47 protein-coding genes (1 of these 47 running past the window's edge) are annotated in these 57,671 nt (G+C 42.2%); 15 read left to right on the plus strand and 32 right to left on the minus strand.

Going from position 1 to position 57,671, the window contains the following annotated elements; all coding sequences use genetic code 11:
* Nucleotides 1-762 precede the first annotated feature (762 nt).
* From AB5542_RS08660 to AB5542_RS08780, 25 genes are all read right to left on the minus strand, one after another.
* Nucleotides 763-1,869 (minus strand): TlpA disulfide reductase family protein, encoded by a 1,107-nt coding sequence (locus AB5542_RS08660; protein ID WP_118261455.1) that lies wholly within the window; start codon nucleotides 1,867-1,869, stop codon nucleotides 763-765.
* 226 nt (nucleotides 1,870-2,095) lie between these two features.
* Nucleotides 2,096-2,644, minus strand: coding sequence for a hypothetical protein (locus AB5542_RS08665; RefSeq protein ID WP_117774553.1), 549 nt, complete (start codon nucleotides 2,642-2,644; stop codon nucleotides 2,096-2,098).
* 100 nt (nucleotides 2,645-2,744) lie between these two features.
* Nucleotides 2,745-3,389, minus strand: coding sequence for a hypothetical protein (locus AB5542_RS08670; protein ID WP_087421558.1), 645 nt, complete (start codon nucleotides 3,387-3,389; stop codon nucleotides 2,745-2,747).
* A complete protein-coding gene (locus AB5542_RS08675) occupies nucleotides 3,386-3,898 on the minus strand; it encodes a hypothetical protein (RefSeq protein ID WP_087421557.1) in 513 nt (170 codons plus the stop codon). Before AB5542_RS08675 ends, AB5542_RS08670 begins: the two co-directional genes overlap by 4 nt.
* A gap of 78 nt (nucleotides 3,899-3,976) precedes the next feature.
* Complete coding sequence (locus tag AB5542_RS08680) at nucleotides 3,977-4,708, minus strand: hypothetical protein (RefSeq protein WP_117774551.1); 732 nt, start codon at nucleotides 4,706-4,708, stop codon at nucleotides 3,977-3,979.
* Nucleotides 4,705-5,463, minus strand: coding sequence for a hypothetical protein (locus AB5542_RS08685; protein WP_087421555.1), 759 nt, complete (start codon nucleotides 5,461-5,463; stop codon nucleotides 4,705-4,707). Before AB5542_RS08685 ends, AB5542_RS08680 begins: the two co-directional genes overlap by 4 nt.
* A 16-nt stretch (nucleotides 5,464-5,479) precedes the next feature.
* Nucleotides 5,480-6,052, minus strand: coding sequence for a hypothetical protein (locus AB5542_RS08690; protein WP_147344457.1), 573 nt, complete (start codon nucleotides 6,050-6,052; stop codon nucleotides 5,480-5,482).
* A 195-nt stretch (nucleotides 6,053-6,247) separates the two neighbouring features.
* Nucleotides 6,248-7,342 carry a redoxin family protein gene (locus AB5542_RS08695; RefSeq protein ID WP_087421553.1) on the minus strand — a complete coding sequence of 365 codons (1,095 nt, stop codon included), beginning with the start codon at nucleotides 7,340-7,342 and terminating at the stop codon, nucleotides 6,248-6,250.
* Between the two features lie 96 nt (nucleotides 7,343-7,438).
* Complete coding sequence (locus tag AB5542_RS08700; RefSeq protein ID WP_288215171.1) at nucleotides 7,439-10,720, minus strand: metallopeptidase TldD-related protein; 3,282 nt, start codon at nucleotides 10,718-10,720, stop codon at nucleotides 7,439-7,441.
* Between the two features lie 195 nt (nucleotides 10,721-10,915).
* Complete coding sequence (locus AB5542_RS08705; protein ID WP_162613816.1) at nucleotides 10,916-11,083, minus strand: hypothetical protein; 168 nt, start codon at nucleotides 11,081-11,083, stop codon at nucleotides 10,916-10,918.
* A gap of 37 nt (nucleotides 11,084-11,120) precedes the next feature.
* The gene (locus AB5542_RS08710) at nucleotides 11,121-11,924 is read right to left on the minus strand and encodes a hypothetical protein (protein ID WP_087421552.1); all 804 of its coding nucleotides are present in this window, start codon (nucleotides 11,922-11,924) and stop codon (nucleotides 11,121-11,123) included.
* Nucleotides 11,925-11,931: 7 nt separating this feature from the next.
* Nucleotides 11,932-12,648 carry a hypothetical protein gene (locus tag AB5542_RS08715; RefSeq protein ID WP_087421551.1) on the minus strand — a complete coding sequence of 239 codons (717 nt, stop codon included), beginning with the start codon at nucleotides 12,646-12,648 and terminating at the stop codon, nucleotides 11,932-11,934.
* A 159-nt stretch (nucleotides 12,649-12,807) separates the two neighbouring features.
* Complete coding sequence (locus AB5542_RS08720; protein WP_140402599.1) at nucleotides 12,808-13,404, minus strand: hypothetical protein; 597 nt, start codon at nucleotides 13,402-13,404, stop codon at nucleotides 12,808-12,810.
* Nucleotides 13,405-13,415: 11 nt separating this feature from the next.
* Nucleotides 13,416-14,090 (minus strand): hypothetical protein, encoded by a 675-nt coding sequence (locus AB5542_RS08725; RefSeq protein ID WP_087421549.1) that lies wholly within the window; start codon nucleotides 14,088-14,090, stop codon nucleotides 13,416-13,418.
* A 68-nt stretch (nucleotides 14,091-14,158) separates the two neighbouring features.
* Entirely contained in the window at nucleotides 14,159-14,938 is a 780-nt protein-coding gene (locus AB5542_RS08730; RefSeq protein WP_118303990.1) for a hypothetical protein, read from the minus strand.
* A 184-nt stretch (nucleotides 14,939-15,122) separates the two neighbouring features.
* Complete coding sequence (locus AB5542_RS08735; protein ID WP_087421547.1) at nucleotides 15,123-15,911, minus strand: hypothetical protein; 789 nt, start codon at nucleotides 15,909-15,911, stop codon at nucleotides 15,123-15,125.
* Nucleotides 15,912-15,924: 13 nt separating this feature from the next.
* A complete protein-coding gene (locus tag AB5542_RS08740) occupies nucleotides 15,925-16,617 on the minus strand; it encodes a hypothetical protein (protein WP_087421546.1) in 693 nt (230 codons plus the stop codon).
* Nucleotides 16,614-17,042, minus strand: a complete 429-nt coding sequence (locus AB5542_RS08745; RefSeq protein ID WP_288215170.1) for a hypothetical protein — start codon at nucleotides 17,040-17,042, stop codon at nucleotides 16,614-16,616. The genes AB5542_RS08740 and AB5542_RS08745 overlap by 4 nt, the downstream gene beginning before the upstream one ends.
* Nucleotides 16,993-17,364, minus strand: coding sequence for a hypothetical protein (locus AB5542_RS08750; RefSeq protein WP_288215169.1), 372 nt, complete (start codon nucleotides 17,362-17,364; stop codon nucleotides 16,993-16,995). The genes AB5542_RS08745 and AB5542_RS08750 overlap by 50 nt, the downstream gene beginning before the upstream one ends.
* Nucleotides 17,365-17,471: 107 nt before the next feature.
* Nucleotides 17,472-19,181: a DUF4998 domain-containing protein gene (locus tag AB5542_RS08755; RefSeq protein ID WP_087421543.1), complete on the minus strand. Its 1,710-nt coding sequence runs from the start codon at nucleotides 19,179-19,181 to the stop codon at nucleotides 17,472-17,474.
* A 10-nt stretch (nucleotides 19,182-19,191) separates the two neighbouring features.
* Nucleotides 19,192-20,610 (minus strand): DUF4959 domain-containing protein, encoded by a 1,419-nt coding sequence (locus AB5542_RS08760; protein ID WP_118261466.1) that lies wholly within the window; start codon nucleotides 20,608-20,610, stop codon nucleotides 19,192-19,194.
* Between the two features lie 37 nt (nucleotides 20,611-20,647).
* Nucleotides 20,648-22,603, minus strand: coding sequence for a RagB/SusD family nutrient uptake outer membrane protein (locus AB5542_RS08765; protein ID WP_118303984.1), 1,956 nt, complete (start codon nucleotides 22,601-22,603; stop codon nucleotides 20,648-20,650).
* Nucleotides 22,604-22,621: 18 nt separating this feature from the next.
* Nucleotides 22,622-26,101 (minus strand): TonB-dependent receptor, encoded by a 3,480-nt coding sequence (locus AB5542_RS08770; RefSeq protein ID WP_279037168.1) that lies wholly within the window; start codon nucleotides 26,099-26,101, stop codon nucleotides 22,622-22,624.
* A gap of 64 nt (nucleotides 26,102-26,165) precedes the next feature.
* Entirely contained in the window at nucleotides 26,166-27,329 is a 1,164-nt protein-coding gene (locus tag AB5542_RS08775) for a FecR family protein (protein WP_087421540.1), read from the minus strand.
* Between the two features lie 18 nt (nucleotides 27,330-27,347).
* Entirely contained in the window at nucleotides 27,348-27,929 is a 582-nt protein-coding gene (locus AB5542_RS08780) for an RNA polymerase sigma factor (RefSeq protein ID WP_087421539.1), read from the minus strand.
* A gap of 196 nt (nucleotides 27,930-28,125) precedes the next feature.
* On the opposite strand from AB5542_RS08780, the gene AB5542_RS08785 reads away from it, so the two are divergent.
* Complete coding sequence (locus tag AB5542_RS08785) at nucleotides 28,126-28,917, plus strand: 4Fe-4S binding protein (RefSeq protein ID WP_278365860.1); 792 nt, start codon at nucleotides 28,126-28,128, stop codon at nucleotides 28,915-28,917.
* Nucleotides 28,918-28,983: 66 nt separating this feature from the next.
* Here the strand turns inward: AB5542_RS08785 and AB5542_RS08790 are convergent, their stop codons facing one another.
* From AB5542_RS08790 to AB5542_RS08805, 4 genes are all read right to left on the minus strand, one after another.
* Nucleotides 28,984-29,601, minus strand: a complete 618-nt coding sequence (locus AB5542_RS08790) for an AAA family ATPase (RefSeq protein WP_151412228.1) — start codon at nucleotides 29,599-29,601, stop codon at nucleotides 28,984-28,986.
* Between the two features lie 79 nt (nucleotides 29,602-29,680).
* The gene (locus AB5542_RS08795) at nucleotides 29,681-31,030 is read right to left on the minus strand and encodes an MATE family efflux transporter (RefSeq protein ID WP_279037167.1); all 1,350 of its coding nucleotides are present in this window, start codon (nucleotides 31,028-31,030) and stop codon (nucleotides 29,681-29,683) included.
* Nucleotides 31,023-32,879, minus strand: coding sequence for a (E)-4-hydroxy-3-methylbut-2-enyl-diphosphate synthase (ispG, locus tag AB5542_RS08800; protein WP_279037164.1), 1,857 nt, complete (start codon nucleotides 32,877-32,879; stop codon nucleotides 31,023-31,025). Before ispG ends, AB5542_RS08795 begins: the two co-directional genes overlap by 8 nt.
* 57 nt (nucleotides 32,880-32,936) lie before the next feature.
* Complete coding sequence (locus tag AB5542_RS08805; protein WP_410521631.1) at nucleotides 32,937-34,853, minus strand: AMP-dependent synthetase/ligase; 1,917 nt, start codon at nucleotides 34,851-34,853, stop codon at nucleotides 32,937-32,939.
* A 380-nt stretch (nucleotides 34,854-35,233) separates the two neighbouring features.
* On the opposite strand from AB5542_RS08805, the gene AB5542_RS08810 reads away from it, so the two are divergent.
* Nucleotides 35,234-35,413 (plus strand): hypothetical protein, encoded by a 180-nt coding sequence (locus AB5542_RS08810; protein WP_279037163.1) that lies wholly within the window; start codon nucleotides 35,234-35,236, stop codon nucleotides 35,411-35,413.
* Nucleotides 35,414-35,504: 91 nt separating this feature from the next.
* Here AB5542_RS08810 and AB5542_RS08815 read toward each other — a convergent pair whose 3' ends face one another.
* A complete protein-coding gene (locus AB5542_RS08815; RefSeq protein WP_118304038.1) occupies nucleotides 35,505-36,881 on the minus strand; it encodes an MFS transporter in 1,377 nt (458 codons plus the stop codon).
* Nucleotides 36,882-37,096: 215 nt separating this feature from the next.
* Nucleotides 37,097-37,642 (minus strand): cysteine dioxygenase, encoded by a 546-nt coding sequence (locus AB5542_RS08820; protein ID WP_279037161.1) that lies wholly within the window; start codon nucleotides 37,640-37,642, stop codon nucleotides 37,097-37,099.
* 157 nt (nucleotides 37,643-37,799) lie between these two features.
* Here AB5542_RS08820 and AB5542_RS08825 point away from each other — a divergent pair, with 157 nt between their 5' ends.
* The 8 genes from AB5542_RS08825 (at nucleotide 37,800) to AB5542_RS08860 (ending at nucleotide 48,652) form a co-directional block, all read left to right on the plus strand.
* Nucleotides 37,800-38,324: a TlpA family protein disulfide reductase gene (locus tag AB5542_RS08825; protein ID WP_279037159.1), complete on the plus strand. Its 525-nt coding sequence runs from the start codon at nucleotides 37,800-37,802 to the stop codon at nucleotides 38,322-38,324.
* A 59-nt stretch (nucleotides 38,325-38,383) separates the two neighbouring features.
* Entirely contained in the window at nucleotides 38,384-38,971 is a 588-nt protein-coding gene (locus AB5542_RS08830) for an RNA polymerase sigma factor (protein ID WP_270544456.1), read from the plus strand.
* A gap of 104 nt (nucleotides 38,972-39,075) precedes the next feature.
* Nucleotides 39,076-40,251, plus strand: a complete 1,176-nt coding sequence (locus tag AB5542_RS08835; RefSeq protein ID WP_118260441.1) for a FecR family protein — start codon at nucleotides 39,076-39,078, stop codon at nucleotides 40,249-40,251.
* A 68-nt stretch (nucleotides 40,252-40,319) separates the two neighbouring features.
* Nucleotides 40,320-43,682 (plus strand): SusC/RagA family TonB-linked outer membrane protein, encoded by a 3,363-nt coding sequence (locus AB5542_RS08840; protein WP_279037158.1) that lies wholly within the window; start codon nucleotides 40,320-40,322, stop codon nucleotides 43,680-43,682.
* Nucleotides 43,683-43,711: 29 nt separating this feature from the next.
* Entirely contained in the window at nucleotides 43,712-45,139 is a 1,428-nt protein-coding gene (locus AB5542_RS08845; protein ID WP_087421531.1) for a RagB/SusD family nutrient uptake outer membrane protein, read from the plus strand.
* A gap of 26 nt (nucleotides 45,140-45,165) precedes the next feature.
* The gene (locus AB5542_RS08850; protein WP_270544454.1) at nucleotides 45,166-45,873 is read left to right on the plus strand and encodes a DUF4843 domain-containing protein; all 708 of its coding nucleotides are present in this window, start codon (nucleotides 45,166-45,168) and stop codon (nucleotides 45,871-45,873) included.
* Between the two features lie 12 nt (nucleotides 45,874-45,885).
* Nucleotides 45,886-47,454 carry a PKD-like family lipoprotein gene (locus AB5542_RS08855; RefSeq protein WP_162613815.1) on the plus strand — a complete coding sequence of 523 codons (1,569 nt, stop codon included), beginning with the start codon at nucleotides 45,886-45,888 and terminating at the stop codon, nucleotides 47,452-47,454.
* Between the two features lies 1 nt (nucleotide 47,455).
* A complete protein-coding gene (locus AB5542_RS08860) occupies nucleotides 47,456-48,652 on the plus strand; it encodes a thioredoxin family protein (RefSeq protein WP_270544452.1) in 1,197 nt (398 codons plus the stop codon).
* A gap of 1,521 nt (nucleotides 48,653-50,173) precedes the next feature.
* Here the strand turns inward: AB5542_RS08860 and AB5542_RS08865 are convergent.
* The gene (locus tag AB5542_RS08865; protein ID WP_279037154.1) at nucleotides 50,174-52,522 is read right to left on the minus strand and encodes a S9 family peptidase; all 2,349 of its coding nucleotides are present in this window, start codon (nucleotides 52,520-52,522) and stop codon (nucleotides 50,174-50,176) included.
* A 217-nt stretch (nucleotides 52,523-52,739) separates the two neighbouring features.
* Between AB5542_RS08865 and AB5542_RS08870 the strand changes: the two genes are divergently transcribed.
* From AB5542_RS08870 to AB5542_RS08890, 5 genes are all read left to right on the plus strand, one after another.
* Nucleotides 52,740-53,348 carry a DNA alkylation repair protein gene (locus AB5542_RS08870; RefSeq protein ID WP_118260433.1) on the plus strand — a complete coding sequence of 203 codons (609 nt, stop codon included), beginning with the start codon at nucleotides 52,740-52,742 and terminating at the stop codon, nucleotides 53,346-53,348.
* 138 nt (nucleotides 53,349-53,486) lie between these two features.
* Nucleotides 53,487-55,094, plus strand: a complete 1,608-nt coding sequence (pckA, locus tag AB5542_RS08875; protein WP_087421526.1) for a phosphoenolpyruvate carboxykinase (ATP) — start codon at nucleotides 53,487-53,489, stop codon at nucleotides 55,092-55,094.
* A gap of 421 nt (nucleotides 55,095-55,515) precedes the next feature.
* Complete coding sequence (locus AB5542_RS08880; protein WP_118303960.1) at nucleotides 55,516-56,109, plus strand: RNA polymerase sigma factor; 594 nt, start codon at nucleotides 55,516-55,518, stop codon at nucleotides 56,107-56,109.
* Between the two features lie 133 nt (nucleotides 56,110-56,242).
* Complete coding sequence (locus tag AB5542_RS08885) at nucleotides 56,243-57,379, plus strand: FecR family protein (protein ID WP_279037150.1); 1,137 nt, start codon at nucleotides 56,243-56,245, stop codon at nucleotides 57,377-57,379.
* A gap of 78 nt (nucleotides 57,380-57,457) precedes the next feature.
* On the plus strand, nucleotides 57,458-57,671 hold the 5' end (the start) of the coding sequence (locus tag AB5542_RS08890) for a SusC/RagA family TonB-linked outer membrane protein (RefSeq protein ID WP_279037147.1). 3,263 nt of this gene lie beyond the right edge of the window; the window shows 214 of its 3,477 coding nt (coding positions 1-214); its start codon is at nucleotides 57,458-57,460; its stop codon lies beyond the right edge, outside the window.

Consider the following 57,671-nt stretch of genomic DNA (forward strand, 5'->3'; position numbering starts at 1 on the left):
TTCTGGCCGGGTCATGTGTTTCATGAATCTCGACTACCGTCGATTTCGATTCACGCTCGCTACGTTTTGTTCATTTCAATATCTTAAAGAACTCTTCTTTTCAATTTTTATCTCCCCTTCTCCCGATCCCCCAAGCCTTCGTTCTGAAAGCGGCTGCAAAGGTAAGGCTTGTTTTTCATTCTCCAAACTTTTCAAGCTTTTTTTTTCAAACTTTTTTTCCCGTCCCCTCGTTTAACCTCTTTCCCTCGTGCCCTCTCTCTCGAAAGCGGGTGCAAAGATAAGGCAATGATTCCCCCTTTTCCAAATTTTTTCACCATTATTTTTCATCTTTTTTTCAAGCCCCCGACCAATACCTTGACTGGCAAAACGTTAGGGAGAAAAGTTTTTACCGGGAAAACGGGAAAGACCACCGGGAAAAGGGACCGCGCTCTCGCCCGGCAAGCACCTTTCATGGACACCCGTGAACGTCTTTGATTCGTCCTTGATTCGAATTTGATACGCCTTTAATCCCTGTCTTCCCCCTGTTTTCAACGGGAAAACAACGGGAATAACAACGTGGCCCTGACGATTCTTACCCGCCGAACAAACGCCCACGAGCGACCTTGTACCGAAGGAGAACCGAAGATGTACCGTGATTGATTGCTGTCTTCACCCTGTAATCTACGGGTATTCACGTAAAGTGATCGAGAGTATTAAAAATTAAGAGGGAGTCAACATTTTTTCAACTCCCCCTTTCGCACGCACCTGAAAATAAAAAGCACTTTATTTCTTCTTTTTCTTCTTCGTCAACTCCGCCATTTTAGCACGAAGCTCTGGAAACGAAAGATTACGAGCAACGATACGATTCTCGGCATCCAGCAGGAAATAAGTCGGGAGATCCCGCACCAGATAGAGGCGGACAATCTCGGACTCCATACCCTTAAGGTCTGAACCGTTGGTCCAAATCATCCCATCAAGCCCAATAGCCTGTTTCCACATGGCAGCACTTTCATCCAGAGCCACACTGACAATTTCAAGACCTTTCGGGCGATATTGCAGGTAAAACTTAACCAAATCAGAGTTATCCTGCCGAGAACTACCTTGTTGTGCAGCCCAAAAATGTATAACCTTCCATTTAGCGGGCAAACCATGTAAGGTAAACGTGTTGCCATCAGGTTTCATCAAGGTGAAATTGGGAACAACTTCTCCCTCGATCAATTTACCATATCGATCTAACATCGCCGCTATGGCTTTGCCGGGAGCTGTGGCACGAGCCGACGTCCCCAATAATTCATATTTAGCACGAAGCGTGGCTTCATCATCTGCAGCCATGTTCAAGGCGATGATGTAAGCCGAGACATAATTGTCAGCGTTAGCCTTGATCAATTCCTGTGTTTTAAGCACCGATTGCTTGTAAGCATTGTCAAGACGAAATTGCAAACTTTCAACTTTCGCCGCATTACCCTCGCCTTCCAAAGCCTTATACTCTGCCTCGGCACGGTTTTTCTCGACAGCATAATCATGACCGATGCGTTCAAACTCCTTCCAAAGTTTCACGGCCGGTCCTTCACCCTCTATTGCAGCCCCTTGTGCCGTAACTGAAACCTGGTAATTTATATTCTCCAACAACAAGGGTACCTGTCCTTCCACCCCGGCAAAAGCTAGATTCACGGCACGAGCTTCCCCGGACACCGTTCCTCTGAGTATAAACTTATCCCCCTCAACAAGGGTTGATGCCAGCGTATCGACCCGACCAAAATCGGCTGTCACGACAAAGACTTTAGTAATCGATATGCCCCGAATTTTCCCGGAAATCGTGTATCCATCCTGGGCCAAACAAGTCCCTCCAAACAACACTCCGGATAATAGTAACAGTATCACTTTCTTCATATATAATTATTTTTATGCCCCAATCAAAAGGAGCGTTCTACATGTTTATTCAAATCACTGATCACATTTTATCTTCACGCTTCAACTTCGCATTCAGTCAACGTTTCTATAAAATTAAGCCATGCGTAATCCTATTTTACAATTAATATTTCATCAGCGTTACAATGTTAGAAAATGGGGTTACATTCAGGTCCATCTTAAAACATGTATCTACATCTGCTGTTCTTCATCTCTTCTCTTGCTTCCTATCCTCTCGTTCTCTCTCCTTCCTTATTTGGTCCCATTCTTTCTGATCTTGTTTCTGCCTCTTTTTTCTCACTTTCATAACCTTTTCCACTTCAAGAATTTCATTAGAAAATACACAGAATGGCAAATCCTCTGTCAAAAGATCCTTCAGCCTATCCTCGCTGATTTCAGGGACTTTGAACCTTTTCACGATATCTTGTTCTATTTCGTGGAGTCTGTCAGGATCAATATTTAACCAAAATCCATCGTAATGATCCGGGTAGCGCTGTCTTTTCCGAACAATTTGTCCTATTTGCAAAGCACTACTTAAATTTACGTTCGCACCGGGATTATTTACCGGTTCCCACCTTGTCATTGTATCGGGATTATGAATATTACGAACCGTCCACTCAGCATAATTCCATTTATACTCTTTTACTTCGTATGTCACATTTTTCCCTTTCACTATTCCAAGTTTGAATACATCTTGACAAAACAGTGAAAAATTCACGCCGAATAGTAATAATACTAATAAAATAACCTGTTTCATTTGTCTTTTTTTAATAGCTTCTGGTTATTTCATAAAATTTCTCATGTTCGATCTATTTAACTATTACGCTCCATTCCGACATTCATTTTTGATGAAAACATCATTCTTCATCTTGTTTTTCCTTTATTACAAATTTAGGCCATGGCCGAACTTCAACTTTAAAATCTTTTTGCTTCCAGGCTTCTATCGCTTTTCTTCGAGTCTCTCTCGTTTCCTCTATATTTTGAATCTCACTTCCATATACAAAAACGAAAAAGTCAGCTTCCACGTAGATTTCTTGCAATTTCGACGGTAATTTCAATTTTCTCAAGATAAGCTGTTCCAAATCATGCAATCTGTCCGGAGAGAAGTTTGCCCAAAACGGTTCATCGCACAAGTAAAAAAAATTAGTTACCTGCAATAATTCCTTTTTTTTCGCATCGACCCTAAATGTCATACCGATAAGAGCACTACGATATATTTGGGCTAATTCTTTCGGTGACAATCCATCGTGTATAATTTCAGCTACTTGCATGTTGATATCAACCATTTGCGGAGGGATTATATTATGATTAGGCACCTCTCGAAAAGTGGTGTCCGGGTTATTCACGTTTCGTATAAACGTGAACGATTTCAAATGTCCTTTGCCACGCTTGACTTCATACGTCACGTTCTTACCTTTCACGATACCTTCGTCATACAATATTTGGGAAAACAAGATATTCACGATAAACAAAGAAATAATCAACAAAATAATCTTTTTCATGTGTATTCTATTTTATAATTTTTACAACAATACTGGGCAACATAAGCTTCCACTTCATTGTTCAAGTTCCTATTTGGAAGTAAGTTGCCATTTTGAAAAAAGTGAAAAAACTCATGAAACAAGAGTTCATCTCTATTCGCATCTCGTAATATCTTTTCATTATAATCAATCCTTCCCATCCCATAATATCTCAGTTCTCCATCAACCCCCATGACCAAATTTCCGTCTTTATCCATGATGGGCCAGAAATAAATTAAAGGACGATTCGGTATACTTTTAACCCTTAGAAGCAATCTCCTTCCCAGTGTATTCCCCAATATTTTTCCCGTGGCTTGTTTAAATTCCTCGGGAGAATTATCTCGAAGCAAATCCGCAACCGTTACATTTTCGGGAAGAAGGTTCAATTCGGCATCAAAAAGTATCTCTTCCTCGATTCCCAACTCTGGCTCCGCACAATTCCAACAGGAAACGAGTAAAACAAATAACAATATAAATTTGCACGTCTTCATGTCCTCTCTTTTTATTTATTCCCGCCCAGCAACTCCACTATCTTTTTTTCCAGTGCCTTTCCTCGAATTTTAAAAAGCCTATAACTTATACATCTGATTTCTTTTTTGCCAATATTCCCTTGACGCTTTTTGCTCTGCCTCCTCTGCCTCCTTTTTCGCTTTAGCCTTTTCCGGGTCAAGTATTTGATCGGGACATACATATACCTCGAAATCGTCATTCAAATACATCTCCGGTGTGTCTTCAGGCAACACTAATCGTTTCACGATATCTTTCTCTATCGCATACAATCTGTCGGGATCAAAATTCAGCCAAAAACCATCGTAAGCAACAGGATCTCCCTCCCGTTGCCATCCTCTCGCCGCCCGATCCCGTGCCGCCACGTAATGATTATAAAACAAAAAACAAGTCACTTGCAACACTTTACGCTTCGTGCTATCCACACGCAACACGACCCCAGCATTTTCCCCGAATGGTTTATTTTTTCTCTCTTTTTCATTTAGCTCCGCGACCTCGGCTTCCGACAAATGATCGTGGAGAATGATGCCGATCTGCATGCTTAAATCCTCGAAAAAGCCCCGTTTCACCACACCCCTATACGGTATCTCTTTCTGCACGGTATCCACGTTATGAACATTACGAACAATCCATTGCGGGTAAGAAGGCCCCTTAGGCTTATAGAGAGTCACAATATGTTTCACTTCATACGTCACGTGCTTCCCTTTCACGGTTGTCCCGAGTTTAAACACGTCTTGAGCGTTCGCGACACTCGTTGCGAACAATACTGCTAATGATAAAAGAATCTGTTTCATAAGTGTTGATTTAATAATTGAACAAGTTTTGGAAAAGGATGCTCGTTATATCCCGCTTGATCTCGCATCCAATCAGAACCATTATAAGGAGGGGTTTTTGCAATAAAATCCAACGCCGCCACGTATTTCTCGTGAAACTCGTCATACGAGATCCCCTCTTTCAAATAACCGGTACGTTTATCTATACAAGAGGCAAGTGCCACAAGTATTGGTCGAAAATCACGATCAATTACAACAGCAAAATAACTACTGCTTTTACTGTCAGAGTATAAATATTGAGCCAGACAAGCTTCCAGTTCATTGTTCACGCTTTTTCTCGGTGGACGTTCAATACCATTTTGAAATACGTGAAAAAATTCATGGAATAAAAGTTCGTCTTTACAATCATTATTCAGCACTTTACCCGTGTAACGTATTAATCCACTCCCCGCATAAGCCATTTCTTCCTTGCTCATATCCGGCAGTCCATCCTCTCCCGGTATAGCCTCGAAACGAATAAAAGCACGATTGGGACTCAACGCTTTGACATATCTCAACAATTTATTGCCTATACTATTATTCAAAATAGTAAAAGTGGCATCCCCCCAAGCATCAAGGTAACCTGGCGCAAGCAAATCCATGACCCTTATATTTTCGGGGAGAAAGTTCAACTCGGCATCGGGAAGCACCTTTTCCTCGAATCCCAACTCCGGCTCCGCACAATTCCAACAGGAAACGAGTAAAACAAATAACAGTATAAATTTGCACGTCTTCATATCCTCTCTTTTTTATTTATTTTCCTCCAGTAACTCCGCAATCTTCTTTTCCAGTGTTTTCCCCTCCCGGGAAAGTCACTTTACCTTCTAGAATCGGGTTTAAAAAATCAATATCACCACTAGCAACAAATTTCCCTTCGAGGAAATCAAAAAATCCGGTCAAAGGAACTTTCATTTCTTTTATAGTCCGATAAAATCGCTTGATTTGTTCCTCCGTCATGCTTTCAAATAATACACCATACATCTGAAAAGAAACATATATTACTTTTCCTTCTCTATCAAATTGAATAGAAGCCATACAAAAATTCAAATTCGGGTATCGCTCCACATGCTGCACGAGTTTACGCAAAATATCTCCCGGCAAAGCCTTTATACATTGTATAGTCCAAGCCTCTTGCGCGTGATCAAAAGCGATCCGACAAGAATCGATATCATTGTTATAGTCAAAATTATGATCAGCGAACGGGTAATCAGAAACCAAAACCGCATCACAGGTATCTTGGATACAATAAATCCCATTCCCGTATTGAAGTCGATAAGTCAAAGAATCCCAACGAGCCTTCTTTTCCGAACCAAAAACTTTTTCCATCTTCAAATTTTGAGCCTGCCCTCCTAACGTTAGGCATAATAAAACAAATAATAGAATCGCTTTCATCATTTTTATTCATAGTTATATCTACCTGTCTTGTTGCCACTCTATACAGCCAGATGATTAAAGATTGAGGATGAATACAATATACCTTGTTTCATTTTTTCCGTCATTAAAAATTCAGTTTTGCTTTCCTTATTTTCCCCCTAATAACTCCGCAATCTTCTTTTCCAACGCTTTTCCCCGGAGATTTTTGGCCACGATGCGGTTATCCTCATCCAGCAAGATGGTATGAGGGATTCCCCTGATGAAATAACGGGCGGCGATCTCCGAGTTCTTTCCTTTCAGGTCTGAAACGTTAGGCCAAGTGACCTTGTCGTTTTTCATTGCCTTGGCCCACTCCTGCTTTTTATCGTCTAGCGAAACACCGATGATTTCCAATCCCTTGTCATGATACTTTTGGTATATCTTGCGCACGTTTGGGGTCTCCCGGCGGCAAGGCTCACACCATGAGGCCCAGAAATCCAAGAGTTTCACTCTTGCCTTGATCCCGTGAAGGGAAAGCGTGTCGCCATTCAACGTTACTCCCTTAAAATCCGGGGCAACGGATCCCGGTTCCACTTGTTTTAAAGCTGCTAATTGTATGGCAATCAATTGCCCGTAAAAGCACGTTTTGGCCGGTTCTCCCAACATCTCGTGAAGAGCTTTCAAAGAAGAATAATCCATTTGCAGCATGACAGAGGCGATCATGAAGGCCGTGACGGGCGAATCTTTATAAGTTTTAAACAACTCCTCTTGTTTCTTTCCGACCTCCGTCATTGTCTTCTCAAATTGTTGTTGCAACGCTTGCAACTTCATCTGGTTCTGTTCGGCATAAGCGGCCCGAACCTCCTGTTCCATCCTCATCTTTTCCCGGGTGATAGTTTGATTGATAACGTTGTACTGGTTCAATATCTTTTGGGATTCCCCTCCGCCTCGTACTTCTATGCCATTCTCCCCTGCCACGATCGTGTATTCCAGATTCTCGAGCATCAACGTGGCTATCGGCTGTTGCTCCGCTGTCATTATGTAAGCAAGAATCATGGAATCAACTTGTCCCGAAAATTCAAAACTACCGTTCACCATGAGAGCCTCATCCAATTTAACCGCCCCTCCCGGGCTGGCACTCACCAACACTAAATCTCCCCCGATCGTCCCTCCCAATTCTCCCGTGATCTTGAATCCCTGTTGGGCCAAGCTCACTACAAACGAGCAAACTACCAGCAACATTGATAATACTATTTTTTTCATGACCTTCTCTTTTTTAATAAACCCCTCCCGTTTCGACCGGTAAGTTTCAACGGGAGAGTTGACAACGTGTCTATAATTAATTATTTCTTTCTTCCACTATCGTTGCAACGGATGTTTCAGCACCGGCTCTTCCTCGATCTTCGGTGTAGTCCTGTTGATTTCCACGTCGCCCACGATGATTGCCGACGGGTAGATCAGGGAGGCGGGAACGCCGTTCGGGAAGTAGTTCATCACTCGTTCATCGGAAGATATTCCCTTCAAATCCATTAACTTCGTCAATTCCGGAGCAGACAGATTGTTCACCCGGACCCGGATCTCCTTGCCGTCCTTCACGTTCACCTTGTAAACCGCAGATGCCTCTCCACCGATGCGTCGAACGATGTAGGCGTACTCCAGATCCGCCTCTTTAGCCGCCTTCAACAGGGCCTTCTTCAACTTCTCGGGGCCAACGCCCTTGCTCGCCTGCACGTGAATGGTTCCCGGGGAGACGATCGCCATAGGGTTATCCGGTGAAATCATAAAACGGGCACTACCCGTGGATTCCGGGGCTTTCAGCGTGGGAACCCGACCGTTCAACATTCGCTTAAAGACCCCATTCTCCACGAGGGTCAACTCGGCTGCCGGGACCACGCCATCCCCGTCAATCTCGTAACACCCGAAAAGAGGGGTCCCGTTATATTCCGCCAGCGTCGTGTAATTCTTCACCGTCAAGCGGCTATCTATGATTCTACGCCCCAGTTGCTCGTCCAGCATTCCCCGAGCCGGGGCCATCGTCCGCAGTGCCAGTAATCTTCCCGGTGATAGCAAGTTATCGGTGAACAGCCGGGAGGCAGCCCCCCCCTCGAAGAGCACTGGACCCGTGTAATATTCCTCAATCATCGGTGTCTCCTTCAATTCCATCAAGTTATCGGCAAAGTCCTTCACCTTCTTCTTCAACTCCTCTATGGACGGCAAGTCTGCCGGATTATCCAGCGAACTGATCGCAAGGACATCAGATACCGTCGAGCCGTCGGTCGTTCTCACCGATGCGCTCACCGTGAGCCCTACTAACCCCAGCGGGAATTTCAATCGGACATTCTCGCTTGTCAACCGGTAATTGTCCTGTTCCACGGCGACCAACATCACGTTGGAGTTGAATAATTCCTTGTAATCCTTGAACAGGACGGAAAGTTCTTTTACCATTCCTTCCAGCGCTGCAAGATCAACCTCGAAGGGTCTCGGTCGCTCTACCATTTTGGTGACGGCCGGAAGTTGTTGCATGTCCGGCACGGCAGCCTCGGCCGGCGGCAACGGGTTGCTCTTCAGGTGAGCAATCTTCCGTGCCATCACTTGTAACGAGAAACGATACATCAAGTCCGATGTCTCCCAGAATCCCCGGCGGATGTTGTAGCCGTCCAACTCTGCAGGCAACTGAACGGGAGCCACCTGCCCCATGTACTGAATATCACTGTTGTGCTGGTAATTCCCCAGCATCACCTGCACCCCACCGGAGCTTTGCCAGGGAGTTACCGTGGAATAAAAGATGCCTCCCAACGAACCGGCAATCTGCCACTGGCGGTAACGAGTCAACACGTAAGACAGGTAATAAGGCTTTGCCTCACCCGGCAACGAAAGACCGACCATGTTCCTCCGTAACTCCTCGTCCATCGCCCCGAAGATCGCCTCGTCACCATCACCACCGGTAGAAGTATTCACGTCCGGGGCCGGCAACACGGGAGGTAAGTCGCGAGACTGCGTGCGACGTTGCGTTTCCACCTGGCTCACATAAATCATAGGCGAGCAGGCCGTCACGGGAACCCAACCCGACTCGGCACCGCACATCCCCGTGAACACGGCCGGTTGGTCACCGGCGGCGGTAATGTTCGAGAACATCGAGAGCGGGGTCCCAATCATGTCCACCCCGCGAACCAGCTCGTCCGGACGACCGTCAACGTACACCCGGTAAACTTCTAGCGGAGTCACGTTGAACGAGTTCAGACTTCCACCTTCCCCGGTGTAAGTGAATCCGCTGGTCACGGCGTTGAAGTAGTAACCATATTCCTTCCCTTGTTTCTTGGCCTCCTCGATCAACATCTGGCGAAGCTCGGATTCTGTGTAAGGATGTGCGGTCTCGATCACTAGGTTAGACTGCCGGGCAACGGGATCCCCCCCGCCGGAAGTCCGTCCGTGGCCATTACTAACCGGAAACCCGTCCAGCGGAACCCGGCTCATCAGAAACTCTTTCAACACGCCATTCTCCACGTTATTCACCCGGCGAGCCCTCACGCCTTCGTCATCGTAGAGGTAGTGACCGTTCAGGTCCGTTCCGGCATAACGAGTCAACGTGGGATCGCAGTATACTTGGAAATCCACCGGCAACACTCGCTCTCCCACCATTTTCTTGAACGTCTGGCCTCCCGTTTTCAAACGATGACCTTCCAGCCGGTGACCGAAAATCTCGTGGAAGAACACCCCGCTTGCCGGACCCGAAAGGATCGCCGGACCCGTAAACGGGTCGGCCACGGGTGCATCTCGCAACGCCAGCAGGCGACGGGTCATCTCTTTCGCATCAGCAACCATCCGGTCAATACCCGGTAACTCGTCCGGGTTGTAGGCAAAATAATCCATATTCAATGGTAACACCATCCCGTCGGCAGCTTTTATGGAAGCAGACAACATCACCCGGGCCGATACCCGATTCTGTGCCACCTCCGCACCCTCGCTACTCACCAAGTAGGTCCGGTAAACCTGAAAGGTCAAGTTCGCCATTCCCTGTTGCAGCTCCGGGCAAGCCTTGAACACGGCGGAAACCTCGTTCAAGCGTTTTTCCCACACAGCGACGTCCACTATCTTGTCGATGCCGTCCAGCGGGGCCTCGTAATACTTCTCTGCGGTAACACCCGAAAAACAGGGAGCCTTGTCCTCGTCCTCCACGCTTACCGTGGCTTTCGTTTTCGAGACTTCCAATTGTTGTTGGGCAAACTTGTAACGTTTCAATGTCTCTCGCCAGATTGCCTCGCGGATACCTTCCGTCGTCTCGTCATCCAGCGGCAGGAACACTCCCGAGACATTACCTCTGCGAGGATCTTGTGCCGCCCCTTGCGAATTGTACTTGAAGTTATCCAGTTCCAGGCTGCCCAACCGCACTTGTGGAACCAGTGTTCTCATCCGGGTTTCCCGGGAGGATGCTATCGCACCAAAGCTACTTGTGACGTTCACCGTGTAATCGTCCATTGCCCGCAGATTCATGTAATAAGGAGCTTGAGCCTGCTTTTTTAACTCGTTCATGCTGTACGTCAACTCCGATTTTAGCAATTGCAACAATTTGTCCTGTTCCCGAGCCATGGCAACCGGAGAGCAAAAGAGCAACAAGAACAACAAGAATTTAGATTTTATCATATCTCCATATTTTTAAAGTTCGCCTATAAAATTCATTTTATTAAAAAGAAAGTTTTACATCCCATTTCATATCTCCCTTCAACTTTTCGTCAACGCCAATAACAAAATAATCTGTTTCATTATGAAATTTATTACTTAATACTTCTCAAAAAATCACACAAGGTAGATATAGTCGCGCTACTTCTTTTCATGTTTTCAGCGCCCATAATTTATTTCTCTACACTCCCCGTCAATATACCCCGCTTTAATAAGTACATTCAAGTACGTTCCCTCTCTAGCCCACTTCTCCTCGCTCCTGTCTATCTCTTCGATTAACGCCCGCTCGATTTTATAAAACTGATCCACGGACATCGTCCAAAGCATTCTTGATATTTATCATAAATACATATATTTATGTTTTTCAAAAAATTTCTCTATAAAATATCTCGTAAAGTACACTCTCCTCGGGAATACTTCCTCCGTTTTCCCTCATTCTCTCTAAAATTTTGGATTCGACATTGACCACGAAATAATTTTTCCAACATCCGTTTTTCTTCACTTCCGAATAATAATCGTCCTCTTCATTCAATCGAGCCTTTGCTATAATTCTTTTTTCGATAGCACGAAAACGATCTACCGGGTATGTCCTCCAAAAACAAGCATCACGATGCTTATTGAATGTTCGCTCTACGTGTGCTTTCTCCCACGTTTCAATGGCATCCTTGGAAATCCCGCTATCTATAAATCTCGAGCGCATATAAGCTATATATCCTTTGTCTATTTCGTCAAAATCACAAGGATTTTTAGACAAGCCAAAAACTACTTCTCGTACGCATAAACAAGAATCCAACACGCAAAAAACACGGAAACCGGCCCCCTGACATATTACCTCATCTATTTCCTCCCGAGTTAAATGATTATACACGATTTCCCAAATATTATATCTTAAACTATCAAATCCAGTATTGGCCACATATACATGCCCCTTCTGGTATCCATCTTCAATACCGAGAGTGTCGTACCTATTATTCCGGTTCTTTAAAAAAAGACTTGAAACATCTTTCTTTACCTCGTAAGCCACTTCTTCCCCTTGTAACACATCACCCGTCTTCAAACATTCTAAAGGAATTCCATCGACACAAGAGATTCGTTTACCCCTTATCTCCTGTGAACATACAATGCTATAAAGCAAGATTGACGCTAATAATAAAACTAGTTGTTTCATAATTCCATTAATTTATCATTAAACTTGAAAGTATTCGAACAGAATATGGAGACGGTCCTATTTTCCACCCCTTATCACTACCATACAAAGGATGTAACCCGATCTCTGTAAAAGCGATCAAAAATGCATGTTGAAACATGGATTCATTCGTGGTTTTTCCCGTATATATATCAAAAAATTGTGCTAGACTCTTTATTTTTTCTTCAAAATTCAGATTATTCCCCCTCAACGCCTTAAACTCTTTCCCTGACATCATGCAATAGAAATATTGTCCCAAATAAGCTTCGATTTCAGTTTCCAATAGATATGACAATCTCCCTTTCGGCTCCTGAGCCATATGTATTAATTCATGAAATACTAACTGCAATATGTCACCTGTAGACATCTCTGCAAAATTATACTCCACACACCCATTCCCTATATATTTAAACGTATTCTTCAGTCCCAATTGATAAACAAAACGTGCTTTTATACCACTATTTTTCAAGGCTTCGGCAGCTCGATTGACAAGATTTGCTCCTATTTTTGTTTCATAGAGCCCCAAAAGAGCATCTTTAATAATTAGTGGAACATCCTGAAATTCTGCAGGAAGTTCCTTTTTATTATTCATAATTTGAAGGTCGGGAAGAATCAAATTTTCCTGATCCATATCTAATGGAGACTCAGCACAACTTCCAAAAAGGACAATCGCCACTAGAACCAGTAAAAAGTTTATTCTTGTCATACTCAATTCATTTACTTTTACCAAGATATTTCATCGTGAAAAACTCCAGCATACCGTAGACGTAAGGCTTCATCTGGCTTTCCACATCTCGAATCATCACCACTCACTCTTGTTGTGTTCATGACTTTTTCATGTTTTCAGTACCCGTAATTTATTTCTCTACCACTCCACCCCGCTGTTAATAAGTACTTTCAAGTACGTTCCCTCTCTAGCCCACTTCTTCTCGCTCCAGTCTATCTCTTCGATTAACGCCCGCTCGATTTTATAAAACTGATCCACGGACATCGTCCAAAACATTTTCAAATATTCCTCGTTATCTTTAAACCGGGGATCGACATCTCCCCACTCGGGTTTATCAAACCGGAATGCCAGCTCTTTGATTTTTCCCTGTTTCAATCGAAAATGTATAAACACACCCGCCCACCCCCGTTTGTAAATAGCCCGTTGTTCCGGGGGCAGGCAAGCCCCCACGATCGTCGCCAGTTTCACTCGTACCTCTTGCGGGATATAATATTCATCGATCTTGTCATCCGGGTAAACCTCTCGTAAACCGGTCGAGTCCTGATTGGCCAAGTTTTGCAACACGAAGAGATCATTATCGCTATCCCGGTAAAGCTTGTATTTTACCCCTTTCCCCGTTAGCGTGTCTCCCACCTGCTTGCCTTCCAATATATCCGATTTTGATTCTTTTCCCGTTTGAGAATACAACATTCCGGTATTCAAAACCATTACTAAAAATAAAATAAACTGTTTCATGATAAAGGTTATTACTTGATACTTCTTAAAAAATTACACAAGGTGGATATATCACGAACCGGATATTCCACCCATGGAGCCTCTCCCTCTTTATTTTGATACAACGAACATTGCTTTATCGCTCTCATTGCCTTATCATAGTGAGATGCAAACTCATCGGATGTAATAGTTCCGCTATCCAAATCCATGCATTTTACCAATTTTATTATATTCTCTGTAAGCTCATCATTGGGTGTTTTAAAAATCTCGGGCCGCCCCACGCTCAAACAAAAAATATACTGGGCCATATACGCCTCGATTTCGTCATTCAACACCCGGTTAACATCATTCCCGTCCTTGTAAATATGAAACAACTCATGAAATGCAAGTTGTTCAAGGTCTCCATTCTGCAAATTATTCGGATTGTATAAAACCCACCCCATCCCCATGTAACGCATAGAACGTTCGGGGATACTGAAAGTAGAAGTAAATTCTATCACGTACTTCGGCGGACACCTCAAACTGGCATACGTCAAAAGCGGTCCGCCCAAACGCGTAGTTTTCAAATTCGCTAGAGCTTCATCTATCGGACTAATCCCACTTCGTGTATCGCTAAAAATTTCATCTTCTTGCTCCATTTCTAATGGTGACTCTGTACAACTTCCCAAAAGGAAAATCGCCACCAGAATCAATACATTCATTTTCATAAGCCTATCGTTTAAGTTCGTTATTTCACTCTTCTCGTTTATATTATTGTTGCTTGTTATTCGTTATTTTAAATATTAGAAACCGATCCCGACCTAGATCTTAACATCTCCTCTTTCCAAGCTTCGATCGCCTCCTCTCTCACCTCTCTTGCCTTTTTCAAATTACAGATATACTCGTACAATATACCAATCTGTAAAACATACACGAAATCCCTCGTCATTCCCGGGGGTAGTATGACTTTCTTCACGATGTCTTTTTCTATTTCATACAGCCGGTCGGGATCGAAATGTATCCAAAACCCGTCACTGGGAACATCTGGTTCCTTCTTCCGATATTCTGGTTCTTTTACAAAATACTGCACCTTTGTTATGTTTCCGCTACTGTCTCTATCGATACAATTCATTGGACGTCTCGTTGTATCCGGAATTTCACTGGCACATTTCCGTATCCCGTCCCGATACATGCCGTAAAACACGAACCACTCCACCTGTACCAGCTTATTACTATCAATCCGAATCATCGTTTGAAAATGATCCGAGGGAAAAGATTTTGCTATCTTACTTAGCTTCCGCAATTCTCCTGGTAATAAACGATCGTGAATAATTTTTGCTATCTGCATTTCAATATCCCATGTTTGAGCAACTAAGTTGAACACATCCATCACTTCCACTTTAGCGGTATCCGATTTACGTGTATTTTTGACAATTCTGCCCCACGGGAAAGAATTTTGTTCCTTCACTTCATACGTCACGTGTTTCCCTTTCACCGTCCCAAGTTTAAATACCTCTTGCGAAAACAAGGAACTCGCACTAAACAATGCCACAAATAAAAATACAAAATGCTTCATAAATTTTCATTTATCACGTAATAATCTTATAAGTCTTTAAAAAGGATAGAAACCGTGTTGAACCAACCCCGAAACCCATCCATCACCGCTATAGAACGGCACCGTATTAAGTGCTTGTAAAAAAGTACTATATTTGTTATAATTTTCTTTTCCAACGTTTTCCTCCAAAGTTCAAGACCACAAGCTATATACCCTTCTTCAGACTAAAAAAATGCAACACACCATAAACACAAGGGATTTTTTGATCGTACGCGTTTGCCAGCATCTTGTAACGAATCTTATTTATTGAATCGCGTTTTTCTCTATTCACACGTGAATCCGCCTCTGGGTATTTATCCATAGTATCCATAAACAATTTCCCATCCGGACGATTAAAGTCAAAACAATCCGGGTGGAAAGGCTGATTTATGGCCGCATCATAAATCAGTTGCAATTCCTTTTCTTGAACCACGTCCAACAAGGCCGAATCTACACGAAAATAGACGGACAACACCTCGCCCGTGTTCTTCACTAAAGCATATACATCAAAATAATTCTTGTTTTTCACCTTGCTATATAGCTCGTCTCCTCGTTTCCACAAACGTTTCGTCAATGTATCAGGTATTGCTTCCAACCACTCTTTAGGATAAGGTTGGATTACACCTTCTTTACTTGTAAGACAAACTCGCGATTCCAACCAATAGGTCAGTGTATCGGGAACCGAGGCATTTGTATCCAACAATCCTTTTGCTTTAAAGAACTCGACTTCCTCATCCCAACGAGTATTTCCCTTGCGGACACGGGTTACGTAAGCTATTCCTAAATCAAATCCTTTTTCCCAAACCTCTTGCTGCAAGGCTTCAAATTCCCGCTCTAAATCTAAAGGAACAATCCAAGTAAAATTGTTTTCAATCCGTTTAAAACTTTGAAAATCTTGTCCATATGTATTCAAAAAAGAGAATGATATTGTGAAAATTATATATATCTTTTTCATATCAGTTTTTTTTCTATAAAATCATGGGAGGCCATCCTGCTCGAGGTTTAACATCTTCCTTTTTCCAACGCTCTATCGCTTTCTTTCTCTCTTCTTTTATTTTTTTTATATCACCCAAATCACGAGGCATTATCAAAATATTAAAATCATCCGTTAGAAGTATTTCCGGCATTTTCTCCGGTAGCACCACTCGCTTCACGATATCTTTTTCTATCGCATGTAATCGGTCTGGATCAATATTCAACCAAAAATCATTATATGAAGCGGGGTAATCCTGACGTTTCTCCGGAGGTCTCCTCATTCCAGCCATGTACTTATTGCAAAATCTAAAACAAGTTACTTGCAATAACTTGTACTTATTGCGATCAACACGAAGAATGACCTCAAACCAACAAACTCCTCCTTCCTTTTCTCTCGTTTTCATTTCCAACAATTCTTCCGCTGATAAATGTTCATGTAAGATCTTTGCTATTTGCATTTCAATATCCTTCTCCTGGGAAAAGATCACTCCCGGGTTTGGAACTATTTTTATAGCTGTATCCGGGTTATGAACATTTCTGACAATCCAACGTGTTGGAACATCTTTTTGTTCCCTCACTTTATACGTCACATATTCTCCTTTCACAGTTCCGAGCCTGAACACTTCTTGCGAAAAAAGCATGCTCACGCTAAACAATGCCGCAAATAATAAAACAATACGTTTCATAAATTCTGATTTAGTAGTTTTGCAAGTTTTTGAAAAGGATACAAACCTGCTTCAACCCTACCTGACGTCCAACCGTCACCACTATAATTGGGATGTCCGTCAAGATAATCTAAAGCACTTGTATATACATTATAAAATTCTTCGTAATCAACCCCTTTCCGCAAATAGCCGGTACTTGCATCAATATATGATGCAAGCTCCATAATACGCTCTGTAAATTTTTTATCTATAACCCATGCAGAATACTCTCGACTGCTGGCATAAAAATACTGGGCAAGGTAAGCTTCTAGTTCATCACTCCTATTAAGTGCAGGTTCCTTACCTGCATACTGGAATACATGAAAAAATTCATGGAATAGAAGTTCGTCTTTGTATTCATTTATTAATGCCGCCTGAGTATAGCCTATTTTTCCCTCTCTCACCATAATTCATTCCGATATAACTCATTTCCGGATTTCCATCTTTATCTAGTATTACCTCAAAATGAACAAAAGGCTTATTCGGACTTAGAGCGTAAACAAACTCAAGCAATCTATTTCCTATACCATTATCCAAAATCGTTGCGGTAGCACTTTTCCACCCTTCCGGACTATTCTCTACGAGCAAATCACTAACTTTCAATTTCCCTGCAAGAAGATTCAATTCAGAAATCACAAGTTGTTCTTCCTCTAATCGTAAATCAGACTCTGCGCAACTCCAGAAAAAAACAATGATACCGAATATTATTAAATATCTATTTCTCTTCATCATTACCGGTTTAAATTCGTAGTAATCGTTCTCACGTACCAAACGAAAGGGAAGTATTCCCCTGCCCGCACGCAAGACAGGGAAATACTATTTTGTTAGTAGTTAAACTATTCCACCGTACACGGAATAAACTTACCCAAACGCAAGCAGTACTTTGTCAAGCTACTGATCGTGCCGATCGGACGATTCGACATCTTCAGGCGAATATACCGTACAGGAGTTCGCATTTCCTCCGGTACTAGAAGATAAGTTTCCTCTCCGGGGGTGTTCCCTATCGAGGCACTTCCATCCGTGTAATTGGCATTCGTCCAAGTATAACCGTCGGTAGAAAACTCGATTTTCAAATTAGACAACAAGTAATCTGTATCTCCTTTTTGGTTACGGGTAGGCTGTCCCACTTTAAAACCATCCACAATTTGAGGAGTTTTCATATCATAAGTTACGGAGACAACACTGGCGCCCACCGTTTCTGCCGGCTCAAAATACACCTCCACGTCATATTCTTCCGTATAGCCATAACCATAATCTACCACGACATGCCTCAACCCGTCGAAAAGCAACATGGCAGCCCCGTTATCCTTGTAACCGTTATACACGGTATCAGAACAAGTTACCTCCCAGCCGAGGGTATCCAACGGCGTGTAGACCGGTTTATCAAGCATATTGCTGTTTCCCTTCTCCTCGAATGCTAAATCCGTCAATTTCCCTGCTTTTTTATATGCATCGAAAAAAGACGTTCCAACAGCATCTTTTTGGTAAAAATAGTGCTCATTATAACGCTCTACTGTGAAATCGGGACGAGTATCTTTCAAAAATTGCAACATCACTAAACCCACGTATTCATCCGTGGTACTGTGATTGCTTTTGACATACTGGGAATCCATGTATCGATTTTTACCAAGAACAACTTTCTTCAAGTTCGGGAAATACATCAAATCCTGCATGGAAGTCATATCGAAATCCATTTCCAAGGTTTCCACCTCGTTCACCCGGTTCTCCCAATCCTGTCCGTAGACACCGAGCATCAGCTGGGAGAATGCCGTAGACCACAACCTTTCATTCAGATTCAATGTTTCATCCTTAAAGTCAATTTCATCGACACATCCCAACAATTTTCCCTTCCGCTGCACGATAATCGGTTGGTTAAAATCAATATCCACACCAACCTCATCAGGCAACAAGAAAAAATAGTCACGTCCTAGCTCAACAGCACTTCCCCACTGTTCATAAGAAAGAGAATCGTGTGTGTGGGCTTTCATATCCCACGTATGTTCCACCCCGGCTCTATCTTTAAAACACAACATCATTTCCTTAACATTTTCATTATCCTGATCAAGCACTACCGCCAACTTGTCCCCCATGCGACTAAAAGCCGTGACTCCTCGCGAGAAGGAGCGCAAATCCTCGTGATCGTAGGAATACGGCCGACCGTATTTTTCCTCCACTAATGACTCTCTTCCATTGGCATCCACGTTGTTCACCCGTACCGTGTACATGGCATCTCCCAAATTATCAATATAAACGGTATCCATCAGATCTTCACTGTCTGGATCACAAGGATTGGCGAACATTTCACCAGATCCTTTATCTGATTTCCACGTGATTTTTACTTTTTTTACCCCGGCATCAATATTGTGTTTCCACACCACTTGTAACCGTTCCCACCCCGGATTTACCTCCACATCCGCACATTTGCCCAAGTAGCGGATCATCCCGTCTCCGGCAAACTCGTCGTAGGTCTCTTCAAGACTCTCGCTACAACTTACCACAAAGAGCGCGGTAAGCAGGCCGATTATATAATATAGTTTTTTCATCATAATTGTTCCTTTATTTGTTTTCCATCTTTACAAATACCTCTAGCTCGTCGAAAGTGATGTACTCATTAGCATTATCCTCATATCCATACGGATAGTTATTTGACCAACGATGACTCATATACGTATCCTCAATGATGAAGAAAACGTAGCGAAAAGCTTTACCTAAATAGTTACACTTCATATCCAAAGAGATGGGATCTGCCGCCTCAAAAGTCTTGTCATCCTTGTCCTTGAATGCTGAACTTCTGTCATTAGGACCTTGTTGATAATCAGAGAAACGACACCAAGCATTACGATAAAAATTAGTCCATCCCGGATCATCATTCAAGGAATAAAGCAGAGTACACTCACTGAGAGGCGCTGTACTAGGATTTTCCGCATTGGTCCCGTACACTTTGATCTTACTTGCTAATCGAGAAGTATACACGGCTGTCCATAACGTACAAACAAACATATCTTTAGTCGGATCAGGATAATTGGGATTAGCATAAGGATAATCACGTCCATGATATAGGAAAGCATCCCCACGCAACATAGCAGGAATCTTCGGCGTGCCAAAGTCTATGACAAAACGTTCCCCGAAGGCATTCGGCCCTGCAACAAAAGTACCAAACTTGTAGTTATCACCTCGCTGGTAATTTTTCCGATAATTAGCACCCTTCTTTTTCCCATCGAAAAGATATTTCACGCCGATTTCGTGGGGTTCATCTTCGATTTGCAAAGCCGGAGGAAAAGAGAATGTAAACTGATCCGGAGACAGCATTTCCATCGCCAAGGCATCAATGCCCTCATAGATTTGCATTTTCACTTGATTTCCCTCGAAATCATCCGTCCGTACAACCACTTTCAGTTCATCCAACGCCTGTTTCAACTCAAAATTTAGCGTGTCTCCCCCTTCTAGAATAGGAAAACTTCCCACCAGGATATTATCCTCTTGTTTCGTGGTAGGATTTATCCCTACATAAAAAATATGTACCGTTCCCTCCACAATAGCTGGCGACGTATAGGTCACGTTGAAACCTCCCCAAAACGGGTTTACTGTTAGATGTTCGAAGAGAGCTACAGTGGCTGCATCTTGTGTGCTGAACGTCTTTTCCAGCGGTGCCGATTCCTTCAGGTTATTATTAAGAAAAGTCAACTGTACCGGCTCGTTAGTCCTCGCCTCCGCAAAACCGTTCAGCAACAATGTGTCAGTCAGATAGGTTCCTTCTTTTACTAACTGCCGCCCGTAAGCATCCTTATAACGGGCCCGTACTCCAAAAATATTCATATTGTCAGGTAACTTGTAGCGCATCACCGCACCTCCCGGAACCGGATCAAAAGAGATTTTCCGAAACTCCACTGGCACGTCGAAACCGTTTTCATCGTCATCTTTACAAGCAACGAATGCAACCAGTATCAATAAAAAGAATAATATCTTTTGCGTCATAATTCTAAATTCTAAATTTTAAATTCTAAATTCTAATTTACCATCCCGGGTTTTGCACACAACCGGCCGTTTGCACCTCCTCACTCCGAATAGGCCAGAAATAGTCTCGCGGTGCAACAAACTTATTGCCGGAATAAACCACCACCGGGCCTCGTCCATTATTATAGAAACTATTAGCATTATTCCCTATCACATTCCACCCCAAGGATTTCTCGTTAAATTCGACATTGGCAATTTTCCAACGCCGCACGTTCCAGAATCTGTATCCCTCAAAAGCAAACTCGATGTTCCATTCTTGACGGATGATATTTCGCATTCCAGTCTTCGTTTTCACTCTACCCGGGTCCTTGGCATTCTTCCAAGCTTCCTCTACATCCGGAATTCCTGCCCGTTTTCGCACCACGTTCAAATATTTGTACACTTCCGCATCAGGAGCTTGTTTACACTCATTCAGAGCCTCGGCTGCAATCAAATACATCTCTGCCAAACGGAAAATAGAAGCCGGTCTTTCTCCCAAACTCCCTAAACCACTTTGATGGCCGAGAAGAGTCGCCCTCGAAGAAGACCATTTTTTCAAATAGTAACCGGTAATGTTTTGCGGACCGGTAGCGGACAAACGTTTTTCATTCAATCCCCATCCTTCACCTTGATAAACTTTCATCAAATAGACATTGTTTGCACCAGTACCCAAGCGCCAATAACAACGATCGGCAGCGATAGTAGCATAAAAACGGGGTTCACGGCGACGATGAAGGTTTAATACAGGTTCGTTCAAAACAACCACATCAGTATACTTCGGGTCGGTCTCCACGCTAAGAGCATAAGGATTTCCACCCCCTACCCACTTCAAATCCTGATCGATGGGTAAACCATTCTCCGTGTAGAACATCTCTACCATTTTCATGCTTGGCGTCAAACAAGCTCCCGGCAACGTATGGTTCGAACCGTCATCAAAATTAGGCAAGGTATAGTTAAATAACCCGTCTCCCTGCTGTAGCCTAATCATATACAACACCTCGTCACTCAACCACCCAAACGTCTGAATGGATCTCTCTATATCAAGCATATAACCCTGTAATTCCGTATTAGCAGAATTGCCACTCACCAAGTTCGCTGATCCTGTTTCGGAACAATAATTAATTAAATCAATAGCAGCCTGTGCAGCCCGCTCCCATTTTTGAGGATCAGCCGTAGAACTGAACAAAGGTTCTCCTTGTTTATTTTTGAGATTTCCGTAATCGGGATTACCATTGAAAAGATCAGAAGCCTGGTAGCATAATGCCCGCGCTTTCAATGCCATAACAGCCTCTTTATTGAAATATCCACGTCGCTCACTCTGTTTCGCATTGCAGGAGGGAAGTAAATCGACCACCTCATCACAAAGACTCACGATGTAATTGAAACAAGTATCCACGTGAAGACGAGGTAACTTCAATGTTTCGACATCCTGATTCGGATCAAATTGATCCGGCACAATCATTACCGGGCCGTAGCGACGTACCAGCTCGAAATAATAAAAGGCCTTTAGCGCAACCACTTCCGCTTTCCATTCCTCCTTATCTTTATCCGGCAAATTATATACATTGTCTATACGGGTAATAAAATGATTACAAATCACGATTTGCGTGTAAAAATCTTTCCGGCAAGGCACACCATTAGCACTGGTTATATTAAGCCACGTGTCTCCATAAGGATCTAACACGTTCTGCATACCGCCAATAATATCCAATCCTTCCGGATGATAATAAAGTGTATTTCTCATGTAATTGTCGGCAACTAATTCATCTGACCCAGTGTGAGTCACATCATCCCACCGGTCATAAAGGTCTTGCATATAGGCATAAGCACTTTTCAGCCACACGTAAGCCTGATCATAAGTCTCGAATTCCGAATCGATGGTTGCGATATCCTCCTCCGGCACCACATCCAACCAACTGTCACAAGACGTGAACAGTAAAAACGGAAGTAATAAATAAGATAATAAATGTTTCATTTTATCTCTGTTTTTTAATTAGAAGCTAATATTAACACCCATAGCGTAGGTCTTTTGAATAGGGTAATTAAACCCGTTTCCTCCTAATTCCACATCCCACAATTTAAAATTGGAGATCAAAAAAGGATTGTTGGCACGAGCAAAGAATTTCACGTTCTGCATCCGCAATTTTTTGCGGAGTCCCAATGGCAAGTTATACGCCAGTTCCAACGCCGTGCAACGTAAAAAACGACACTCCCGCATAAAATAGGTGGAACGGCGATCATCCGTGTTATTCGCACTCCAATCTTCCTGCTTGTTATAAACAGTGATGTCCTGCACGGAAAGACGGGGCCAGAAGGGGCGGTTATCCACATTTTTCTCCGTCCAATGGCTCTCGTAAATTTCCTTCAGCATCGCATGGTCCTCCACAAATGGAGACAAGGCTTTCGGATTAATAAAGAATCCTCGCTTACCAGATCCTTGGAACGAAAAGTTAAACTCCCAGTTCTTGTAATTGATAAAACCGCTGAAACCATACACCATCCGCGGAGTTTCCGGGAAACCGATATGTACCGCATCATTCACATCAATCGTCCCGTTTCCATCCACGTCCCGGTAACGAATATCCCCCGGCATGATACCAGTATTTGCTTGTGGCGAGTTATCGATCTCCGCCTGATCTCGGAATAACCCTTCAGCAATATATCCTACCCGCTGAGAAAGCTCGTACCCTGTTTTCAACTGCCAATACGGTTTATCCTTTGCCTCTTCCAACTCCTTGTAAACCGCCTTGTTATAAGTAAAGGTTCCGTTTAGGATAATCCAAAAATCATTACTGAAAGAGTGTTGCACTTTAGCAGAAAGATCCAAACCTCGAGCCCGAATTTTACCCAAATTGTCCAGTGGGTTCACTTCCACCCCCACCTGAGCAGGAATAGTAACTCGTTGTTCGATAATATTATGACGTATCTCTTGATAAAGATCAAGGTTGACTTCCAAAATATCCTTAAAAAAGCGGGTCTCCAAACCGAGATTTAACTGCTCGGACACCTCCCATTTCACATCCGGGTCACCATAATTTTTAACCTCTTTACGGCTTAATTGCTGCTGTGATCCCGGTTCCGGGTCCATATAACCTGGCCCTCCAATAATTTCCGGCATATACACGAAACGAGGGTCTTTGATGATTCCGTCGTTACCGACCTTCCCCCATGAACCTCTCAACTTTAGGAACGAGATCCATTTATTGATACCTCCCTGCATAAAATTTTCCTTAGAAATAATCCAGGCTCCGCTGACAGCCGGGAAAAACCCCATTCGATTATTTTTAGTAAAACGCTCAGAACCATTATACCCAAAGCTCGCCTCTACAAAGTAACGATCTAAGAATCCGTAACTACCACGCATGGAAAAACTCAAGTTACGTTGCTCGAAACTACCAAACAAATCACTCACCGGAGCAGAATTAGCTTGTAGTGCCTGAAATACAGCCGTCAACGATGTCTGGTGCAAAGTTGCATCAACCCCACCCCAAGCTGCGGTATGCAGCATACGACCTTCATACACCAATTGCGTGGAAGAAGTCGAGGCAGATCCTCCCTGATAAGGCTTTTGCAAGGTCCGTCGTCCATTCGACAACAGCGTCAATTTATGTTCTCCGGTTTCAAAATCATACCCCCCATTTTCTGCATCCATCGCATAATAAAAAGGTCTGAACTCAAAAGCATTCATCTCGTACCCGGTTTTTGACAAAGAGGCACTCGCTCGTAATTCCAATCCCTTCACCAATCCAGATAAATTATGGATATACTCTAATTTAGTCGTCGCACTATAACGGCTCCGATCTTGATAACCACTCTGTATTTGAGCGTATGGATTAAGGGCAACGCCATTACCTTTCCTCACACTCCCGAAACGTAAATGCGGCCAACCATGTTCGAAATCACCCGGATAAGTAGGGGCAAAATTTACTGGTGAAGCATTGAATGCATAAGCATAAGCAGTTTGTACTTCAGAGCGAGGTCCATGATATTTATCGTAATTTATATTCGTATAGACCAACATTCTGATACCGGAACTTAAATTTACATTCAAGTTGATACGCGATGAAAGCGTGGAATTCTTAATGTTCACTTCAAACTGATTCAACCGATCGGTTTTCAACATTCCCTGGTCACGTACATAATTGACAGAAGCATAATATTGGACTGTTTCGGACCCACCCCGAACATTCACCCCCACACGATGGTTCACGGAATAATCTTTGAACAGGACCTTAAACCAGTCGTTAGCAGGGTACACCCAAGAGGGATAATCTTTACTACCCGTGCGTTCGATACGATTCAAGGAATACTGGGGAGTAGCACCCGGATTTCGCGCCAACAACGCCTCATTGTACATCCGCATATAAGTTTGAGGATTCACCACTTCGATTTTATCCGTCGGCATAGAAGCTACTGCCTCGTAACGTACAGAAGTATATACACTCCCGGCTTCTCCCTTTTTTGTTGTCACGATAATAACCCCATTTGCACCGCGTGCCCCGTACATCGCTGTTGCCGACGCATCTTTTAACACGGAGAAACTCTCAATATCCTCTGGAGCCATACGTGCCAAATCCAAACGGGAAGATTCCACCCCGTCAATCAACACTAAAGGTTCTGAGGCTCCGTTAGAAGAACTGATACCCCGAATGTAGAACTTGGTGTTCATTTCCTCTTCAGTCAATGCACCAGGAGCACCACCCGTCTGCCAACCGATGATTCCGGCAATTTTACCGGTAAGAGCGGAAGTCAAATCACTACTAGACGATTTCAAATCCATCGGGCGTATGGTAGTAATGGCACTCGTTACACTCTCTCTTTTTTGCTTACCGAAGGCCACAACCTGCACTTCGTCCAATTTTTGCTCCTCGGGATTCAAACGTATATTCACTTTCGTTTTCCCTCTCGGCTCCACTATCGACGTTTTGTAACCGATAAAAGAAACCCGTAAAGCATCTGTCGTTCTCACGTTAATCACATAATATCCGTCCATGTTCGTGACTACACCATTTGTAGTTCCCTGAATCAACACGGTAGCCCCGGGGACCGGATTCCCGTTTTCGTCAACCACCCGACCAGTAATCTCGGTCAACTTCACGTCCGGTAGTTTCCGCAGCGTGATCACCACGTTTTTGTTCACGATCTCAAAACTAAAACGTGTTCCATCCAGACATTTTGTAAGAATCTGTTCTAAAGTCACATTCTTAAAAGATTCGGTAATCTTTTTCGTCTCATTTTTTACGTTCTCGCTGTTGTACGTGAACTTGTAATCGCTATTTTTTCCAAAATAATCAAACACCTCTGTTAAAGAGGCATTTTTAAAATCCACGGTAAATTTCGGGACTTCTTGAGCCACAACAACACCTATATTGCCTATGATAAACAAAGACAACAAACTCAGGAATCGTTTCAAAAACCTGTCATTCCCAAAAATACACTCTCCAAAAGTGTAACAAATCGGTTTTTTCTTCATAAATTTGCTTTTAATTATTCAATTAATGAGTAACAAATAGGTAAAGGGAGTGAAGGCTCTTTGCCTATTTTTCTTTTATAATGATTAAATCACCTATTCTCGTGTAATGGAAATCACCCGTACCTGCCAAAATCTGCAACACACTATCCACATCCGAATACCTTTCCACCATTGTCGTGTAGGGAATATTTTCCAAAGCAGAGTTCTCAAAACGACATTCACACCCGTACCAATTCTCCAGCACGTCTGCAATTTCCCGTAACGGAGCCTCCCGGAAGGCAAACATGTTATCCATCCAACTCGTGTAATATCTCGTATCAACTACCTGCACTCGTATTTTCCCAACCCCGGTAAGCAAAGCTTGTTGCCCAGCGCATAATTCCACGCTATCCAACATTCCATGTTTCATTCTCACACGCCCTTCCACCAAGGTCGTAACACACGAATTTTCTCGGGCGTTCACGTTAAAACTTGTTCCTAACACACTGATCTCGGAAGAGATCGTTTTCACCACAAAGGGATGACCGTGATCTTTTGCCACATCAAAATAAGCCTCCCCTTTCAAATACACAACCCGCTGGTTTTCAACGAACGTATTCGGATATCGCAATTCACTCCCAGCATTCAGCCACACGAGACTACCATCGTACAAAACCACCTTTATATTTCCTTGTTTTGAGGTCGTCAACACGTTGTATTCTACTTCTTGCTCGGGAACAGATTGTACGTCCCGCTCACTTTCCTGCGGTTTCAAAGTCTCCTTATTTCCCCCCATCTTCAAAGACTCTTGTTTTACAGAGTCCTCCAGATAAACCACCTTTCCCGCCGTGGTCACTAATGTCGCAAAAGGTTCCATCTTTCCTTTTGATACGGAAGAAAGTAACACCTGCCTCACCGGCATCTTTTCTTCCTTTTCCATCAAACCCCAAAGCACCACTCCCACCAATAACACGGCCGCAACACCCGAAACATACTTCATCAAACGTACTCGTTTCTTTTTCCTGATCCGATCATCCACGTTCTTAAAAGGTACCTTGGTATCCACATTATACATATCTGCCACCCCCTCGTAAAGATGGTCAGCCTCCCGAAGCTCCATGAATAATTTCCGGTTCCTCGGTTCCAAACACCATGCCTCCAACAATTCGTCCTCGCTTTTTGAGGTCTCTCCCCGAAGAGATTTATAAATCAAATCACTAATTTCGATATCCTTCCGTATCCTTTTCATGAATATACTTTTTATCTATTAACAAAAACATGCAACCAACAGCGAAACCAATATCAGAAGGCACTGGTTATAATCCGACAAATGGACTTTCAAATCCTTATATGCCTGTTTTTTATGCGTTTTCACCGTATTAATACTCAGAGATAATTCTTCCGAGATCTCGTCATAGCTATACCCTTTCATGCGTAACAACATGATCTCCCGTTTCACATCCGACAGTTTATTGATCTCTTCCAATATTCTGGCTTTCAACTCATGCTCGATAACCAGATGATCGATAGAAACTTCATCGACAAAAACATCTTCCAATTCTTCCATATTCCGTTCCACCTTATGATCCCGAATATAGTTTAAGGTCTTATTTTTCAGACAACTGTATAAATAAGATTTAAACGATATCATATCCGGAAAACGATATGCTTTTTCCCACATATAGAGAAAAGCTTCTTGAGTAATATCCGCACTAATGACCTCATCCCGGAGTAACTTTAGCGTGAAAGCATAGGCCCGGGGATAGAACATATTAAAAATAGCCTTGAAAATCTGAGTATCTTTCAAGTCTATTTCTGACGTTTCTATTTGAATTTTTTCTACAACCATTATTTAATTATTAGTGCCTTTTCCCCTAAAGCACGAAAACGCCATAAAAGGGGTGAGGCAAATATGACTTTTTTTACAGAATATGATTATATTTTTCACAAACCACTTGTAAAATGTGAAAATTAGTAACAGAAAACGAATATACTAAATAATCCTTACCTTTGCTGAAAACAATAATCTAGAAACAGAGAACATTATGCAAATAAAGAGTATTCAACCCGTATATTTTTCACCGACTCATACCTCTGCAAAAATCGTTACGACGATTGCAGAAGGAATGAATATTATAATAAATAAAGAGATTGATTTAACTTACCCGTTCGCAGATCAAAAAACAATACCATCGGACACACTCACAATCATCGGTGTTCCAACCTATGCGGGGAGAGTAGCCCCAACGGCATTGGAAAGGCTACAAAAAATAAAAGGAGATAACACCCCGGCTATCATTGTTGTTCTTTATGGAAATCGGGATTACGAGGATGCCTTACTTGAATTACGGGACACCGTGAAACAACTGGGTTTTATCCCTGTTGCCGGTGGAGCCTTTATCGGGGAACACTCGTATAGCACGGAGGAATTTCCCACGGCAGCCGGACGTCCCGATGTATCCGACATACAAATAGCGGTCGAATTCGGAAAGAATATTATAAAGCAACTGGATCAATATACCGATATAACAAAAGTACCAGCTTTACAGGTAAAAGGGAATTTCCCGTATAAAGAGAATAAACCTAAAACTCCGGCAACCCCGATCACCATTGACGAACTGTGTACACAATGTCAATATTGTATCGAAATCTGTCCCGTTGAAACCATCGAATTAAAAGAAGAGATCGTGAGCGATCCCGAAATTTGTATTAAATGTTGTGCTTGCGTGAAGGAATGTCCTAACGGAGCCAGAGTTTTCAACACTCCTTTTTCAGAATTTCTCTTCAAGAACTTCCACGAGAGAAAAGAACCGGAACTTTTCTACCCAACTCGCTAAAGTATTTCTTGATTTACGATTTATGATTGGCTATTTTTCAATCATAAATCGTAAATCAAAAATCATTCAGTCTTTCAGTGCTTCTTCCACAAACTTTTGGATAAAGTCCACCGTTTTGTGTACTCCCAATAGACCTGAGTCAACAGATAGATGGTAAGACGATGCCACTCCCCACTCTTTATCTGAGTAGAAATTATAATAATTCGGACGAGTTTTGTCCATCTTGCGAATCAACTCACGGGCTTCCTGTTCCGATATATGTTGACGATTCATCACTGTCTTCACGCGTTCTTCTATATCTGCATGAACAAACACGTTGATACAACGTTTATTGTCACGCAAGATGTAATCGGCACAACGTCCCACGATCACACAGGAATGTTCGCCTGCCACCTTACGAATCACGTCCGACTGGATTTGAAAAAGCTTATCATTAGAAAGAAAATCATTGTACTGGAAGGGCCCAAAGGTAAATCCGGCAGCAAAAGCCTGTAACAAGTTTCCGGAATTCTTTTCATCCGCCTTCTCGAAAAACTCCTGACACAAACCGCTTTCTTTCGATGCGAGGGAAATTAATTCCTTGTCATAGAAGGTAATCCCGAAACGTTTTGCCAACTCTTGTCCGATCTCTTTACCACAACTTCCGAATTGGCGGCCTATTGTAATAACAAATTTATTATCCATATTTTGATCTTTTAAATCTATTCTTCTACAAAGCTATCGATTTTTTTTGAACCTGTAACCCGCCATAATATAAATTTCTTCATGCTTTCAGATGTTTTAGTTGCCATCTTAACATACAGGCCGCCACGATCGTCGCGATGGCATCCGCAACCGGCATACTCATCCAGACTCCGATCGTTCCCCAAATGGATGGGAACACCAATAATGACGGGATCAAGAATAGCAACTGTCGTGTCAACGACAAAAAGATCGCCTTCTTGGCCATCCCGATAGATTGGAAGAAACTGGATGTCACCATCTGGAAACCGACAACCGGGAAGAATAGTAACACGATACGCAGACCTTCCACGGCAATATTAGTTAAAGTTTCGTCCGATGTGAAAAGGTAAATCAATGGCCGGGGAAAAATCTGTCCCGCCAGAAAACCGACTGTCGTAACAGTCACACCACAAAAGATGGTATATTTCAATACCTGAATCAAACGGTCGAACTGCCGGGCTCCAAAATTATACCCCGCAATAGGCTGCATTCCTTGGTTAAATCCCATCACGATCATGATAAACAAAAAGACGATCCTGTTTACAATACCATACGCCCCGATAGCCAAATCCCCTCCATACGTTTTCAAACTCTTGTTGATCAAGATCACAACAAAACAAGCACAAAGATTCATCAAGAAAGGAGATAACCCGATGGCCAACATTCCTCCCACGATCTGACGTTTCAACCCGAAGATTCCACGTTGGAAATGTAAAAAACTCTTTTTCCTTGAAAAATGGTGGATTTCAAACCCTAAAGCAATAACCTGTGCGGCAATGGTTGCCAAAGCTGCACCCCGGATTCCCCAGCCGAAACCTAAAATAAACAAAGCATCCAACCCACAATTCACGATAACAGCCGTCAAAGTAGCAGCCATCGCTTTTTGTGGATAACCCGAAGCTCTTAAAACCTCGTTCAACCCCATATAAATATGCGTGACGAGATTTCCCGCCAAAATCACCTGCATATATTCCCTTGCATAAGGTAACGTGTCCGGACTCGCCCCGAAAAAGAGCAATATCGGATCAAGGAAAAGCAATGCCACGGTCATAAATACCAAGCCGATAATCCCGTTCAGCATCACCACGTTCCCCAAAACATGAGTAGCACTCTCCTTGTCTTTCTGTCCCAATTTAATAGCAACCAACGTCGATGCCCCTACCCCCACCAACGACCCGAAAGCCGCTGCCAGATTCATAAACGGGAATGTAATAGCCAATCCCGCAATCGCCAATGGTCCCACTCCATGACCGATAAATATACTATCTACCATGTTATAAAGTGAAGAGGCCGTCATGGCAATAATCGCCGGGATAGCGTATTGCATCAACAATTTTCCGATCTTCTCGGTACCTAAAACTAAAGGTGCGGTATCTCTTGTATCAGTCATTCCAATCTCCGTTCTCTTTTATTAATTGTTTCAATGCCTCAATGGCTTCTTCCTCCGGCACGGCCACACGCACCATCTCTTTTCCCCGGAATAGATTCACTTTCCCGTTTCCGGCACCCACATAACCATAGTCCGCATCCCCCATTTCACCGGGTCCGTTCACGATACACCCCATCACGGCAATCTTCAAACGACTCAGATGAGCAAATGCTTTCTTTACTTTCGCCACGGACTCCTGCAAATTATATAATGTTCGCCCACATCCGGGACAACTGATAAACTCTGTTTTATAACGACGCACTCCTGCCGATTGCAATATATCCTGACTCAAATGTACCCCGTAGAACATATCCGGAATACCGGGACATGACAACCACAAGCCATAAACCAGTCTGTCAAGGAATAAACCACCCAGATGAGCTGCCATCCACAAACTCAACCTGTTGGAATCCGACTCGTCAAACATGGCCCGTACAATTACCCGGTTCATTATCCCTAAACGTTTCAACTCTCCCAAGTACAAACGATACAAAGTGCTAGAAGGACGCTCAAGATTCAACACCACGATCGCATTTTTCTCCCGTTCCAACTTTTCGGCAAGCTCGGTATTTATCACTTCCACGTCGCGCACTTCCACGACAATACCATCCCCCTCCACGGGTTTCGATAGCCGGACGAAATCTTTGGCATCAATCAAGGCGACCGCCTTACGATTATACACGTGGGCAATATCCAGACTATCAAAAGGAACGACCACGGTCACGGAATCCGGTAATTTCGTCAACTCCGGTCCCAATGCCTCCGTGTAGATCATCTCCGGAGACCGCATCCCACCTTGCAACATATCGCCATACACGGGATCATTCTCTGTCGCCACGTGAAAATCCAGACCGGCCATCACAGCCTCGTCAAGACATTCCACCTTAGAAATATCCGCTACAATCACGGGATGAGAGTAATGCCCTTCCAAATGAATCGGTTCCGTTTTCAAATCCTGTAAACAACAAATCTCATTTAAAAGATTCGCCACGGGAATCTCCTGTTCCGGTTCCTCAGTCAAGGATACCCGGATCGTATCGCCTAATCCTTCATTTAATAAAGTACCTATACCCACGGCAGAACGAATTCTTCCGTCCTCTCCTTCTCCGGCTTCAGTCACTCCCAGATGCAACGGGTAATCCATCCCCTCTTTCTCCATCTCCTTCACAAGCAGACGCACTGCCTCAACCATCACCCGGCAATCACTCGATTTCAAGGAAATCACGACATCATCAAATTTCACGTCCCGGCACACCCGCAGGTATTCCATGGTTGCCTCCACCATTCCGGCAGGTGTATTCCCGTAACGGCTCATAATCCGGTCAGACAAAGATCCATGATTCGTACCTATCCGCACCGCCGTCCCGTATTCCCGGCACACGTCCAGAAATGCCGTGAACTTTTCACGCAAACGCTCTAACTCCGCGGCATATTCCTCGTCCGTATAAGTCAATGTTTTGAAAGTCGCCCGTTTATCCACAAAATTCCCCGGATTGATACGTACTTTCTCCACGTGTCTGGCAGCCTCAATCGCCGCCTCCGGGTTAAAATGAATATCCGCGGAAAGCGGAGTCGTGTAACCTCTCCGACGTAGCTCCGCGTGAATATTTTCCAGATTTTTAGCCTCCTTTATTCCGGGAGCCGTAATCCTCACCAACTTTCCTCCCGCCTCGATAATCCGTATAGCTTGTTCCACACAAGCTTCCGTATTCATCGTATCGGTATTTAACATGGATTGTACCAAAACCGGATACTCCGATCCAATATATATTTCTCCAATCTTAACTTGTTTCGTAGATCGACGCTTCATAATAATTGAAAATTGAAAATTGAAAATTGAAAATGATTACACTTTCTGACTTTCAATTCAAGATATTAATTGCTTTAAATTCTGAAGGTTACGTTTATTCGTAATTTCTTTTCCTTCCGGGGTGTAAAGATAATCGATTTCTTCTTTAAATCGGTCATAAACTTTAGCTCTTACGACTTTCATGGTCGAATTTATCATGCCATTCTGTTCGTTCAGCGCCTCCGGTAACACGGCCACGACGGCAGGCAGCCACCTTTCCGGAAATAAATGAGCGTGTTTCCCACCTACCCGGTAAGCCATCAGCTCACTCTGGATCTTTTTCAACATAACCCGGTAAGCATCCATAGAATCCGATTCAACATCCTGTTTCTCGATATACTCCCGTAACGCCATTTTATTCGGGACAATCAACCCGGCGGTGTACGGGGATTGATTATTATATAATATACAATAATCTATATATTTCGACTGTTCGGCAATGGTCTCCTCGATTCCTTCCGGGCTGTATTTCTCTCCGTCATTCGCGATCAGTAAGGATTTGAAACGCCCCAGCACGTACAACCAGCCATCGGGATGTAAATACCCCAAATCGCCTGTATGCAGCCAGCCGTCCACGATCGTCTCGGCCGTACTCTTCTCGTTTCGCCAGTATCCAGCCATCACATTTCCTCCTCTTATCCACAACTCCCCTTTTTGTCCTTGAGGTAATTCCTGTCCTTCCTCATCACAAACTTTCAAATCAATCGGTTTTACCAATATCCCGGAAGAACCGAAACGATAACGCCCGGGGGTGTTCGAGCTGATCACGGGAGAGGCCTCCGACAAACCATACCCTTGAAACATCGGAATTCCCAAAGCCGCATAGTAACGCTGTAATTCAATATCCAGCAAGGCTTCACCGCCCACGAAAAAACGAAGGTTCCCGCCAAATACCTGTTTCCGAAGTTTAGAGAATAAAAGAGAATCCCACAATTTCACCAAAGGTTTCAGCAACGCCCTCCATCCTCGTCCCCGATCGTCCCCAAAACCATTATATGTATAAGCAATCTTCAATCCCAGATGATAAAACCGATCTGTAAAACGTCCTTTCGCTTTGATCCCCGCCTCGATATTCTTGCGGAAATTTTTCGCCAAGGCAGGTACGCTCAATAATATATGAGGTTTCACTTCCTGCAAATTCACCGGGATATTACGCAAATACTCCATTCCCGACTGCCCGTAATCGACAGAAACCAGCGAGGCCCCGTTATACATAAAAGAGTAAAGCCCTACCGTATGGGCAAAACTATGATCCCATGGTAAAAACAATAATATCCGATAATATGCCGGGATTTGTATCAAGGAATCTGATTGCAACACGTTCGTCACGTAATTCCGGTGGGACAACATGATTCCTTTCGGCTCCGCCGTCGTCCCCGAAGTATAAGAAATATTTACCAGATCATCCTCCGTCACGGCATAAATCCGGTCATTCAGCAACTCCTTGTGTTCTCCCCGCCAAATCTCCCCTTCTCGTTGTAACAACTCAAAGGACACGTATTTACCTTCATTTATATCTGAATGTATCACGATAATCTTTTCCACCCCTCCGATTCGCCCTTCAATTCCCCGAACTCGATTCAAAAAGTTTGCGGACACGATCAAAAAACGAGCTTGAGAGTGTTCCACCCGAAAAACAATTTCGTTATCCGTCAACTTTATGGATAGCGGCACATTCACGCCTCCGGCGTATAACATCCCCAATTCCGAGTACACCCAAGCATTACAGCCTTCGCTTAACAATGCAATCCGGTCTCCCCTGTCCATTCCCAATTGGCACAAAGCACCCGCGAAGTTCAATGCTTCTCGCTTTACCTCCATATATGATGTAGCCGCAAATTTCCCGTTTTTCTTTTCCCATAAATAAGGATTATCCGGAAACTTTTCGCAACTTCTTTCAAATAAATCTATAACCGTCTTCATATCTTTCATCATTCCCACAAAGCTAACAAAGAATTTGGAAATTCTTACGAAGAAAACCGACCATTCGTTACCGTAAGGAACTTTTCATTCTAGATCTGTCGGGAAACAAATCCGGAAATGGTAGCTCTCTACAATGAATTCAATTCCCAAGACTTGGAAATCATCAGTATTTCTCTGGATAGCGATAAATCCGAGTGGCTGGAAGCCATTGAATAAGACTGTTTACTATGGCCTTATCACGGTTCCGAACTAAAATCATCGCTATCAACCTGAAAGGTGAATCCCTAAAACAAAAAAGCAAAGAACTGATGAAGTAAACACCGCCAAAGGCCTGCATTGTAACCTTATCATCGCATTTCCCGTAAAATCAAATTCACCAAAAATCGAAAGCCATGATAAGAGCATTAATCCTGGCTATCGTTCTTTTCCTTATCGGAACAACGATAGCAATAAATAATTATATCAAAACTCAAGACCAAGTACCCTCGTCAAAGGAAGTGTTTCAACCGGATGAATTCCATATCCCCAGTTTTACACACAATACGCCCTCTCTCGAATATCATTCATTATAAGCAAGATAATTATTGCATAATTTGTGCAGTACTTTTTATGCTACACAAATTACGCAATGACTTTTAAGAATAACAAGAGGTTTAATAACATTTACGCTTTCTTCGCATCCAACCGACGTACCACTTTCCCGTAAATAATCAGGGCCACGGCTGATACCAAAGCAATTGCCGCAAAGTAATACCAGATGTAATGCGCATTTGCAGAGGCAGCCATCCAATCGGCCTCGCTACTATATAATTCACGGGCAGGGCAATATTTACTCAGCAAGAACCCGGACAACCCGAACCCGAAAATGGATGACAAAAAGGAGTGTAGATGACTAAAACCCAAATACATTCCTTCTTCTCCCTTCGGCGCTTGTAAAGAGAAATATTCCAAAAAACGAGGAGAAATAAACACTTCTGCCAATCCCTGGAACACGATTCCCACGATCATCATAAACGCCACCGGATGCAATCCAAGAATCTCACCACCGCCCAACATATTCCCGGAGGCCATACACAAAGCCGAGATCGGCATGATGAACATACCACAAGTCATGGAGAACAAAGCTGACTTTTTACGCATCAGCGAAGTCACCAGATTCACCGTCAACACGACCACCAAAGGATTTACGTTAGCATACCAACCGATAGCACTTGCCTCTCCCGCCAAACGGGTCACGTATTTCGGCATCGTGGCATACAACTGATGTTGTACCATCCAGAACCCGGTAATAATCAAGATCAAAACAATCAACCGTCCGTTAGTACAAACTTTCACCAAAGCCGTCCATATCTGCCCGAAAGTCTTTCCCTCCCCGGCGTGTTTATCACTCTTGTAAAACAAATAAATCGCAATCAACGCGAGAAAAGTCATTCCCGCGGAGAAATAATTCAACACGATCATCCCCTCATGCCCCATAGCATCACGTAACGGGGTGACAAGAACCTTTCCGGAGAAAGCTCCGATATTCACCATTCCGTAAAAAATAGCAAACCCTCTTGCCCGATTTTTCTCGTCCGTCTCTTTGGCCACCGTACCGGAAATCACACTCTTGATGAATGATCCTCCCACGATAATCAGAATCATGATCGGAATAATCCCGTAGCGATAACCGCTTTCCTGCAATCCCGTAAACTTTGTCACGTAACCATACTCAACCAATCCCGTCGAGGCCAGAAAATTCGGGAATAATCCCAATCCCAAATAACCTAACGACAATAAAGTAAACGCCAATAACATTGACTTACGAAAACCGATCTTATCGGCAAGCGCACCCGAAAATGTCGGCAATAAATACAAACAAGCGGAAAAAACTCCCGCGATAGTGGCCGCCTGAATATCCGTAAATCCCAAGACGTTACTCAAATATAACGTGATCACGACGAACACCCCGTAATAAGCGGCACGCTCTAACAATTCTACCGTGTTGGCAACCCAAAACGCTTTACTAAACTTTACTTTCTCTTTCTTTTCTGTTGTCACACTCATACTATTAATTTATTACTAACATTTACACACGCCGACAAAAATAATATTTTACAATTGAAAATGAAGAAAAGTTTAAAGTAATGTAGAATTTAGAGTTTAGAATGAAAAAGATTCCGTGATTGCCGATTCGATGATTGGGTGATTAAAATCACTTAATCGAAAATCATTAAATCACTTAATCGATAGGAGCTAAAATCCAAAACCTAAAATTAATAAATCACTTGTTCGTCCAGTTTTTCCCCTTTCAACGCATCGTCCGAATACACGTGTAAACTGTGAGCCGTATCGCTTAAACAGGTAATCCGGTGAATATGATTGTTGAATTTACCGGCCTCACCGATAGCATATAACCCGTGAATATCGCTAATTGTCATCTCTTGAACCAGACGGATCCCCTCTTTAAAAGGTTCAAAAACCTCAACCAAAAATTCCCCATCGGCAAACGTGTAACCAGCAAACTGGGGATGAGCATGAATGGCCGTACGGTTTCCTTTCTTCCACGACATCACGATAGCCTCCCAACCGGATTCGTCCCTGCCAATATAATTCCGCATGTAGGTCTCATCCGAAAAGCGATCAAAAGAATCCAACGGGTGATTTTGCACAAAATCCAGCACATACGACTTGATCTGTTCTCCCACGCCCTCGCAGATCGGCCCGGAATGTACGATATTCAACAAACCACCCATAAAACTTTCATATCCGGCAACCATACACGGAGTCAAGTCAAAATCTTCTTGCAATATCTTATTCATACTATTCTTCTTTTTTACCGCATACAAACATACACGATTTCCTGGCTCCCCGCTTGTGTATATATACTTACTTCACAAGGTAAAAAATACGTAATATTTTTATAATTCGATGTTATTCGCTAATTTCACGGTCTAATTGAAACAGAATTCGTAAAAGATGAAAACAATATTCGTCACGTTACTTGCATTTATATTACTTCTTCTTTCTTGTATTAAAGACGAAAAAGAAGATGTCATAAATTACATCGAAGAAAACGACAAATTACCGGAATTCACCGTGAAAAACGCAACCGGAGAAGAACTTCATAGTGAAGATTTATCGGGAAACACAACCCTGTTGGTTTTCTTCGTTACCACCTGTGGCGATTGCAAGCGGGAACTCCCGAAGATTGACAGCGTGTGGAATGAACTGAAAGACCAGCCCACCTTCCGACTCGTCACCATCTCCCGCGGGGAAACAGCCGAAGTCGTCAACGCTTTCTGGAAAGAACAAAACTTCACGATGCCGTTCTACCTTGACCCGGACGAAAAAGTCTTTTCCCTTTTTGCCAATAGCACCATTCCCCGAGTCTATCTCGTCAACCGGGACAACATCGTGACCTGGATGGCCGTTGAGCAAATGAACCTGTCAACTGAACAACTCATTCAAAAAATAGAACAATTGATCAATAAGGTTTTGTAATTTTTCTCTTTCAACAAAATAAATTATTCCTATTTTTGTACAAAACACGGGGATATGATATGAGCGTCAGTGATGCACAAATAATAGCTTTACTACAAGCCGGGAAAAAACAAGGCATGAATACCTTATTCGAACGGTATTATAAACCTTTAGTCCTATTCGCCAATACTCTGCTTCATGATTTACCAGAGGCAGAGGACATTGTACTAGAACAATTCGTAAAAATATGGGAAAAGGAACTTTACAGACACATTCATCCCCATGCTCTTTCCACTTTTCTTTTCACTATTGTAAAAAACGCTTGCATAAACCAAATAGCCAAACAAGGATTATTTACAGAACAATTAGATTTACCTCATTATTCTATTGCCGAAGAGGAATCCAATCAACTAGACGAAACTGCCATCGAAACAGTCTTGACTGCTGTTCGGAAACTTCCTGAAAAAACACAACGTGTTGTTCAATTAGTCATGTGCCAAGGATGTACATACCAAGAAACGGCAAATAAATTAGACGTCTCCATCAATACTGTAAAAACATTATTGAAAGCAGGAATGAAAGAATTACGATCTGAATTAAAAGGATATAAAAAAATATTCCTTCTTTTCATGTTATTTCCTCGAAAGTTTCAACAAAACTCCTTCTAATCATCTATTTATCAGGCACATATTTTTTTCTTTCAATTTTTTTCCAAATTCATTCACCCGCCCAAACCAAAAATCTGTTTAACTAATAAAAGTTACATGGAAAGATGGAAATAAGCGATAACATATTTCAAGCCATTCAAGCATGTTGGAGAGGAAAAGCCTCACGGGAACAAATAGAACTCGTTCAAAGCTGGTTAAACACAAGCGAAGAAAATAAAGAGCTATTCGAAAAATTAAGCCGGACCCATTACCAACTGACATACGCCCAAACATGGGAACAGATTGATTCCAAGAAAGGAAGAGAAAAATTAAACTCCCGACTAATAAGTAAAAAGAAATCTATTCATTGGAAACACTTCATATCAGGAGTTACAGCAGCTTGTCTGTTTCTTTTTGCCATAATAAAATTCATTTCTTATGAACCTCTTCCCGAGAAAACAACAATGGACCTAGCCCAAGTAAAAACCGGTAGTCCCAAAGCCACTCTTATCCTTAATGACGGGAAAAAAGTTCTATTACACACGAACAATAACTTCGAGCTAGAAACTAAACATACTATCATCAAAGACGAAGAATCTTCCGGATTAAAATATGAAATTACCGATTCTTTTGCGACACGGGAATTAGATGAAGATATGGAATTCAATACCCTTGTTGTTTCTCGTGGCGGAGAATATATTCTTACCTTATCTGATGGAACGAAAGTATGGTTAAATTCTGAAACAGAATTAAAATACCCCGTCCGATTCATGGGTAATACACGGGAAGTCCACGTGAAAGGGGAGGCTTATTTTGAAGTAAAAAAAGACTCCCTTCACCCTTTTATTGTACACACACCACACACGAACACAAAAGTACTCGGGACATCATTCAACGTCAGTGCCTACGAGGACGAGGAGCTTACAGCCATAACCCTCGTTCAAGGAAAAGTCGAGGTTTACAACCAGAACGAGAAATGTATCTTAGAGCCAGGTTGGCAGGCTGTTTCCAACAATATTTCCGAAGAAATGAAAAAACAACAAGTAAATATTACCAGTTATGTATCTTGGAAAGAAGGGATGTTTGAGTTTTACGATATGCCGCTGGGACAGCTAATTGTTCAACTTAGTCGCTGGTACGATGTAGACTTCTTTTTCGTGAATGAAACGACACGTCAATTCAAATTTACAGGAGCCATAAAGCGAAGTAACACTCTAAAATTCATGCTTGAATTCATAGAGAAAACTTCAAATGTCTATTTTAAAGTAAACGGAAATGTAATTCAAGTATTTCAGAAATAAAAAGACCGTCAGGTGTTCGCACCACCTTTCGGTCCAAATCAAGTTTTATTAACTTAAAGTACAAATGTATGAAAAAAAATCCACTCACAGGGTTCGTTTTTATAAAAAATGAACGTTGGAAATTATTCTTAGCTATGCGACTGACAATTGTATTTTTATTTTGTTTCATGCTAGGAGGAAATGCGACAATAATGGCACAATACCGCCTAAACATGAAAATGGGAGAAACCACTTTCGAAGAGTTGTTTCAGGAGATCCGTAAACAAACCGGCTGTATCGTTATGTACAATAATGACATGTTGAACAAAAACGAAAAGGTCGATGCAAATTTTGGAAAAATCGAACTGGAAGAACTACTCGAAAAAATACTTTCAGACAAAGGCCTAACCTTCGAAATCAATCGGGAATTTGTAATTTTAATGAAGGCCCCTCAGAAAAGGGAAGAACAAAAAAAAGTTACTATAACCGGAATCGTGAAAGATAAACAAGGTGAATCGCTGATTGGAGTAACCGTATTAGTCAAAGGAACATCTATCGGTGCTGTTACAGATAGTCTAGGAAGATATAAAATAACTTTACCTGAACAGCAAGATCTAGTGCTAATATTCTCGTTCATCGGAATGCAATCAAAAGAAGTGAAAATAAACAATCAAAAGGAAATAAACGTAACCCTAGAAGAAGACATAGAAACTTTGGAAGAAGTCGTAGTATCCACGGGATATTATAACCGTAAAAAAGAAAGTTACACGGGAGCCACAACCTCTTTTACCGGAGACAAATTACGCATGGTATCTTCCGGCAACGTTCTATCCACACTCTCCGTACTAGACCCGTCATTCAAACTACTGGATAATATTGAAATGGGTAGCGATCCGAACACTATTCCAGAATTTACAATCCGAGGTGGAGGAAGTCTGCAATCGGAATACGAAAATTCACCCAATATGCCAACATTCATCCTAGACGGATTCGAAGTCAATGCTGAAAAGATTTTCGACCTAGATCCCAACAGGGTAGCCTCAATCACCATATTAAAAGATGCCGCCGCAACAGCCATATACGGATCAAGGGCATCAAACGGGGTAGTCGTTGTTGAAACGGTAGAACCACAAGCTGGTAAATTACGATTAAATTATACCTTTTCCGGAGATTTTTCGTTTGCAGATTTAAGTGTCTATGACCTAATGAATGCCACCGAGAAACTGGAATATGAACGTCTGGCAAAATTATACACTCACTCCAACATCGAAATGGGAGACCGATATACAGATCTTTACAATCAAAGATTAAAATGGGTACAAGAGGGTATTGATACAGACTGGCTCAGCAAACCGATAAAAGATCTGGGATTCGGGCACAAACATTTCTTATTAATAGAGGGTGGTGACTCGTCTATCCGTTACGCTCTTTCCGTAAATTACAACAAAACGGATGGAGTTATGAAAAAATCAGGAAGAAGGACCGTAGGAATTGGAAGTAAATTACAATACAACTATAAAAACTTGCGTTTCATCAATGACCTGACATATTCTAACGTGAAGGGTACAAACTCTCCTTACGGTTCATTCACGACCTACACTTATCAAAATCCTTATTTCCATCCGTATGATGAAAACGGGAATGTGAAACAATATCTCTACGAACCGACTCTTGACGGAGATGTACTCGTAACAAACCCGTTATACAATGCTGCCAAAAAAACTCGTAATGAATCCACGTATAGCGAATTTAACAACAATTTTTCGATAGAATGGAATATCATGGAGGGAATGACTTTACGCGGGAAATTCTCCTTAAACAGCAAACAAGAAAGTACCGACGATTTCAAACCGGCTACACACACGGATTTTGCAACGACACAATACAAAGGAAGCTACCAGAAAGGAGAACAAAAAACATTCACGTATGATGCAAACATTGTGTTCAACTATGCCCGCTCATTCATGAAACACAATATAAATTTAGCAGCAGTTTGGAATGTAAGAGAAAGTAACATCGATAGTTATTCTGTTACGGCGGTAAATTACCCCAATGAACAAATGGACCATTTTGGTATGGGAACAGCTTTCCAAGACGGAGCCAAACCTGCAGGAGACTACGAGGTAAGTCGTTTAATGGGATTTGCTGGAAATGTCAATTACGGCTGGGATAATCGCTATCTATTAGACCTTTCCATCCGGACAGATGGCTCCTCTGTATACGGGGCAAATCAACGCTGGGGGACATTCGGTTCTATCGGAATTGCCTGGAATATACATCGTGAAAAATGGTTTGAAAACTCTCGTATAGTAAATAACTTAAAATTACGAGGGTCTATTGGAAGTACCGGAGGACAAAATTTTTATCCTTTCCAGTCCATCCGTATGTTCTCCTACAAAGACGATTTAGTGGACGGTATTACTTACAACGGTAGCATCGGCGCATTATTAAAAAGTTATGGAAACACTGATTTGAAATGGCAGAAAAACCTAAAACGTAACATAGGGCTAGACTTTGCCCTTTTCACAAGTCGCTTGTCCGGTTACGTGAATTTTTATAAAGAGGATTCCAAAGCCTTGCTAATCGATGTTCTATTAGCACCCTCAACAGGTTTTGATTCATACAAAGACAATCTCGGGGAAGTCGAAAACCAAGGAATTGAAACAAACATTCGGGGATCTGTAATCCGGGACACGGGCAAGGAACTACAATGGGATTTATTTGTCAGCCTGATGAGTAACCGGAATCGACTCCTAAAATTAAATGATGCTTTGGCCGCTTACAATCGTATGCAAGATGATAAGGTAAATAATGCCGATGATGACCAAAAAAGTAATCGCCCCGTGGTCCGCTATCAAAAAGGGAAATCCATCAATGCCATTTGGGCTAATGAATCATTAGGAATAGACCCGAATAGTGGACAGGAAATTTTCCTAGACCAACAAGGGAATAAAGTGGATAAATGGAGTACGGACAATTATAAGCCCTTGGGTTGTACAGATCCCGACGTGGAAGGAAGTTTCGGTACAATGTTCATGTACAAAGGATTCCAACTCAATGCCTTTTTCAAATATAGCATCGGGGGCGACATATATAACCAGACATTAGTTGACAAGGTTGAAAACGTCAACCCCAAAAATAACGCCGATCGTAGAGTCTTATATGATCGTTGGAAAGAAGCAGGAGATATCGCCCGTTTTAAAGCGATCGACAACACGGAAACCACGATGCCGACCTCACGTTTTATAGAGAAAGAAAACTACGTACAACTTTCTTCTTTAAGTGTCTCGTATCGTTTCCCGGTAGAAAAATTACGCCGTCTCGGAATGGAATCATTGAAAGTAACGGCCATCGGTAATGATATATTCCGAGCATCGACAGTGAAAATGGAACGAGGAACAGTTTATCCTTTCGCTCGTACCTACACACTCTCCTTGCAGGTTACTTTTTAAACAATGTAATAAATAAAGATACCAAAGTTATGAAAAATATGAAAATCATAATTATCGCCCTTCTCACTTGTTTAACTATGAGTTCATGCGAGAAATGGTTCGATGTATCCCCAAAATCAGACGTGAAGTCGGATGACCTGTTCAAAGATGAAAATGGCTTTTGGGATGTATTGACCGGGGTTTATTCGATCATGGTTACCCCATCGGCTTACGGTAGGGAACTGTCCTTTGGGTACTTGGATGTAATGGCTCAATATTACGATAAAATCACGAGTCAGACACATAACTATTATAAAACAAAAGGATATGATTATACGGATACACAAGAAGAAACTCGTCTAAAATCTATTTGGAAAGGACATTACAAAGCCATTGTCAACTTAAACGTACTATTGGAATACGCTGATAAAAACAAAAACGTATTTGCTTCCGAGCAACACTATCGAGTCGTAAAAGGAGAAGCATTCGGATTGCGTGCATTTCTACATTTCGACTTGTTACGCCTATTCGGCCCCTCGCCTGCCGACGGGTTGGAACAACAAGCTATACCTTACGCAGACACTTACACGAACGTGGCTCAAGCCGCCCTTCCTCTCGGCTCTTTTGTAAATCGGGTCACACAAGATCTGGATTCTGCCCGAATCATGTTAGCTAATTCCGATTGGTTCGGACCGGCATATCAACAACTCTACGAAAAACGTGATTCCACACAAAAAGAACGTCACAGCCGCATGAATTACTTCACGGTAGCAGCATTACAAGCCAGAGCGTACAATTACATAGGAGACAAAGAAAACGCCTTGAAAGCAGTTCATGAAATCATAAATGAAAATACGAAAGAACCTATGGCTCCACTAAGCCTGACAACTTCTGCCAGTGAAAACGACCGATTATTTAAAAATGAAATCCTGTTCCGGTTGAATATTGAAAAGCTAGAGGATGACATCTCTTCATATTTCGGAGAAAATGCAATTGCTTACGGGGTTAGTTCAAGTGCCACTGCATTATGTTTCACTGCCACGAAAGTCTCAAACCTGTACCAAGCTGTTTCGGCCGGAGATGATGACTATCGCCTGAAATTATGGTTCCAACCTACTGATGTCAGCTCATCTTGGATGCCGGCTAAATATAAAAATGCGAAATATATTCCTATCGTAAGATTATCCGAAGTATATTTAATTGCAGCAGAATGTGCCTCCGGAAACAATGGCCTAGCATATCTAAATAAAATCCGGGCACACCGGGGATTGGTAGCTTTAGAAAACATTACGGACCTAGATGCTGAAATTGCCAAAGAGTACCAAAAAGAATTTATTGCTGAAGGACAAATGTTCTTTTATTACAAACGAATGAACCTAGGGCGCATCGGGGTTTTCAGCAACGTGAACCTGACAGATAAAAATAAAGTGTATCAGCTTCCCGTTCCTACCGACGAATTGGACTACGGGAACATGTAATCAAAATAACTTTTAAATGAAAAGCTATGATAAGAAATATAATACTGATATATATATTCACGATCCTTTGTATCGGGTGTCACGAAAATGATCGTTTGATATACACGACAAAACCTTCGGTATTTTTCCCTGACTACGTAACAGGCAAGGATAGCGTGACATATTCATTCCGCATGACGAAAGAGGACAGAGATACCATTTATTTAACAGCTAAACTGGTCGGAAAAAGCTTTGAAACCCGAACCCCGATAGGCTTAAAAATAGACAAAGACCAAACGACTGCCCAAGAAGGAATCTACTACGAAATGGAAGATTCTTACTGGTTTGAACCGGGTAAAGGAGAAATAAAAATACCTATCTACCTGATACAGGGAGGAACAGACATAGATGATGATATATTAACCATAGCACTTCAACTTATCCCGACAGAGGATATTGATGTCGCTTACGAGGATAAATCCCGCGTGTACGTGAGGATCACCAACAAACTTGTAAAACCCAGTTATTGGGAAGATTTGTTGATCATTTACTTTGGTGAATACTCCCAAGTGAAACACGAGAAATGTATCGAGGTAATGGGACACGACTTTCCACTCACGATGGCTGAAATTGCCACATTCCCGGGCAGCTACAGTTATTTTATGACACAAGGAAGAACAGTCTGTTACTATTACGCCACTCACAATGAAGTGGACGAAAACGGGAAAAAAATAGAAGTGTGGGACCCATTTTAATCAAGAATGAACATGAAACGAAATTTACTTATATGGTTTACAATCCTATCTTCTCTTATAGGATGTGTGGATGACAAAAGCAATACTCGAATAGAAGAATTAAACGAAGTTACAATAGGAGCATTACAGGAAAAATATAGTGCGAAACTGGGAAGTTATCTACAAATTCCTCTTCCAATCACAACACGCACCGGTGATGAATCTCAATTAAGTTATGCATGGTATACCTACACTCCTACCACGAGAACACAGGCAGACACGCTAGGTAAAACCAAAGACTTGAATGCCTTCATGGATCCGAAAATTCTGACCCCTGGCGAGGATTATTCCCTAGTCGTAAAGATTACAGATCTATCAACCGGGGTTTATTACCGGAAAAAAATGAAACTGGAAGTACTCTCAGATTTCACGAAAGGAACTCTTCTACTATGTAAAGAAAACGAAAGTTACGCACTCCATTTTATGGTAGACGATGCTGAGAAAACATTTGTAAAAAACATTTTCGAAGCAGCTAACGGAACAAAATTAGAAAATCCGGTACGAGTTTATGCCTTAAATCCCAATAAATACCAACCACAAATGAAAGAGGTTTTGGTGTTATGCGAAAATGAAACGGGCGGTTATTTTCTCAATCCGGTTTCTATGAAAAGTAATCGAACTGTTGAAAGCGCAATAACTTTCAGTCCCGAAACCGGAATCTATTCACCCCAATTACACGTGGAGAGCAGTTCGAGAAGTGTTGACTATTTAATCATCAGCGATCAAGTCTTCAAACGGGGAACAAACATGGGTGCAATGACTTGGGATGCACCAATGGTTGTAGTCGAAGGTTCGACAGAATACAAAATCGGAACCGGAATGGTTCAATCGTCGAGTGGACCCGCTTTCTATGACGAATTAAACGGACGTATTCTCGTGCATAATAACTCAGCATGGAACAAAGCTCCTTTAAAGCAACTAAAAACAGAAACGGGCGATCTGAACTATTTCGATTGCAATAATATGGGAACGAACATGGAGTATTTGGCGGGAGGACTACTTTCCGCAGATAACGAATGTTGGATGTTACTACGTCACAAAGAAAATCAGCAAAATTATCTATTCAAAATAAAGATCACGTCTGATAACCGGGGAACTAGCCTCGCCAAAATAGCCATAACCCCGGAAGTTGCACCTCATCTTCAGGAAGCAACTCATTTCGCTTCGCTTGAAGGAATGAAAGACCTTCTTTTTTATTCGACAGGAAACAGCGTATACGCTATCGCTTTAAGTAATTTACGAGAAGGCGTAACCAATAATCTGGAAGCACAGATTATAAACGGACTAGAAGATGATTTCTCCATCACCGGAATGAAATTAAGTGACATCCTCGTCCCCGATCCAACGCCTGAAAATCCGCTCGCAACCAAAACAACACAACAAATCCGCCTGTATATCCAAGATCAAAAAATATCAGGCAACCAAAAAGGTGGAGTTGCTTATTATGAATTAGGAACCGTTGGAGGAATCCATGCAGATCCGGTATATCGACTATCCGGATTCTGTGATCAAGTAATTGATGTAGAAGAAAAGTACGAATAACATGAAACAAATTATATTATTAATAATGATCTCATTCTCTGTGCAGCTTGCCTCTGCACAGGGGATCATATTCAGTTCCGGTGATTTTGATGATATTGTAAAACAAGCGAAAGAACAAAAAAAAGGTATCTTCGTGGATGTTTACACCTCCTGGTGTGGACCATGTAAAATGATGGCCAAAAATGTCTTCACAAACACCAAAGTGGGAGAATACTACAATACTTCTTTCATTTGTATAAAATTAGATGCAGAAAAGCAACGAGAACACGGTTTTTTCGCAAAATATAAGGCTGGAGGTTACCCTTCTTTTTTCTGGTTAGATGAAAACGGAGACTTACTGGATTTACACGTGGGTTACCTAGAAGCTGAAACATTTATAAAGAAGGGGAAAGAAGCAAAAGAATCGGATTTCCCCAAACAATTAGCTGCAATGAAAGAACGGTGGGACAAAGGGGAACGCTCCATTGAACTCGTCCGTTCTTATGTCTTCAAAAACCTAAGCAAAATCGATCCGGATCAAGCCGAAACCTGTCTAAGGGATTACTTATCCGGACTCTCTCCCGAAGAATTACTCTCGCAAGATGCCTATTCGGTATTAAGGTCCTTTATGCGTTCACCTGACAAGACCATCCGGGAGCAACTCATTCGACATGCTGACGTGTATAAAAAATACGATGATAATTTTTGGATCAATCTCTATCGGGCAATTGTTCGTGTCGGAAGTATCATACATAACGAGAAACCGGAAGAGTACAAACAATACATTACCGAACTAAAAGAAATAGACGTCCCTTTGTCTACCATGTATTGCAACATCTTGGCAATCGAGGAACAGCTCTTTAACCATGAATTCGGAAAAGCAATTCCCGCTATCATACCATTAGTACAAGAATGTGGGGACGAACACCGCTACCTGTATAGTCAGCTTTTTTACACGATGATTATTGCCGATTATTTTCGGAATGCGCCTGTCGTGGATAAAGAAGTTGAAGAGGTGATACGGATTGCCGACCTTGCCATGAAAGCACAGCCTTGTCAAGAGAATTTACTATATCTGGCTGCAGCCCATGCCAAACGGGAGGATTTCAAGCAAGCTTATGCCGTACTGGCAAGTATGCCCATGTTTGAAAAACCCATGTTATCATTGGCCTTATATCGTTACCTAAACTTACCTTTCGTAGGACAAACATATCGATAAAAGAAAGGACTGTCCCAAAAGCCATTTTATTTCAAGAACCCCTCCGTCACTTCGTGCCACCTTCTCTATAAACAGAGGAGGTGCTGGTGACTCTTCCCGAAGACAAGGAGCATTTCAACTCTCCCTTTGTTTATACAGGGAAATCGGCGAGAGCCGATTCGAGACTGCTTGCAGGCTCAATACCCCGAAGCCGGGAGGGTGTTTGAGAAATGACTTTGGGGATAGCCCCTTTTCATCTAATAATAACATACTTTCTTACAATCGTACCTATAAAATCAATCTCCCCAATTAGTACCATAAACTACCGTAATAATTCCCTGTTAAGTAATTAAAGCCGAGACAAAGACGATTTACAGACGAGATAAAGACAAGTCGAACTCGTCTTTATTGTTATCATATTTAATCCACATACCCCCTATCTGCATTTATTTTTCTATTATATCGGTTACAAAACTGATATTAAAAGCGATTAAACCAGCCTGAACAACTCCTATATACGTAAACAAACAACTAAAAATTGATATAATAGCTTGTAATAAATCAAAAAAATCATACCTTTGTATTAAGGATTGAGCGGAGAGCCGCCATAAATCCGATTATGATGTTGAGGTTAAAATGTTCATTTTCCAGAAGTAGCGATTCAGACATAATGTCAATGGAAAATGGGATTGCAACACTCACGTTTGTTACACGTATATTCTTTTCAGAATTATACTTATAGCGGCGTGGGGTTGCTTTTTTCATGTTGACAGATCGCTACTTCCATGAATTAAGTCAATCCCGAGCCGTTATGCCATACTCCGGATTGACTTGCTCGGTCCGGATTTTTTATTGACCGGGATATAAAAAACAGGAATAGCCGGAACCTGCATTGATCCGGCTATTTTCCCCTGTTGCTTTTTGCCCCAACATCAAATAAGACAATTTAGAATTTTCATCGTTGACTTGGTTCAAACCAACACGAAGTCCGGACTTACATTTCACAATTGCAACCAGTGAAAAGACTTCGTGCAGGAAGGGGGACGATCCATTTTCCCCCTTCCTATTTCTATTACAGAATCTTCGTAGAAGCATCAATCTCGACGCTCGTCCCACATTGCTCCACGGGTAAACTAGGGATAAACTATGACAAATGCCAAGTAATGACAAGGCAAAAACACGACAAATACATGAGAGATTGTTCTTGCTATGTTCATGCTATGAAGATGCCGTGTTCTTGTCATAGCCTATCGATAGACAAAGGATCGCCAACGGGATAATATAGCACGAACTCCCTCCCCCTTCGGGTAGGGACTGTCCCAAAAGTCTTGCCTGTATTTGCCAACTACCCCCTCCAGCTCCCCCTTACACAGGGGGAGAGCTGATTACCAAGCAGTTTCTCCCCCTGTGTAAGGGGGAGTTAGTGGGGGTAGTTGTTTAAAATTGACTTTTTAGACAACCCCAGCTGGGAAACTCTCCCTCTTCGGGAATTATTTCTAATCCTATAACCTGTGTAATAAAATCAAGGCGTTAGCATTTGCCTCACAACCGCATATAAGCATCAATCTCCCGGAACTGATCGGACGAATAATCCCCCAGCAGGTGTTTCGCGAAGTGGAACCACATCTTCCGTTGATAGAAAGCCTGTTGTATGCCCATAAAACCGTGAGCTTGTCCCGGCAGGATTACCAAGTCAAAATTCTTTCCCGCTTTCAACAATGCATCTGCCATACGCAAGGTATTCGCCGGATGCACGTTATTATCCACGTCACCCGTCACCAGCATCAAATACCCTTTCAAATTCTTCGCCAGCTCGATATTCGTCGGGATTTTCGTCTCGAACTTGATCTTCTCCACGGAAATCGTGGTATCTTTCCCCGTGATGGAATCTTTCACGGTTTTCTTCTCGAAAGATTTAACCTCCCGAACCCCGTGATGCGTCTCTCCCCACCATTGGTTATAAATATTATTGTCATGATTTCCCGCCGACGAAACAGCCGCCGTGTAGAAATCGGGATAAGTACATAATGCTGCGGTAGACATGAAACCTCCACCGGAATGTCCGAAAATACCCACCTTGGACTTATCAATAAAAGAAAAACGATCAGCCAACTGCTCTATACCACACTTATCATCCGCCAACGGGTAATCCCGCAAATTATTATACCCGAACGTGTGATACCATTTATCCCGCATCGGGCTACCTCCCCGGTGACCGAAAGTCACTACCACGAAACCGACTTGTGCCAGACCAACATTATAAGCTGCCGTCACGGAAAACTCCAACGGAATCGCCTCGGTTTGCGGTCCGGGATAAACATACGAAATAATCGGGTAACGCCGGGTTGAGTCGAAGTCAAAAGGCTTCCACATAAAACCGTACAAATCCGTATGCCCATCGGCAGCCTTCACCGTGAAAGGCTCCGGCATCTTCCATCCAGCCTCGTAAAGCCGGGTCAAATCGGGTGAGGCCAATTCCAGAATCACCTTTCCCTTGTTATCCCGCAACACGCTCCGGGGTTCCAAGTCCGCACGGGAATAATTATCCACGAAATAACGTCCCGACTTCGAAAAATAAGCCTCATGAGTGGCCTGTTCGGGAGTCAGCACCTCCACTTGACCATTCCCGTCAATCCGGGCTTTATTCACCCGGGCATAGTAGGGACATGCCCCCTTCTCCTGCCCGTAAGCCCCGAAATAAATGGTGCGTCCCACGGTATCAATCTTAACCATCTTCCCGGCCGTCCAGTTCCCGGAAGTAATCGCGTTCTTCAGATTTCCCTCGCCATCGTAATGATAGAAATGCCCGTGACCCGTTCTCTCCGACCACCAAATAATATCTTCCCCCTCGTTCAACAAGGAAAGATGGAAGAAATCATTATTGAAATAAGGCTTACTAATCTCGTTAATCAACACCTTCACCTCCCCCGTTTTCAAATCCACCTTACAAAAATCAATCTCGTCACAAGTTCTCTTTTTGCGCAGGAAATAAAGACTGTTGACCTTTTTTCCCGGGGTAAATAATCTCAACGTCTGATCCGGCCATTTCTCAACCGGCACTTTGATCAATTTCTTATCGGTCGTGTCCACCAAGAATAACTCCTCGTGTTGCACCTCCTGATCCCCAGCCATCACGTACTCATACTCGTTCAACGTCGGACGGGAACTCAAATTATTAACCACATAAAGCGTTTTGATCTTTCTCCGGTCTGAGCGACGCACGTAAAAGCGTTCAGAATTCTCGAACCAAGTCACCCGGGCAGATACCCGTTTACTCGTGGTATCCGTATCACCGTAGGCATAGGAGTATTTTAATTCTCCGTCCGTCGTGATCTGGGTTTCCACGGAATCTTTCACGGAAAGCATATACAGGTTATGACTTTTCGCGTAAACGATATAAGTACTATCCGGAGAATACGTTCCCTCCAGCCCGTTCGATTTCTTGGGAGTTGTATCCGGTTTCTTCCGGGCAGAATCTATTTTCACCAACCGATTGGTATAAATGTTATATTCGAAACGGAAAGTATCCACCTCGAACTTCAATGTTTTCTCATCTTCTTTAAAAACCAATGCCCGCACAGGTAGTTCTTTATAATTCACCGGTCCGTGGGTATACTTGCTGATCTCGGCAGTCATAAATTCCCGATCGAATAACTCCCGGTGAATCCTCGCCTTCGGGTCAACGAAATAATAACGGGTTCCATCGCCCGTTTTGTAACTATACCAAAACTTATCGCTTTCCTTCAAAAAACGAGGACTTACTTTCGTTGATCCTACCAGTTTTTCCGCGTTCCCACGCATAAAACGTTCGGCTTCTTTGTAATTGGCTTTCTGTGCAAACCCGGCCAGCACGAAAAGGCAGGGCACGAACCATAAAAAACATTTGATCATCATTTATTCCTTTAAATTTGTTCTATTGGTCTTTGTGAAAGCGAAATTAATTATATCCTCCCAAAGATTACCTTTCTATCGAAATCTTAATAAATATTTAACAGATTCAGATTATTTAAACTAATCATCTTCTACACAAACGTTTGAATATGCTACAAAACATAACCTCTGACGCCACGATTTCATTTTTTATAGCTATTTTTGCACGTGTATAAACATGCTAATATTTTCATTTACTTTAAATAAACAGGACAAGGTGATGGAAGTTTTCCCGATAGATAAAAAAGTAGAGCAACTCTTTAAAGAAGTCAGCCGAAGAATATTCCGGTTACAAAACGGAAGAAGTCTTGACAGCATGGAACGGATAGGAGCTGACACGCGGGGACAGATCGGGGCAAGTTACCTCTCTCTCAAAAATCTGGCCGGACAATACCAACCCGATTTAAGATTGGCACAACTATTGTGGGGAACAAAGAAACGAGAAGAACAAATCGTTGCCTGTTTTTTATTCCCGGTTCAAGAGTTGATTACAGAAAAAATTACTCAATTATTACAATACTGTTACAACTTCGAGATTGCGGAATATTTCGGGACATTGGTTCTTTCGAAACGGGAAAACGTGGAACAAATGGTAAATGAATATTTAAATTCCGATCATCCCTATCTTCAAGTCGCGGCACTAACCGCCATCGGCAGGAGCCGGATTGATCGAAAACTAAACTCCCCATTCACCGACAGTTACATTCTAAACATAGATCGTAACAAGTTCACGGACACGAACGTACAAAAGGTATACGATCGTGTAAGCATATGCTTGAGAGAATAGGAAAACAAGAACGTGTTAATAAAACATAAACGGACAAGGGAAAGGAGAAATTGGTTCTTTTATATCAAAATGTTTCCTACTTTTGTGCCGAATTAAAGAAAAAAAGAATTAATTAATTTCTAACATAAATTTATTGCTATGGCAAAATTAGATTTAAGTATTTATGGAATCACGGATGTGAAAGAGATCCTTCACAATCCCTCATATGAAGAATTGTACAAGGCAGAAACAGACCCGAAACTGGAAGGGTACGAAAAAGGATATTTGACCGAGCTTGGCGCAGTTAACGTGATGACCGGAATCTACACCGGACGTTCACCGAAAGATAAATTCTTTGTAAAGAACGAGGCCAGCGAGGATTCTGTATGGTGGACTTCTGACGAATACAAGAACGACAACAAACCTTGTTCGGAAGAAGCATGGGCAGATTTGAAGGCAAAAGCCGTGAAACAATTGTCCGGCAAAAAACTGTACGTGGTTGACACGTTCTGCGGGGCCAACGCAGGTACCCGTTTGAAAGTTCGTTTCATTATGGAAGTTGCATGGCAAGCTCACTTCGTGAAGAACATGTTCATCCGCCCGACAGAAGAAGAATTGGCGAACTACGGGGAACCGGATTTCGTTTCTTTCAACGCTGCAAAAGCTAAAGTTGAAAACTTCAAAGAATTAGGCTTGAACTCCGAAACAGCTACCGTTTTCAACTTGAAAACCAAAGAGCAAGTAATCTTGAACACTTGGTACGGTGGTGAGATGAAGAAAGGTATCTTCTCTATCATGAACTATCTGAACCCGTTACGCGGAATCGCATCTATGCACTGTTCTGCCAACACGGATATGGAAGGTAAGAACACCGCTATCTTCTTCGGTTTGTCAGGAACAGGTAAAACGACCTTGTCAACTGACCCGAAACGTCTTTTGATCGGTGACGACGAACACGGATGGGATGATGAAGGCGTGTTCAACTACGAAGGCGGATGCTACGCCAAAGTTATCAACTTGAGCAAGGAAGCCGAACCGGACATCTATAACGCCATCAAACGTGACGCTTTGTTGGAGAATGTTACCGTGGACGCTAACGGAAAGATCGACTTCAATGATAAATCAGTTACCGAAAACACTCGTGTTTCTTACCCGATCTATCATATCAAGAATATCGTGAAACCGATCTCTAAAGGTCCGGCTGCACAACAAGTTATCTTCTTATCAGCTGATGCGTTCGGAGTATTACCTCCGGTATCTATCCTGACCCCGGAACAAACGAAATACTATTTCTTGTCCGGATTCACTGCAAAATTGGCCGGAACGGAACGCGGTATCACTGAACCGACTCCTACTTTCTCGGCTTGTTTCGGTGCAGCATTCTTGTCATTACACCCGACAAAATATGCAGAAGAACTGGTTAAGAAAATGGAGAGAACAGGAGCAAAAGCATACTTGGTAAATACCGGATGGAACGGAACCGGGAAACGTATCTCCATTAAAGATACTCGCGGTATCATCGACGCTATCTTGGATGGCTCTATCGACAAAGCCCCGACCAAAACAATCCCGTTCTTCAATTTCGAGGTTCCGACCGCGTTGCCGGGAGTTGATCCGAAGATCCTTGACCCTCGCGACACATACAGTAACGCCAGCGAATGGGAAACCAAAGCAAAAGATTTATCAGAACGTTTCATCAAGAACTTCAAGAAGTTCGAAGGAAACGAGGCCGGAAAGGCATTGGTTGCCGCAGGTCCGAAATTATAATTCCAGGATTAGAACAGCAAAAAAGCACTTCGCAAGGAGTGCTTTTTTTATTACCCTTCTCTCACCCATCATCATATCTTCCCTTACATCCGTTCGTTAAGGCTATTACCTCTCTTCGTTATCTCTCCGTTCCTAGATAGTATAACGGAGAGATAACGAAGAGATGCGAGCTAATTTACTGATTATCAATAATTAAAATTCTTCCCATTGATAATACACCTTAAAGAAATATTCTAAAATTTTTCCACGCTTTGAAGGAATTTTAAAATTTTATCGTACATTCGCACCAGTCATAAATAGATATAATACATTCAATATAGTACCACTTTCACAATAATTATAAATGCAATTCACATAACACCATAGACATTTTAATTGAAACAACATATTGTTATATACTCCTTTAAATGCAAGCAAAACAATGCAACAATCGACATGCAAATACCCTGATTTAAACCACAACCTGTTGGAACAATTCAACAAAAGAGAGGAAGACGCTTTTTGTTTTGTTTATGAACATTTCTATAATGAATTATATTACTTTGCCTCCAAATTATTTTTAGACAATACAGTTCTACCTTATGACGTTTTACAGGATATTTTTTTGAACGTTTTGGAGAACAAAAAACAGTTCGAATCTTTTGACCTGTTGAAATCCTATTTGTATTTATCTATCCGCAATCGTTGGAAAAATGAACATAAACACACCGTGGCAGCCCAACGTTACACTGCCCAGAGTTTCGATGAAAAAGAAGACAATATCCTGTCAAATATTTTCGAGTCAGAAACATTAGCCATTTTATACAATCACCTGAAACTTCTTCCCCCGGAATGTGCCAAAGTCATGAGACTTTCTTTAGAAGGACATAAAAACCCGGAAATAGCTGAGATCTTATCCATCTCGATTAACACGGTCTATGCTCAAAAACAGAAAGCACTAACCGTTCTAAGGAACAAATTGTCGAAGGATATGTTCGTTATTTTATTATTCTCCCTTTTTTTACACGGGGAATAATCCACTTATTTCTAGAGAGTTATCACAAATACATATTTTTTTTCAAAATAATGCCCTTTTGCGTAATTAATTTTCAAACCGATGTTGTTTCTATTATAAACAGGCGGGAGGAAACAAATTAATTTACGGAAAGATGGATTTGTATTTAAAAGCAAGAAAATTAGCACAGGAAAGGGCACAACAAATTATCGACGGAATAAAACCGGATGAATATTTCGTGGAAAATGACGAATGTAAAGAAACAATATATTTACTTTCTGATCCGGAACAAAGAACCATTCTATTAAAGAAATTTGACCAGAATGAAAAACAAAAAGCCGTAGCCTCTCTGAGAAGTTATATACGGTGGAAAAGACGCCGCCGAATAATACGTAACAGCAATAAAATTGCGGCAATCCTAGTATTGGTAATAGGGATTGCTATCACATTCTATTCCCCCTCTCCCACCAATTTACAAACACGGGAACCGGATGGTTATCTTACACCGGGGAAACCACAGGCAACTTTAATTCTGGCAAACGGGCAAGAGATTAAATTAGACCGAGAACTTGAATTGAAAGAAAAAAATACGGCTATCCTGAACAAAAAATCAGGGGAGGTTGTTTACACGCCCGACTCCGGAAATGTTGAAATACAACAATACAACACCATCAAAGTACCCCGTTACGGAGAATACTCGGTTGTCCTGTCAGACGGGAGCCGGATAAAATTAAACTCGGAAAGTGAACTTCGTTATCCTGTTGTTTTCACGGGAGAACAGCGAGAGGTGTATTTGAAAGGGGAAGCTTATATGGAGATCTCCAAAGATCAAAAACCGTTTATCGTACACGCGTATGACACCAGAATAAAAGTATACGGGACCTCTTTTGATGTAAACAGCTACAATCCGGATGAAATTCGTATTGTGTTAGTGCAGGGGAAAGTAGGGATTCACCACTCAAAGATGCAAGAAGTAATCCTGTATCCCAATCAGTTGGCACGGGTCTCTGAAAAAGAAGGAATTGTCGTCAAAGAAAATATCAATGTCAATTATTATATCGCTTGGCAGGAGGGATATTTTGCTTTTGAGGAGGAACGTCTCGAAGATATTATGACGACACTTTCACGCTGGTACCGGATGAAAGTAATATTTGAAAATCCACAATTAAAAGATATTCGTTTTACCGCTTCGGTTCAAAAAGAAGAAAACATCAGCAAGCTACTGAATCAATTCGAACTGACCCGTACCGTATCATTCAATATCATTGAAAATCAAATTTTTATAAAGTAATATTTTAAATCAACACAATTTATCAAACTACAGTCAAAAGCTGTCAGTAAAGGGAGTTTTAACACTAATACAAAAGCTATGAAAAATTATCAGTCGGGATTTTATATCCGAAACAATCATTTGAAAATACTCTTTCTGATGATTTGTATGGTGACTCTGGCACTTTCGTTACGAGCCAACGTAACCGCCCAGACAAAAATCAACTTAAACCTTAAAAGTGTCACATTCAATGATTTGTTTCTGGAGATTCAGAAACAAACAAAAATGAATTTCGTTTTTAACGCCGACCAAT

The organism is Butyricimonas sp. RTP31003st1_G1_RTP31003_210430 (assembly GCF_040920905.1).
GTDB lineage: Bacteria > Bacteroidota > Bacteroidia > Bacteroidales > Marinifilaceae > Butyricimonas > Butyricimonas paravirosa.

Coding starts and splice junctions, on each gene's coding strand:
- AB5542_RS08660 (WP_118261455.1), bottom strand. CDS start 1,869: ATGAAGAAAGTGATACTGTTACTATTATCCGGAGTGTTGTTTGGAGGG.
- AB5542_RS08665 (WP_117774553.1), bottom strand. CDS start 2,644: ATGAAACAGGTTATTTTATTAGTATTATTACTATTCGGCGTGAATTTT.
- AB5542_RS08670 (WP_087421558.1), bottom strand. CDS start 3,389: ATGAAAAAGATTATTTTGTTGATTATTTCTTTGTTTATCGTGAATATC.
- AB5542_RS08675 (WP_087421557.1), bottom strand. CDS start 3,898: ATGAAGACGTGCAAATTTATATTGTTATTTGTTTTACTCGTTTCCTGT.
- AB5542_RS08680 (WP_117774551.1), bottom strand. CDS start 4,708: ATGAAACAGATTCTTTTATCATTAGCAGTATTGTTCGCAACGAGTGTC.
- AB5542_RS08685 (WP_087421555.1), bottom strand. CDS start 5,463: ATGAAGACGTGCAAATTTATACTGTTATTTGTTTTACTCGTTTCCTGT.
- AB5542_RS08690 (WP_147344457.1), bottom strand. CDS start 6,052: ATGGAAAAAGTTTTTGGTTCGGAAAAGAAGGCTCGTTGGGATTCTTTG.
- AB5542_RS08695 (WP_087421553.1), bottom strand. CDS start 7,342: ATGAAAAAAATAGTATTATCAATGTTGCTGGTAGTTTGCTCGTTTGTA.
- AB5542_RS08700 (WP_288215171.1), bottom strand. CDS start 10,720: ATGATAAAATCTAAATTCTTGTTGTTCTTGTTGCTCTTTTGCTCTCCG.
- AB5542_RS08705 (WP_162613816.1), bottom strand. CDS start 11,083: ATGCTTTGGACGATGTCCGTGGATCAGTTTTATAAAATCGAGCGGGCG.
- AB5542_RS08710 (WP_087421552.1), bottom strand. CDS start 11,924: ATGAAACAACTAGTTTTATTATTAGCGTCAATCTTGCTTTATAGCATT.
- AB5542_RS08715 (WP_087421551.1), bottom strand. CDS start 12,648: ATGACAAGAATAAACTTTTTACTGGTTCTAGTGGCGATTGTCCTTTTT.
- AB5542_RS08720 (WP_140402599.1), bottom strand. CDS start 13,404: ATGAAACAGTTTATTTTATTTTTAGTAATGGTTTTGAATACCGGAATG.
- AB5542_RS08725 (WP_087421549.1), bottom strand. CDS start 14,090: ATGAAAATGAATGTATTGATTCTGGTGGCGATTTTCCTTTTGGGAAGT.
- AB5542_RS08730 (WP_118303990.1), bottom strand. CDS start 14,938: ATGAAGCATTTTGTATTTTTATTTGTGGCATTGTTTAGTGCGAGTTCC.
- AB5542_RS08735 (WP_087421547.1), bottom strand. CDS start 15,911: ATGAAAAAGATATATATAATTTTCACAATATCATTCTCTTTTTTGAAT.
- AB5542_RS08740 (WP_087421546.1), bottom strand. CDS start 16,617: ATGAAACGTATTGTTTTATTATTTGCGGCATTGTTTAGCGTGAGCATG.
- AB5542_RS08745 (WP_288215170.1), bottom strand. CDS start 17,042: ATGGTGAGAGAGGGAAAAATAGGCTATACTCAGGCGGCATTAATAAAT.
- AB5542_RS08750 (WP_288215169.1), bottom strand. CDS start 17,364: ATGAAGAGAAATAGATATTTAATAATATTCGGTATCATTGTTTTTTTC.
- AB5542_RS08755 (WP_087421543.1), bottom strand. CDS start 19,181: ATGATGAAAAAACTATATTATATAATCGGCCTGCTTACCGCGCTCTTT.
- AB5542_RS08760 (WP_118261466.1), bottom strand. CDS start 20,610: ATGACGCAAAAGATATTATTCTTTTTATTGATACTGGTTGCATTCGTT.
- AB5542_RS08765 (WP_118303984.1), bottom strand. CDS start 22,603: ATGAAACATTTATTATCTTATTTATTACTTCCGTTTTTACTGTTCACG.
- AB5542_RS08770 (WP_279037168.1), bottom strand. CDS start 26,101: ATGAAGAAAAAACCGATTTGTTACACTTTTGGAGAGTGTATTTTTGGG.
- AB5542_RS08775 (WP_087421540.1), bottom strand. CDS start 27,329: ATGAAAAGGATACGGAAGGATATCGAAATTAGTGATTTGATTTATAAA.
- AB5542_RS08780 (WP_087421539.1), bottom strand. CDS start 27,929: ATGGTTGTAGAAAAAATTCAAATAGAAACGTCAGAAATAGACTTGAAA.
- AB5542_RS08785 (WP_278365860.1), top strand. CDS start 28,126: ATGCAAATAAAGAGTATTCAACCCGTATATTTTTCACCGACTCATACC.
- AB5542_RS08790 (WP_151412228.1), bottom strand. CDS start 29,601: ATGGATAATAAATTTGTTATTACAATAGGCCGCCAATTCGGAAGTTGT.
- AB5542_RS08795 (WP_279037167.1), bottom strand. CDS start 31,030: ATGACTGATACAAGAGATACCGCACCTTTAGTTTTAGGTACCGAGAAG.
- ispG (WP_279037164.1), bottom strand. CDS start 32,879: ATGAAGCGTCGATCTACGAAACAAGTTAAGATTGGAGAAATATATATT.
- AB5542_RS08805 (WP_410521631.1), bottom strand. CDS start 34,853: ATGATGAAAGATATGAAGACGGTTATAGATTTATTTGAAAGAAGTTGC.
- AB5542_RS08810 (WP_279037163.1), top strand. CDS start 35,234: ATGATAAGAGCATTAATCCTGGCTATCGTTCTTTTCCTTATCGGAACA.
- AB5542_RS08820 (WP_279037161.1), bottom strand. CDS start 37,642: ATGAATAAGATATTGCAAGAAGATTTTGACTTGACTCCGTGTATGGTT.
- AB5542_RS08825 (WP_279037159.1), top strand. CDS start 37,800: ATGAAAACAATATTCGTCACGTTACTTGCATTTATATTACTTCTTCTT.
- AB5542_RS08830 (WP_270544456.1), top strand. CDS start 38,384: ATGAGCGTCAGTGATGCACAAATAATAGCTTTACTACAAGCCGGGAAA.
- AB5542_RS08835 (WP_118260441.1), top strand. CDS start 39,076: ATGGAAATAAGCGATAACATATTTCAAGCCATTCAAGCATGTTGGAGA.
- AB5542_RS08840 (WP_279037158.1), top strand. CDS start 40,320: ATGAAAAAAAATCCACTCACAGGGTTCGTTTTTATAAAAAATGAACGT.
- AB5542_RS08845 (WP_087421531.1), top strand. CDS start 43,712: ATGAAAAATATGAAAATCATAATTATCGCCCTTCTCACTTGTTTAACT.
- AB5542_RS08850 (WP_270544454.1), top strand. CDS start 45,166: ATGATAAGAAATATAATACTGATATATATATTCACGATCCTTTGTATC.
- AB5542_RS08855 (WP_162613815.1), top strand. CDS start 45,886: ATGAAACGAAATTTACTTATATGGTTTACAATCCTATCTTCTCTTATA.
- AB5542_RS08860 (WP_270544452.1), top strand. CDS start 47,456: ATGAAACAAATTATATTATTAATAATGATCTCATTCTCTGTGCAGCTT.
- AB5542_RS08865 (WP_279037154.1), bottom strand. CDS start 52,522: ATGATCAAATGTTTTTTATGGTTCGTGCCCTGCCTTTTCGTGCTGGCC.
- AB5542_RS08870 (WP_118260433.1), top strand. CDS start 52,740: ATGCTAATATTTTCATTTACTTTAAATAAACAGGACAAGGTGATGGAA.
- pckA (WP_087421526.1), top strand. CDS start 53,487: ATGGCAAAATTAGATTTAAGTATTTATGGAATCACGGATGTGAAAGAG.
- AB5542_RS08880 (WP_118303960.1), top strand. CDS start 55,516: ATGCAACAATCGACATGCAAATACCCTGATTTAAACCACAACCTGTTG.
- AB5542_RS08885 (WP_279037150.1), top strand. CDS start 56,243: ATGGATTTGTATTTAAAAGCAAGAAAATTAGCACAGGAAAGGGCACAA.